The sequence below is a fragment of the Candidatus Villigracilis sp. genome (assembly GCF_057083605.1).
Genome location: NZ_JBXMTI010000062.1, coordinates 115344 through 159307, shown reverse-complemented (window position 1 = coordinate 159307; position 43964 = coordinate 115344). Strand labels below are relative to the sequence as shown.

Annotated in this window: 43 protein-coding genes and 1 pseudogene; 23 read left to right on the top strand and 21 right to left on the bottom strand. The window is 48.1% G+C overall.

The window, feature by feature from the left end; genetic code table 11:
* Window positions 1–252: 252 nt before the first annotated feature.
* From AC14M5_RS09825 to AC14M5_RS09785, 9 genes are all read left to right on the top strand, one after another.
* Window positions 253–465, top strand: a complete 213-nt coding sequence (locus tag AC14M5_RS09825) for a hypothetical protein (RefSeq protein ID WP_484029482.1) — start codon at window positions 253–255, stop codon at window positions 463–465.
* Window positions 466–521: 56 nt separating this feature from the next.
* A complete protein-coding gene (locus AC14M5_RS09820) occupies window positions 522–2045 on the top strand; it encodes a hypothetical protein (RefSeq protein ID WP_484029481.1) in 1524 nt (507 codons plus the stop codon).
* A gap of 372 nt (window positions 2046–2417) precedes the next feature.
* On the top strand, window positions 2418–3086 hold the full coding sequence (locus tag AC14M5_RS09815; RefSeq protein WP_484029480.1) for a hypothetical protein: 669 nt from the start codon (window positions 2418–2420) through the stop codon (window positions 3084–3086).
* 110 nt (window positions 3087–3196) lie between these two features.
* The gene (locus AC14M5_RS09810) at window positions 3197–3382 is read left to right on the top strand and encodes a hypothetical protein (RefSeq protein ID WP_484029479.1); all 186 of its coding nucleotides are present in this window, start codon (window positions 3197–3199) and stop codon (window positions 3380–3382) included.
* Window positions 3383–3421: 39 nt separating this feature from the next.
* Window positions 3422–3616, top strand: a complete 195-nt coding sequence (locus tag AC14M5_RS09805) for a hypothetical protein (RefSeq protein ID WP_484029478.1) — start codon at window positions 3422–3424, stop codon at window positions 3614–3616.
* Between the two features lie 88 nt (window positions 3617–3704).
* The gene (locus AC14M5_RS09800) at window positions 3705–4793 is read left to right on the top strand and encodes an acyltransferase family protein (protein ID WP_484029477.1); all 1089 of its coding nucleotides are present in this window, start codon (window positions 3705–3707) and stop codon (window positions 4791–4793) included.
* 206 nt (window positions 4794–4999) lie between these two features.
* Window positions 5000–5443 carry a hypothetical protein gene (locus AC14M5_RS09795; RefSeq protein ID WP_484029476.1) on the top strand — a complete coding sequence of 148 codons (444 nt, stop codon included), beginning with the start codon at window positions 5000–5002 and terminating at the stop codon, window positions 5441–5443.
* Between the two features lie 38 nt (window positions 5444–5481).
* Window positions 5482–5991, top strand: coding sequence for a ClbS/DfsB family four-helix bundle protein (locus AC14M5_RS09790; protein ID WP_484029475.1), 510 nt, complete (start codon window positions 5482–5484; stop codon window positions 5989–5991).
* A gap of 78 nt (window positions 5992–6069) precedes the next feature.
* On the top strand, window positions 6070–6597 hold the full coding sequence (locus AC14M5_RS09785) for a hypothetical protein (RefSeq protein WP_484029474.1): 528 nt from the start codon (window positions 6070–6072) through the stop codon (window positions 6595–6597).
* 13 nt (window positions 6598–6610) lie between these two features.
* Here AC14M5_RS09785 and AC14M5_RS09780 read toward each other — a convergent pair whose 3' ends face one another.
* Window positions 6611–7381, bottom strand: coding sequence for a TrmH family RNA methyltransferase (locus AC14M5_RS09780; protein WP_484029473.1), 771 nt, complete (start codon window positions 7379–7381; stop codon window positions 6611–6613).
* A gap of 56 nt (window positions 7382–7437) precedes the next feature.
* Here AC14M5_RS09780 and AC14M5_RS09775 point away from each other — a divergent pair, with 56 nt between their 5' ends.
* The 4 genes from AC14M5_RS09775 to AC14M5_RS09760 all read left to right on the top strand — a co-directional run bounded on the left by AC14M5_RS09775 (window position 7438) and on the right by AC14M5_RS09760 (window position 11603).
* Entirely contained in the window at window positions 7438–8658 is a 1221-nt protein-coding gene (locus tag AC14M5_RS09775) for a G5 domain-containing protein (RefSeq protein WP_484029472.1), read from the top strand.
* Between the two features lie 109 nt (window positions 8659–8767).
* Entirely contained in the window at window positions 8768–9892 is a 1125-nt protein-coding gene (locus AC14M5_RS09770) for an LCP family protein (protein WP_484029471.1), read from the top strand.
* Window positions 9889–10731 (top strand): 16S rRNA (adenine(1518)-N(6)/adenine(1519)-N(6))-dimethyltransferase RsmA, encoded by an 843-nt coding sequence (rsmA, locus tag AC14M5_RS09765; RefSeq protein WP_484029470.1) that lies wholly within the window; start codon window positions 9889–9891, stop codon window positions 10729–10731. The genes AC14M5_RS09770 and rsmA overlap by 4 nt, the downstream gene beginning before the upstream one ends.
* Before the next feature lie 101 nt (window positions 10732–10832).
* Entirely contained in the window at window positions 10833–11603 is a 771-nt protein-coding gene (locus AC14M5_RS09760; protein ID WP_484029469.1) for an SH3 domain-containing protein, read from the top strand.
* Between the two features lie 76 nt (window positions 11604–11679).
* On the opposite strand, the gene ahcY is transcribed toward AC14M5_RS09760, so the two are convergent.
* The 3 genes from ahcY to mtnA all read right to left on the bottom strand — a co-directional run bounded on the left by ahcY (window position 11680) and on the right by mtnA (window position 15176).
* Window positions 11680–13011: an adenosylhomocysteinase gene (gene ahcY, locus AC14M5_RS09755; protein ID WP_484029468.1), complete on the bottom strand. Its 1332-nt coding sequence runs from the start codon at window positions 13009–13011 to the stop codon at window positions 11680–11682.
* 40 nt (window positions 13012–13051) lie between these two features.
* A complete protein-coding gene (locus AC14M5_RS09750; protein WP_484029467.1) occupies window positions 13052–14008 on the bottom strand; it encodes a carbohydrate kinase family protein in 957 nt (318 codons plus the stop codon).
* Between the two features lie 115 nt (window positions 14009–14123).
* On the bottom strand, window positions 14124–15176 hold the full coding sequence (gene mtnA / locus AC14M5_RS09745; RefSeq protein WP_484029466.1) for an S-methyl-5-thioribose-1-phosphate isomerase: 1053 nt from the start codon (window positions 15174–15176) through the stop codon (window positions 14124–14126).
* Between the two features lie 122 nt (window positions 15177–15298).
* Here mtnA and AC14M5_RS09740 point away from each other — a divergent pair, with 122 nt between their 5' ends.
* Window positions 15299–17719, top strand: coding sequence for a tetratricopeptide repeat protein (locus AC14M5_RS09740; RefSeq protein WP_484029465.1), 2421 nt, complete (start codon window positions 15299–15301; stop codon window positions 17717–17719).
* 215 nt (window positions 17720–17934) lie between these two features.
* On the opposite strand, the gene AC14M5_RS09735 is transcribed toward AC14M5_RS09740, so the two are convergent.
* The 11 genes and pseudogenes from AC14M5_RS09735 to pgl form a co-directional block, all read right to left on the bottom strand.
* On the bottom strand, window positions 17935–18243 hold the full coding sequence (locus AC14M5_RS09735) for a DUF167 domain-containing protein (RefSeq protein WP_484029464.1): 309 nt from the start codon (window positions 18241–18243) through the stop codon (window positions 17935–17937).
* 12 nt (window positions 18244–18255) lie between these two features.
* Entirely contained in the window at window positions 18256–18519 is a 264-nt protein-coding gene (locus AC14M5_RS09730) for a YggT family protein (protein WP_484029463.1), read from the bottom strand.
* Window positions 18516–19256, bottom strand: a complete 741-nt coding sequence (locus tag AC14M5_RS09725) for a YggS family pyridoxal phosphate-dependent enzyme (RefSeq protein ID WP_484029462.1) — start codon at window positions 19254–19256, stop codon at window positions 18516–18518. The genes AC14M5_RS09730 and AC14M5_RS09725 overlap by 4 nt, the downstream gene beginning before the upstream one ends.
* A gap of 139 nt (window positions 19257–19395) precedes the next feature.
* Window positions 19396–20175 (bottom strand): peptidoglycan editing factor PgeF, encoded by a 780-nt coding sequence (gene pgeF / locus AC14M5_RS09720; protein WP_484029461.1) that lies wholly within the window; start codon window positions 20173–20175, stop codon window positions 19396–19398.
* Window positions 20175–21185: a DUF2085 domain-containing protein gene (locus AC14M5_RS09715; protein WP_484029460.1), complete on the bottom strand. Its 1011-nt coding sequence runs from the start codon at window positions 21183–21185 to the stop codon at window positions 20175–20177. Before AC14M5_RS09715 ends, pgeF begins: the two co-directional genes overlap by 1 nt.
* Window positions 21186–21667: 482 nt before the next feature.
* Window positions 21668–24061, bottom strand: a complete 2394-nt coding sequence (locus AC14M5_RS09710) for an ABC transporter permease (RefSeq protein ID WP_484029459.1) — start codon at window positions 24059–24061, stop codon at window positions 21668–21670.
* On the bottom strand, window positions 24058–25200 hold the full coding sequence (locus AC14M5_RS09705; RefSeq protein ID WP_484029458.1) for an ABC transporter ATP-binding protein: 1143 nt from the start codon (window positions 25198–25200) through the stop codon (window positions 24058–24060). Before AC14M5_RS09705 ends, AC14M5_RS09710 begins: the two co-directional genes overlap by 4 nt.
* A 222-nt stretch (window positions 25201–25422) precedes the next feature.
* A complete protein-coding gene (locus tag AC14M5_RS09700; protein ID WP_484029457.1) occupies window positions 25423–26481 on the bottom strand; it encodes an HlyD family secretion protein in 1059 nt (352 codons plus the stop codon).
* A 178-nt stretch (window positions 26482–26659) separates the two neighbouring features.
* Entirely contained in the window at window positions 26660–28138 is a 1479-nt protein-coding gene (zwf, locus tag AC14M5_RS09695; protein WP_484029456.1) for a glucose-6-phosphate dehydrogenase, read from the bottom strand.
* A 95-nt stretch (window positions 28139–28233) separates the two neighbouring features.
* Window positions 28234–29151 (bottom strand): annotated as a pseudogene (gene gnd / locus AC14M5_RS09690) (phosphogluconate dehydrogenase (NAD(+)-dependent, decarboxylating)); the annotation flags it as partial.
* A 117-nt stretch (window positions 29152–29268) separates the two neighbouring features.
* Entirely contained in the window at window positions 29269–29994 is a 726-nt protein-coding gene (gene pgl, locus AC14M5_RS09685) for a 6-phosphogluconolactonase (protein ID WP_484029455.1), read from the bottom strand.
* A 50-nt stretch (window positions 29995–30044) separates the two neighbouring features.
* Here pgl and AC14M5_RS09680 point away from each other — a divergent pair, with 50 nt between their 5' ends.
* Window positions 30045–30908, top strand: a complete 864-nt coding sequence (locus AC14M5_RS09680) for an AlkZ-related protein (protein WP_484029454.1) — start codon at window positions 30045–30047, stop codon at window positions 30906–30908.
* A gap of 78 nt (window positions 30909–30986) precedes the next feature.
* Here AC14M5_RS09680 and AC14M5_RS09675 read toward each other — a convergent pair whose 3' ends face one another.
* From AC14M5_RS09675 to AC14M5_RS09650, 6 genes are all read right to left on the bottom strand, one after another.
* Window positions 30987–31628, bottom strand: coding sequence for a CBS domain-containing protein (locus AC14M5_RS09675; protein WP_484029453.1), 642 nt, complete (start codon window positions 31626–31628; stop codon window positions 30987–30989).
* Between the two features lie 224 nt (window positions 31629–31852).
* Window positions 31853–33211 (bottom strand): M20/M25/M40 family metallo-hydrolase, encoded by a 1359-nt coding sequence (locus AC14M5_RS09670; protein WP_484029452.1) that lies wholly within the window; start codon window positions 33209–33211, stop codon window positions 31853–31855.
* 57 nt (window positions 33212–33268) lie between these two features.
* The gene (locus tag AC14M5_RS09665) at window positions 33269–33901 is read right to left on the bottom strand and encodes a VTT domain-containing protein (RefSeq protein WP_484029451.1); all 633 of its coding nucleotides are present in this window, start codon (window positions 33899–33901) and stop codon (window positions 33269–33271) included.
* Window positions 33902–33992: 91 nt separating this feature from the next.
* A complete protein-coding gene (locus tag AC14M5_RS09660; RefSeq protein ID WP_484029450.1) occupies window positions 33993–34502 on the bottom strand; it encodes a peptidylprolyl isomerase in 510 nt (169 codons plus the stop codon).
* Window positions 34503–34512: 10 nt separating this feature from the next.
* Window positions 34513–35136, bottom strand: a complete 624-nt coding sequence (gene udk, locus AC14M5_RS09655) for a uridine kinase (protein ID WP_484029449.1) — start codon at window positions 35134–35136, stop codon at window positions 34513–34515.
* An 85-nt stretch (window positions 35137–35221) separates the two neighbouring features.
* The gene (locus AC14M5_RS09650) at window positions 35222–36073 is read right to left on the bottom strand and encodes a DegV family protein (protein ID WP_484029448.1); all 852 of its coding nucleotides are present in this window, start codon (window positions 36071–36073) and stop codon (window positions 35222–35224) included.
* A gap of 148 nt (window positions 36074–36221) precedes the next feature.
* Here AC14M5_RS09650 and mreB point away from each other — a divergent pair, with 148 nt between their 5' ends.
* The 8 genes from mreB to AC14M5_RS09610 all read left to right on the top strand — a co-directional run bounded on the left by mreB (window position 36222) and on the right by AC14M5_RS09610 (window position 43853).
* Window positions 36222–37292: a rod shape-determining protein MreB gene (gene mreB / locus AC14M5_RS09645; RefSeq protein WP_484029447.1), complete on the top strand. Its 1071-nt coding sequence runs from the start codon at window positions 36222–36224 to the stop codon at window positions 37290–37292.
* Between the two features lie 40 nt (window positions 37293–37332).
* Window positions 37333–38169 (top strand): rod shape-determining protein MreC, encoded by an 837-nt coding sequence (gene mreC / locus AC14M5_RS09640; RefSeq protein ID WP_484029446.1) that lies wholly within the window; start codon window positions 37333–37335, stop codon window positions 38167–38169.
* A 10-nt stretch (window positions 38170–38179) separates the two neighbouring features.
* Window positions 38180–38674, top strand: a complete 495-nt coding sequence (locus AC14M5_RS09635; RefSeq protein ID WP_484029445.1) for a hypothetical protein — start codon at window positions 38180–38182, stop codon at window positions 38672–38674.
* Window positions 38675–38677: 3 nt separating this feature from the next.
* Complete coding sequence (mrdA, locus tag AC14M5_RS09630; protein WP_484029444.1) at window positions 38678–40873, top strand: penicillin-binding protein 2; 2196 nt, start codon at window positions 38678–38680, stop codon at window positions 40871–40873.
* Between the two features lie 55 nt (window positions 40874–40928).
* Entirely contained in the window at window positions 40929–41609 is a 681-nt protein-coding gene (minC, locus tag AC14M5_RS09625) for a septum site-determining protein MinC (RefSeq protein ID WP_484029443.1), read from the top strand.
* 20 nt (window positions 41610–41629) lie between these two features.
* Entirely contained in the window at window positions 41630–42427 is a 798-nt protein-coding gene (gene minD / locus AC14M5_RS09620) for a septum site-determining protein MinD (RefSeq protein ID WP_484029442.1), read from the top strand.
* Window position 42428: 1 nt separating this feature from the next.
* Window positions 42429–42680, top strand: a complete 252-nt coding sequence (gene minE / locus AC14M5_RS09615; RefSeq protein WP_484029441.1) for a cell division topological specificity factor MinE — start codon at window positions 42429–42431, stop codon at window positions 42678–42680.
* 72 nt (window positions 42681–42752) lie between these two features.
* Window positions 42753–43853: an FtsW/RodA/SpoVE family cell cycle protein gene (locus tag AC14M5_RS09610; RefSeq protein WP_484029440.1), complete on the top strand. Its 1101-nt coding sequence runs from the start codon at window positions 42753–42755 to the stop codon at window positions 43851–43853.
* Window positions 43854–43964 lie beyond the last annotated feature (111 nt).

Here is a 43964-nt window from a genome sequence, read left to right as displayed (position 1 = left end):
GTTTCATGCTACACTCCTTTTGTCTTTGAGATTGAGGCATGGATTTTTGGGTTGGAAGTTACACCTACCGATGCGGGTTCTCTCGTTCTCTTCCAGCGAGGTCCCAGATTTGAAATCCGCCGGGCAGTCAAATAACACGACGGGCTTGTCCTGATTTTTCTTCGGACATCCCAGGGCCGCAACCGACTGTCCCTGACGCTCCTGCCCCAGACACGTCCCCGACCTTCCATCTCCTTCAGGATACTGTCTGCCATGCCTCAATGCAACTTCATTCTAATAACACAGCGTGCTGCACCCGTACTCGTTTCACTCGTCGGGGCGAGCGGCTGGACGCTGGGGATGCCAAGCGCCAATGCGCTTCCTTTGGGGACGATGTGGCTGGGCAATCCAGTCAAGCTGGATGAACGATGCTCGCTGGAGGCTCGCTCGCCCAATCTGCCTCCCAAGCGGAATCCTGGTCCCTAAACTCAGGGACGGTGGCGCAAACATATGTTAGGGATTTCACCCATAAGGAATGAATTTTGAAGAAAAATATCTTGGCATTGCTGACAACAATTTGGGTTACATTGATAATAGTAATACTATCGCCGTATGCATATGATGATGCGTACATTCATTTTCGTATTTCGGAAAATTTTGGCCACTACTTTCTTCCTTATTTCAACTTATCCGAACACGTAATGTCCACTTCATCTTTTGTTTGGACCAGCGTCCTTGCAGTATTGAGCAGGCTGCCCTTTTCCCTTCTTGTTAAGACATCTATTCTAAATGCCGTGTTCGTAATGATTGGCTCATTTACCTGGAGTCACTTGCTCAGCGCTTTATCAAAAAAAGAAGCGCCTTACAAAATATTTTTTCCCTTTCAACTCATGTATATTGGCTTGTTGTTGCCAAGCGCTGCCGGGCTTATGGAAACACCCCTGGCAATACTACTGCTCGGATTATCCGTATTACTCCTGGTAAAAAATAGAGCCACTGGATGGATATTGATGGGACTCGCAATATTCACGCGTTATGAAATAATTGTATTTGCGTGCTTATTTTTAATAATATGGTTCTATTATATAAATGGCAAAAAGAAATTAACAGGCATAGTGTTATTTGGTACTACCACGGCATTTTTGCAAAGCATAATTTATTACTTTTACTCAACAGTCATCCCCAATACAGCCATAGCCAAGCAAGTTGTTTATCAGATAACAATTTTGGACACATTCAACGGTGTGTTATCAAATATATTTTTTTGGAAGCCATCATTATATTTATTGTTAGCAATTGCCATCTTGAGTTTTTTAAGAAGTCAGAAAGCAACTCTATTCGGGTGCGAATTATGGAACGGCGGAATTTTTGGTGGCGGTTTAATAATTGCCCTTTTATACATCATAAAACAAGTATTTCTACAACCATGGTACGCGCCATTATTTTCTGTTCCCATTTTATTTGGAGTCTATTGGGCGGCTTTACAGCCTCGGATATTAATTAGGCTAACAGCGGCGACCTTGTTCATACTCCCTATTTCAAATCTATATAATTACAGCTATGCAGCGTTTGTTTCTCCGTCAGTACTGCCTTCTCTGTGCTCTAGCATACGTGTCCAAAGATATCTCCAGGTTGGAAGTTATCTTTACGACTTTTATCCTAACGCAAAACTCTTGTCGTCAGAAATTGGTGGCTTAGGCTATTCGTTTCAGGGTGAAATAATAGATGCTGTCGGACTGGTGACCCCCTCGGCATTAAAATACCATCCCATGAGGATACCCGAACAAAGGGGTAATGGCGTAATAGGTGCGATACCTGCAAAATTAGTAAAGGATTTTTCGCCCGAATTAATTGTAACTTATCCTGTTTTTGCAGAAGAATTTTCAACTTCAACCTATGCAGATAATTACAAAAAAATAACTATCCCAGCCTTTTCAAAAGTTTATCGAGAAAAAACAAACTGCAAGGATCTATGGGGTGAAGACGAGATGTTAAATATATATATCCGAAACGATATTGTTACAAACCATATTGTTTCTTTCCTAAAGCGAAAACTTGATAATTAGAGATCGAGCTAAGCAACTTATTTAAGGTATTTCTCTTCCAACACAGCATTAATTAGATGGTAGGATTCTGTGCGATTTACAAGCATTTTTCTGGCTTCAAGTTTTCTCTGCTCCCAAGCAGAGTCCACACCCGCCCTCACGCAGGTAACGCCAACCGTTGAAACTGTCGAAAAAGTGCAACCCATAACACGGAAATGGGAAACGACAAGCGGAAAGTGCTATGTTCAACCTTACTGGTGGGACGGGATGTTTATTGTTGATCGATTTTTCATGTCGAAGTGGGATTTTTTTCGCCACTTTTGACTTTTTCGACAGTCTCGTTAGGCAGTTCCTTGCAAAATAGCAGAAAAAAAATAACAAACGAGAATTTGCGTGAAAGCCTTCGCTGAACAAATCTTCTTTGGAGCAATTATTGAGTTAGTCAGCTTAATTATGTCTTATGTATTTAAGGATAAGCCAAGAAGTGCTATTGCCATATTCGCGGGAGGAACAATACTAGCTGGCTTAATCGCATTTACTCCTATCGTTCCGCCAGATAATTCTACCGAACTGATAATTCCAAGCAGCACTACTGAAATACCAAAAATCGATATTGCTGCCGAAACTCCCACAATTACTCTCGAATTACCTTCGCCAACATTAATCCCAACTCAATTATTATTAGATGTAACAGGGATGTGGGATCTTAATTTTACATACAAAGGATATACAAACTCAAATGGTGTTTTCAAAGAGCGCTCATCAACAGAAAATTGGTTAGTCAACCTTACACAATCTGGCAACGGTGTAACTGGAGAATTATTATCGGTCAACTCTAACTATGTTGATTCGTGTATTAATGCAAGAATTGAAGGTTCGATTAACAAGTCTGATATTACTTTACTAATCTATTTCAATGGAAGCTGTTGCCCCAATGAAATTGCAAGAATTGATGGAACCATCCAGAACGATGATTTTATTGCAGGAAGTTATCAGCCCGCTAAAATTCCATCAGGTACTTGTATTTTGAGCACTGGTGATGTAATTGGAACAAAACAATAAACAGATAAAATATTCATGACAGACCCACCGAGTTATTTTTATGTCAAACACTGCCCACCGATGAGTAGCAGTTGTCAGGAGGGAAATTTCAAAGCTTTTTGTGCTGCACAATGGCTGGCGAAATCAAAAAAGGCAATGCCCGCCAGCCCGCTTCGTCGTCAAGCAGTTTTATAGCTTCAAATTTTTTCTACATCTCAAACAGAGTCCACGTGTGCCCCAACGCCACGGGCCCGCAAGGCAAGTCCGCGATCCCACTCGGGCAGTACACTCTCGAGGACGATGGCGCAAGCCGTTAGGTCACGGGGCCAGGACTCGCAAAGGTTTAGGAGGCTTACATGAAGACTTTCCGGTATCGGTTGATCGACACCGCGGGTGGCGAGATTGGCATCATCAACGACTCACGCCCGATAATCCAGGTGGGCGAGCACGTGCAATTGCCCGACGGCTCGGCTGGTACAGTCCTCGAGATTTATGATGACGAGGACGGCAAGGAAGGAGATGTGCAGGCGACACTCGTTGTGGAAGAGTAGGCGTCTTGGAATGCCAACCAGTCCCCGTCTGACTCTGAATTTATACTGCTCCACGAAGGCAAACCGTTAGCCACTAGATGAGGATGAAATGTTAGGTTTAATTCGAACGATATTTGCGCTAATGGTAATGACCTACCATTTATTTCTTTTTGATAAAACACCATTGGGTATTTATCCTGTATTTGGTTTTTATATAATAAGCGGATATTTGATGACACTGATAATGCATGAAAGTTACGGTTATACATGGCAAGGCAGCTATTCCTTTGTAATAAATAGATTCCTCAGGCTTTACCCCCAATACTGGGCAGCAGCGGCAATTTCCATCTCCCTTATCTATCTCTTGGGCAGCAACACAGTAGAAAACTACCACGTAAGTATTTTTATTCCCATTACCGCCTCGCAATATATTAAGAATATTTTTATAGCTTTTGTTGCATGGAACCCTTCCACAATTCATCCAAAATTAGTGCCGACAGCATGGGCATTAACAGTGGAAATCTTTTTTTATATTTTGATTTGTATGGGTATTTCAAAATCTTTTATGCGAGTGAAGATATGGCTTTCATTGTCGATATTCTACGTAATCGGTTCTTTCCTCTTTAATCTTCCATGGCAAGACAGATATTTCCCCTTTGCAGCAGCCTCATTACCGTTTGCTCTTGGGTCAAGCATATACTTTCTCTCGAAAGATGAAAAAGTGTATGCTGAATATTTAAGACTTAAAATCTCACCGCTGTTTATACTTCTATTGACGCTGGCTAATTGTTTATTTTTTACCCGATTTGAATTTAATACCATAATTGCCGATGTGGGGATTTATATTAATCTTGGGCTTTGCACCTTTCTCGTGTACAGCATCGTCAAGGGTGGAAAAATAATCAGTATTAGTGATAATGTCGATAAAAAGATAGGCGATTTCTCTTATCCGATCTATCTTCTTCATTGGCAAACAGGTCTTTTCGTATCGTACTTGTTCTATGGCAAAGCATTCCACGAATATTCATTTCAAGGATTTGTTTCTTTGATTGCTTCATTAGTCACAATTTTCTTACTGTCTCTCATATTTATAACTGCTCTCGATAAACCTATTCAGAATATTAGGTCAAGAATCAAAGGAAACAAAACACTAAAAAAAGACATCAAATCCATAACAGTGGCTAAAACCGTTAGCTAAAAAAGAGTGTCTAAAAACAAGTTTTAACCGCAGATACCCATATGGGTACGATGTGAACACAGATAAAAGGGATTTACAGGCGCTTTCGCAAGGCTTTTATCCAAAAATGGTGTTCATCCGTTTTTACACTTGCACCGAGCGCAAGTACGGTGTCTGTGGTGAACTCAACTGGACTTTAAGGCTTTTCAGACGCTCTCTTAATGAAAATGTCAGAGAAAACAAGTCGCTTATTACTCATCCTTGAAGCTATTCTTATTGCTACGCCTCTAACTGGCCTGGCAATGTTGGCGTCCTATTCTCTTATCATGAATGCATTTAAGTTTCCGCAACTGCTTTATGTGGTTGCTTTAGGAATATTGGCACTGGTCAGTTTGTTTGCCATTGGCAGCGGATGGCGGCTTTTTATTGTCTTCGTTCGCGGAGGTGTAAAGGAATTTCAAAGCCAACCTTTTGGTTGGTGGGCGATCATATTGACAGGCGTGTTGGTTTTTGTCATTTCGTTAGTTTCCAATTTGCTGCCACCCTCCCTTGAATACTCAACATGGTGGTCATTCAGGCTTAGTTTTGATGGGTTTGTGCTTTGTTTACCAATTCTCATACCGCTTGGTCATCTTGCATTAGTGGGCTTTTTGAGAAAAGAAAACCCATGAGAGCGCCATAAAGGGCCTTTATTGATTGGAGAACAATCATGAACATGAAAGAACATATTCTGACAGCATTGAGAGAGCAATTCAACAGTTGGGAAGAACTGCTTGCAGGCATGAGCGATGAGGAGATCACTGGCTTCCATGTACTTGATGACTGGTCCATCAAGGATGTGATCGCACATTTGTGGGCCTGGCAACAGATTTCTATTGCGCGGATGGAAGCCGCAGTATTTGACCGGGAGCCGAAGTTTCCCGAGTGGGTTGTGAATCTACGCGAGGGCTGGGAAGAAAACGCAAACCGAACAAATACCTGGATTTTTAATACCTACCATGAACAGTCATGGTCGATGGTGCATCAGAATTGGAGCGAAGGATTTCAACGTTTTCTGAAACTAGGCGGAGAGATCCCTGAAAAAGACTTGCTGGATGCAGGCAGATACCCATGGCTGGTTGGACATCCTCTGGCATTTATTCTCATCGCTTCTTACGACCATCACCAGGAACATCTGGAAAAATTGATCGCCTGGTTTGAGGTGCGTGGAAAAATATAAAGCCTTTTGCTTATAATTTCGTTTAGTAGTTTATGCAACAAATGGTAAATTCTTATTCGTAAAACAGGAGTAAAAGAAATGACAAGCAAAAAGATCAAGATCAACCGTGCGCCGGTGTTGACTCTCTGGGCTGCAATTGTGGCAGAGCGGCTTGGCTATAACAAAAGCGAAGCTCTCACACTCGGCAAAGCAGTGGCTGGGCTGAATGCGCAGTCCAAAGGGCGGCGATTGGGGATTTATGAAGAGAAAAAAGATGATGCAAAGAAGGAAGATAAGAAAAAAGTGCCTGCCAATTTGCAATTTATCGAATTGCTTGGGCGCGGTGTGCCAGCAGTAAAAACCGCCAAAGGATTGCGCGCAACGATCAAAGGGGATGACATCGACCCCGAGAGCGTCGAAAGGTATCTCAAACAAAAATTTGGGGATGATCTTGGTGATGCGCGGGCAGCGATGGAAAGACTCGCCAAGGCTTACACGCCAAAACAACTTGAAAGCGAGGCCTATAGCTTATATGAAAAATTCCGCCCTGAGATACCAGAAGGAAAGAAAGGCTGGGGCTCGAAAGGCGATTTGGATTTAGGTCATATCCGCTCCCTGGCGGAATAAAGACCGATTAAGCCTATCTCCCAAACTGATACAACAACACACCCGCTGCAACCGCCAGATTGAGCGAGCTGCTTCGCCCCTGCATAGGTAGCGAAACGGTCACATCACAAGCGGCGGTTTGTTCGGGTGAAAGTCCTTTTTGCTCATTGCCCAAAATCAAGACCCAGGGAGTTTGTGGGACAAGCGTTTGATAATCCACGTCCGCTTTGGCAGAGGCGCCAATGAGTTGCGTAGTCCCTTTGCGTGCCCAATCGATAAAATCATTGAAAGTAGTTTGAATGGCAGGTTTCCAGAATAATGTGCCCATGCTGGCGCGCACAACGGTGGGATGATACAGTTCCACGCCGCCATCTAGCAGGAAGAGCATATCACCGCCAATCGCATCCAGCGTGCGTAGAATTGTCCCAACATTGCCAGGGTCTTGCGGAGAGACAAGCGCAACCGCACGTTTGAATGGCGGGGCATCTTTAAGTTGACGCTTTCTTTGACGGACAACAGCAATGATCCCTTGAGGGTTTTCCTTATCAGCCACTGATTCCATCACTTGCGCTGTAACAGCTTGAGGCTTGAAAGAGAAGCGGGAAATTAGGTCGTGAGCAAAGGGGCTGGTCAACACACCCGATGCATACAGAATCGATTCAACTTCCCAGCCAGCCTCCACCACTTCGCCCACATGATGAATCCCCTCGACCAAAAATAATCCGCTTTCATTTCGCGCCTTCTTTTGATGCAACGCGCGCGCCTGTTTAATAAGCGGATTGGATGTGCTGCTGATGATATTCATGTTGCGAATTGTATCCGAAAATTCCTGCGGCCCATCATTCGTTTATAATACTTTCCATGAAACTTTTCCGATGGCTGGCTCTTTCGCTGATTCTTTTTTTATCGGCGTGCCAGGCGAACAACATCGCGTCTATCACGATCATTGATAGTGAACAAACTATTAAGATCGAATCCAGCGAGCGCATGCCACTGATTCTGTTAACCAAGGCGGGCATTACCCCAGGACTAAAAGACCGAGTGTTTATTAATGGAATCGCCATTGCGATCAATCAACCCATCACCACAGTCAATTCCATTCAATTGCAATTGCGCCGCGCCGTTACAGTCAACATTATTACTGCGCAAGGTGAGCAAGCCATTCAAACTTCAGCACTGACGGTGGGACAAGTTTTGAATGAAGCAGGTTATTCCCTGAGCGTGAATGATAATGTCAACCCGCCCGTTGATACTGCGATCACCGAATCAATGAAAGTGACTTACACTCCAGCGCAAGACTTAATGATTTATTCTGGCGATGATGTGATCAATATCCGCTCAGTCGCAGGGACAGTTGGTGAGGCGCTGGCCGAAGCTGGGATTCCGCTGGTAGGGCTGGACACCAGCTCCCCGTTAGAGAATGAAGCGTTGCCCATAGATGGGCAGATCCGCGTGGCGCGAGTCCATGAATCCATCAGCCTCACAATGGAGTCGATCCCTTTTGAAGTGGAAGTGGTCGATTCAGCCGATGTTCCATTTGGGGAGGAGGAAATCATTGAACCCGGTGTAAACGGAATCACGATGGTACGTACGCGCATCCGTTACGAGGACGGGAAGGAAGTCAGCCGCGAGACTGAAGACGAAACGATCATTCGTGAACCACAAAAACAGATCGTGGCCAGTGGATCAAAAATTGTGCTTGCACCAGTCGGAGGAGATATCCCCTATCAGTATTGGTATGCGGCGGAGATGTACGCCTCGTGGTATTCGCCCTGTAACTCAGGCACGGGCGGTTGTTCTTATGGAACCGCAAGCGGAGCACGCGCAGGTTACGGCATCGTGGCAGTGGATTATTCCATCTATAGTTATTTGGCTGGTATGAAAGTATATATTCCCGGTTACGGCGTTGCTACCATCGGCGATACGGGTGGCGGACCGATCATTGAAACTGCATTTGGTGTGCCGCGTACAAAATGGATCGACCTCGGCTACGACGACAACTCAATTGGCGGAATCTCAGGCTGGGTCACCGTGTATTTCCTTGAACCTGCTCCTGCGGAAATACCATATTTTTTGAAGTAATAGATTCTTCCTATCAAGGACGATTCAAGAATCCGCTAATCTGCGCGAATTTACGCTAATCCTTTTTAAATTCGCGCAGATTAGCGCGGATTAGCGGATGAAAAGAAAAATGACAACTATACAAAAATCCATCGTCTCACTTCTTTCGATCATTGCCATTGCGCTCTTAGTGGTGGTTGGATATTATACATATCAGAGTTATCAATCATTTGCCGATCAGCCGCTTGGGCCAGCCCTGCCATTTGCCCAGCAGACTATGCCTCCCACCTGGACGCCAAATCCAGCATCGACCCCATCAGGCTTGGTGACACTTGTACCAACATTCGCTTACGCCACTAATACTCCCTCTGCCATGTGCGGCGGACCGAATATTATGAACATCCTCGTTGTCGGCGCTGATACACGAGGAGATAATTACACCTACGGCCTTGCAGATGCGATCCGCATTGTACGCGTGGACTTTGTAACGCCAAAAGTCACCGTCCTTGAATTCCCGCGTGACCTGTGGGTGGAGATTCCGCATATCTCCGATAACCTAAATGGGCAGGATCATGAAAAGATCAACCAGGCTTATTTGTACGGCCAGCCTGGCTTTAAATATTGGGATGACCCCAGCGGAGGAGCGGGTTTACTCACCCTCACTCTCAACCTAAATTTTGGTATTCAAGTAGATCATTACATTGCGGTGAACATGCGCACTTTTGTGAACATGGTCAATGCAGTTGGTGGAATCGATGTCAATATTCCCAACAAGGCAACCGCACGAACCACAAACCTGCCGATAGGAGAAAATCATCTGGATGGCGATGAAGCCCTCAAAGTTGTGCGCAATCGCGAAGGCGGCAACTTCGAACGCGCCGACAATCAGAACATCGTACTGTGCGCGCTTCGCGAAAAACTTACCAGCCCAACAGTAGTCACACAGATCCCCGAGTTGATCGAATCTTTCAAAGATAACGTCATCACAGATTTCACGCCCGCGCAGCTTAGTCAACTGGCATGCCTGGGCACCAAACTCCCGCCGCAGAATATTTTGCTTACAGGTTTCCCGCAGGAATTATTCACGCAAACCCGCGAGTTTGACCCCGTCTTCGATAAAAGAATTTCCATTGTGGCCGCAGATTTCAACATCCTCCGCGATTACGTCATGCGTTTCCAAAACGGTTCGTGGCCCGAGCCAACCATCGAGTTACCAACCACAGAAGAGGAAGAAACCACGGTGGTCTGCGGATGAACTACGCATCCATTCCCCCGCTCGATGCCGCTGCCGTTCTCAAACGTTCGGGGCTGCGTGCCGATAAAAGTCTTGGACAAAATTTTTTGCAGGATGCATTTGCTCTCGAGAAAATTGCAGACACCGCAGAAATCTTAAAGGATGATAGTGTCTTGGAAATTGGTCCAGGCCTGGGCAGTCTCACGCGTTATCTGGCTGTCTCTGCCAAAGAAGTGACAGCGGTCGAACTGGACCCAGAGCTGCTTGCCCCGCTACGGGCAGTTCTCTCGCCTTATCCGAATGTGCGCGTTGTGCAAGGTGATATTCTCAAGCTGCCCATTTCTGAATTAATCAAACAGCCTAACTTCATTGTTGCCGCAAATATTCCATACAATATCACCTCCGCTATTATCCGTCACCTGCTCGAAGGGGATGTTAAACCACGCCGCATTGTGCTGACCATTCAAAAGGAAGTTGCAGAACGTATCTGCGCCAAACCTGGGGATATGAGTCTTCTTGCCTTGAGTGTGCAGGTCTATGGCAAACCGACTATCGTCGCCAATATCCCAGCCAGTTCCTTCCACCCCGCCCCAAAAGTGGATTCAGCCATCCTGCGAATTGATATTTACGATGAGCCGCTCATCCCCAACGATCTCTTAAATACATTCTTCAAACTCATCAAAGCAAGCTTTGCACAAAAGAGAAAAACGCTTCGCAACTCCCTCTCTTCTGGCTTGCACATACCACCCGCAGCATCAGAAGCATTGCTCACCTCAGCAGGCATAGACTTCATGCGCAGAGCAGAGACCTTGTCCATTGAAGAATGGAAGACACTCTGCGAAAAACAATCACAGAAATAGTACCAATGGTACAAAAACAGATAGTACAAATTTCATCCTCCTGTGCTTGACCTTTTCTCAAGTTATGTCATAATTTGTTTAAATGAAAAGGAGAGAGAAAGATGTTAAAGAAGAGACTAGTCCTACTGCCATCTATACTTTTGATCGTTGCCCTCGCGGCCTGCAATCTGCCCGGTGCACAAGGTACAGATGTGCCTTCGCTTGAGTTGACGATCACTGCCCAGGCGCTTGTGCTCCAATCCAGCACGCCGACACCCATACAGGATACGGCAACGCCCGAGTTTACATCCACGCCGCAATTTACAGCCACACCTTCGATTCCAGAGGTCACTGTGAGCGTGAATACAAATTGCCGCGAGGGACCCAGCACACAATACGACATAGTTGGGGCCGTGACAGTTGGACAGAAAACCCAAGTGGTCGGAAAAAATTCATCCGTACCCAATTATTGGGTGGTCAAGAACCTGAACGGCTCAGGCAACTGCTGGCTCTGGGGTCAATACGCCACTGTCAGCGGGAATACGAGCGGATTGCCAGAGTTTGCCATTCCAGCTACACCGACTCCGTCACCCACACCCACACTCGCTCCGCCTGCGCCTGTCAAGAATCTGACCGCAAATAAAGTCTGTATCCCGATGGGTCCGAATTTCCAATATACCGGAACCATTACCTGGGAAGATGACTCCGACATCGAAGAAGGCTTTAACATTTATATCAATGGTGCTTTTGCAACCGCCCTCGGAGAAAACGTGGAAGTTTTCGGAATTCCGCCGCTGATACTCCCGCCCGGAGTACCCTATAAATTCGGTGTAGAAGCCTTCAACGATAGCGGCAAATCAGCAACCAAGGAAGTTACTTTCACCTGTCCGTAAGATTTCATAACGACTACACAATCAGCCCCACGAGATTTCTCGCGGGGCTGATTGATTCAAAAAATCGTAAATCGAACTAAGTGCCTTCTTCCCATGAACTCAAATACTTCAATTGCTCATCGGTGAGCAGGTCGATCTTCACACCCATGGATTGGAGCTTGAGGCGGGCAATTTCATTGTCAATATCGGTCGGCACAGAGTAGACTTTCTTCTCCAGCTTATCCGCATTCTTTGCCATATATTCAGCAGATAACGCCTGATTCGCGAAGGACATATCCATCACGGAAGCAGGATGACCTTCGGCGGAAGCGAGGTTGATCAAGCGGCCCTCGCCGAGGATGTTGATCTTGCGTCCGTCCTTGGTGGTGTATTGCTCAACGAAGGGGCGGACGCGGTTCGGTTCGCCAACGCTCATTGCGGCGAGCGAAGGGATATTAATCTCAACATTGAAGTGACCAGAGTTGGCAACCAACGCGCCATCCTTCATCACTTCAAAGTGATGCTTATCCAACACATTGATATCGCCAGTTACAGTGCAGAAAATATCGCCGATCTTGGAAGCTTCCAACATGGTCATGACCTGGAAACCATCCATGACAGCTTCAAGCGCCTTCATTGGGTCGATCTCGGTCACGATCACCTGCGCGCCCATACCGCGGGCGCGGGAAGCAAGGCCCCGTCCGCACCAGCCATAGCCGGCGACAACGAAGTTCTTGCCAGCCAGCAACACATTGGTTGCACGGATGATGCCATCTACCGTAGACTGACCGGTGCCATAGCGATTGTCAAATAAGTGCTTGGTCAACGCATCGTTCACAGCGATGACGGGGAATTTCAAGACGCCGTCAGCCTCCATGGCCTTTAAGCGGATGACTCCCGTGGTGGTTTCTTCGGTACCACCGATGACGTTCTTGAGCATCTGCTTGCGTTCTTCATCGCTCAGGCCCCTGGCCCAGGCAGCGAGGGAAGGCTCAAGTTTTTCAAAGCGCCCCATCTCAATGAAGAACAGGGATGAAACGAGGTCAGCGCCATCGTCCTGCGTCATATGCGGCATATGTTCCAATGCGGCGCGGATATGCTTGAAATAAGTTACTTTGTCTTCGCCCTTGATTGCAAAAACGGGAATCTCAAACTGGTTCACCAAAGCGGCGGCCACATCATCCTGTGTCGAGAGCGGGTTCGAGGCAGTGAGGACGATGTCCGCGCCGCCTTCTTGCAGGGTGATCATCAGGTTGGCGGTTTCGGTGGTCACATGCAGACAACAGGAAAGGCGCAGCCCCTTGAGAGGCTTCTCTTTCTTGAAGCGCTCGCGGATGGAACGAAGGACGGGCATTTCGCGTTCGGCCCAATCAATGCGGCGACGACCGCCTTCGGCTTGTGCCAAATCTTTTACATCATAATTACTCATTTATTTCTCCTTTATGTATATCCAACAATTGTTAATTATTCTACTTGAGAAAAACATCCAACTTGCCGCCATCATCAAAGTGTTGGCGGAAACGTTTTACAAAATCTACAGCAGTATAAGAGTGGTTCTGGGTGCCGCGCTGTTCGAGACAATACACTGCAGAAAGCGAGCCGATCTCGCCGCAAAGCTTCCAATCAAAGCCGTGGGCATAGCCAGCGAGGAAGCCACCACGGAAGGCATCCCCCACTCCGGTTGGGTCTACAATCTCATCTTCAGGGACAGTGGGGATGTGAACCGAGTCGCCATCTGAATACAAGTCAGCGCCATCCTTGCCGCGTGTGATCACCAATACCTTCACATGCTCCAAGATCTGATCTAGACTCCAGCCTGTCTTCTTCGAAATCAAGCCGAATTCATAATCATTGCAAAACAGGAAGTGAGCGCCTTCCATATCACGCGCCAATTCCTGGCCATCGAGTCTCAACACCTGTTGGCTTGGGTCATACAAATATTTAATTCCCAATTCGCGGCATTCGGCAGGAAATTTCATCATCGCATCTGGTGCGCTCGGCGAAACAATCACAAGGTCTGGTTTGTTATCCAGTTCCTTGATGGATTGTGTTGCAGAGTACGCCATCGCCCCAGGGTAGAAAGAGGCAATTTGGGCAGAATCGTGATCGGTCGTAGCAAAGAACGAGGCGGTGAAGACGCCAGGGATGACTTGCATTAGAGATGTATCCACACCTTTTGAATCCAGCCAGGCGCGGTAATCGCCAAAGTCTTCGCCGACAGTTGCCATCACGCGCGGCTTTTGACCAAGCAATGCCATGGTGTACGCAATGTTCGGGGCAATGCCGCCGCGCTGTTTGGACATTGACTCCACCAGGAACGAGAGGCTGATGGAAGCCAGACGTTCGGGAAGAATGTGTTCCTTGAATTGACCGGGGAAGGTCATCAAATAATCGTATGCAACTGAACCAGTGAGCAAAATATCCATATTTATTCCTTGTCGCAGTAAATGGCGCACTCTTGCGAGTGCGCCATGATTAGACGAGCGAACAAAAGTTTATCACGGGGTTTTGTGAATGTAAAGTTTTTAAACTGGCAATTTCTTAAGGCTTATTTTCAACCAACTTCTTTAAACTAACATCAAACGGCGGATATGCTACACCGTTTTCCGTCACAATTCCTGTAACAAGTCTATTCGGCGTCACATCAAAAGCAATGTTGCGGGCTTTTGCATTTTGCGGAGCGACACGTTGACCTTCAAATTCCAAGCCAAGCACTTCCTGTGGATTGCGTTCTTCAATCGGGATCAAATCTCCATGCGAAAGTAATAGATCAATTGTAGAGGTGGGGACAACGGGATAAAAGGGCACACCATTATCAAATGCGGCCAGAGCAAGCATATACGTACCGATCTTGTTTGCAACATCACCATTGGCGGCTGTGCGGTCTGAGCCGACAAAGCATTTCTGCACCTTGCCTGCTTTCAAAAAATAACCTGCCGTGTTATCGCTAATGATCTCGTATGGAATGCCGTATTGCTCCAATTCCCATGCTGTGAGGCGTGCGCCCTGCAAACGCGGACGGGTTTCATCAACCAGCACATGAATTTTCTTTCCTTGCTCATGTGCGGTGCGGATCACACCCAAAGCCGTCCCCCAGTCCACTGTGGCGAGCGCGCCTGTATTGCAATGGTGAATAATCGTATCGCCATCGTTGATGAGTGCCGCGCCATGCTCCGCCATGCGCTTATTGATTTCCACATCTTCATCGGCAAGGTTTTGCGCTTCTTTCAGGATAGCAGTTCTCACATCATCCGCCGAACCATTTACGGAAGACACAACACGGATTAAGCGATCTAAGGCCCAAGCCAGATTCACCGCCGTTGGGCGCGCCGCTTTCAGAGTAGCACAAGCTGCCTGTAGATCGGCAAGCAAGCCTGAGGTTGAGTTTGAAGCGGATTCAAATCCCGCAAGCGCAAGCCCAAATGCAGCAGCGGCTCCAATAGCAGGTGCGCCGCGCACAACCATATCCGTGATGGCCTGCGCCACTTCTTTATGTCCGCGATAAGCCAGCACTTCAAAGCGCGCAGGCAGAATGCGCTGGTCGATCATTTTCAGTTCGTTGTTTTCCCAAAATACGGTTCGCATAAAATTCATCCTTTAAATGTTTTTCGCTTCATCTTTCACACTTTGATAACACGCAGGCGCGATTATAGTGCACACATATCGTGAATACAACCTTGCTTGACGCTCCCGTGATTTGCCAGTATAAAAATGGGATGAAGACCCTCCGCCTCATTTTTGGACTTTGGCTTGCTGTTACGATAACGGCTTGCTCCGCCCTCCCGGAGCTTCCTACCATTCCTCCAGGCTGGACTTTAACCCCAAGCCTTTCACCAACTCCCGAAGCAACATTCACCCCAACCATCACGCCCACTCCCCAGCCCGCTGCCCGCATCAGCGTGGGTGATCAGGCCTTCTTTAATGGCGACTACGATACCGCGCTGCTTCATTATCAAATTGCCCTGCAAGACTCACCCGACCCACTGATACGCGCCTCCGCCAAATGGGGTGAAGCGCGAATCTATTTCGCAGATGACAGATTCAACGAGACCATCACCGCACTGCAAACATTAATTACCGAATACCCAGAATGGCCCAAACTTGGGCAGGCTTATTATTTGCAGGGGCTGGTAAATTACCGCCTTGAAAATTATCAAGCCGCCGCAGATTCATGGCAGACCTATCTCACATTGCGCCCGGGCTATTTGGATGCCTACATTCAGGAACTACGCGGCGATGCACTCTTCAACGCTCAAAACTATGCGGAAGCATTACCTGCCTACACTGCGGCTATTCAAGCACCGTCACTGGGTGATGACATTACCTTGGATTTGAAAGTCGCATCCACACATACTGAAATGGGGAACTACGATTCCGCTTTAGAACTATATGACGGCATCACGGCGCGCGCGCCGAATGATTACATCAAAGCTCAGGCGGCGTATGAGTCTGGGTTGGTGTATCAGGTTCAAGGTCAGAACGAAGCGGCGATGGGAAAATTTCGTCTGGCTGTGGAAAATTATCCGCTGTCTTATTATGCCTATCTCAGTCTGGTGGAGTTGTTGGACGCAGGCGGCACAGTCAGCGAATTGGACCGCGGCCTGGTCGATTATTTCGCCGGGCAGTATCTGGTTGCCATCGCGGCATTTGATAGATACCTTGAAACCAATCCCGCGGACAACGACGGCACTGCTTATTATTACCGCGCGCTCTCAAGAAGCAACATGGGTTTTAATGACGAAGCATTACAGGATTACGAAACGTTCATCGCCAACTATTCAACCCACCCGAGCTGGGGCGATGCATGGGGAGAAAAAGCATTCATCGAATGGTCGCAAAAGGGAGAGTATTCCAAAGCTGCAGAAACTCTTTTGGAATTTATTTCCATTGTGCCAAACACAACCCTCTCAACAGATTATTTAATGAGCGCGGCCCGTATCTACGAACGTGATGCGCAATATGATAAAGCCGTAGAAACCTGGGCACGTGTGGCAAATGAATATGCTGGAACTACACAGGCTTCAAACGCCGTCTTTTTGATGGGCATCGTTGAGTATCGTCAGGGAGATTTCTTTTCTGCATTGGATGCATTCAATCGAAGCCTTGTCCTATCCACGGCCACAGAAGACAAAGCACGCGCTCATTTCTGGATCGGGAAAACACAGCAACAACTTGGGGATAACGAAGCCGCGCTGAATGCCTGGCGTACCAGTCAATCGCTGGATGCAGGCGGCTACTATAGCGAGCGTGCGCGTGATGTCTTGATAGAACGCGCACCATTCAGCCCAGCCGCATCGAACAATTTCACACCGAATTTATCCAGCGAACGTGCAGACGCAGATACCTGGATGAGGCTAACCTTCGGCATCGGCGCGGATGTGGATTTAAATGGCCTTGGCTCATTCAGCGCCGACGAACGTGTTATACGGGGCAATGAATATTGGGAACTCGGTTTGTACGAGGAGGCCCGCCTTGAATTTGAAAACCTGCGCGAAGAACTTGAAGCGAGCCTAAATGCGGAAGGTAGTTATCGACTGATGAATTACCTGGCGGATTTAGGGCTATATCGCTCCGCCATTTTTGCCGCGCGCCAGACACTCACAATTGCAGGCTTGGATGAGCATACTGAATCGATGATGGCTCCCCCATACTTTAGCCGCATCCGATATGGGCTTTATTATGCAGATATTATCATCCCCGAGGCGCAGTCAAATGGATTTGACCCGTTATTGCTTTTTAGTGTAATTCGGCAGGAGAGCTTGTTCGAGGGCTTTGTTGAGTCGGCTGCTGCCGCACGTGGGTTGATGCAGATCGTCCCCACCACAGGCGCACAGATTGCAAACGAACTGGGCAAGCCGCTTAACTATACAGAAGACGATCTATATCGCCCTTATGTAAATGTATTATTCGGCTCGCATTATCTGGCAAGGAACCGTGTACTTTTCAATGGAGATATTTATGCTGCGCTGGCTGCTTACAACGGCGGCCCTGGAAATTCCCTGGAATGGAAAGAACTTGCAGGCGATGACCCAGACTTGTTCCTTGAAAGCGTGCGCTTTGAAGAAACCCGTAATTATCTCCGCAATATTTATGAGATCCATGTTATTTACAGGCGCTTGTATGGCTCTGCGGAATAAGCTTAAAATAACTCATCTTACGCAGTGTCATTCTGAGCGAAGCGAAGAATCTCTGATTTCGGGGGTAGGGACCCTTCGCTCCGCTCAGGGAATCACGGCCAGGTGCGTAAGGTAAGTTAAAATAAAATCCGCAGATTACTGAGATTACGCCGATTTTTCTTCAATCTGCATAATCCGCTAAATCTGCGGATAGATTTCGTATTTTGAATCGTGATTCAATCCATATGCGCCAAAACGCGCTGATGCGCAGTCTCCACATCCATATCCAGCACGGAAATCAATTTATCTCTTCCAGTTTCACCAGCGACGATCTCCACGCGGGATTTTGGTACGCCAAGTACCTCCGCGAGAAAGGCCAGCAATTCGCCGTTTGATTCATCGTCCACCGGGTCAGATGCAAGGTGAACTTTAATCGTCCCATCGTTCAACATACCGACGATCTCGTTACGGCTAGCGCGCGGCGTCACACGCACAGCCAAAGCTGACCCGCGCTTGCCATCATGAAGGACAAATTTTCTAGACATGGTTAACCTCGCTTAGAAAGAAAGAAGAATAGCAATCACAATTCGCGATAAAAATTCAACGGCAAAGATCAAGATCAATGGGCTGAAATCGATCATGCCTGTCTTCGGCATCAAGTTGCGGATCGGGTTCAAAAATGGTTCAACAATACGGTCCAACGCTTCACGCACGGGGTGAAACGGAGGCAAAAAAAACGAAAGCAAAGCAGATGCGATCACAATGTAGATAAATATCTGCGCAACTATTCTCACAAACAAAGCCAAAAACTCAAAATTCATTCAACCTCCGAATCATATTTTCTGGCGCCCACAATCGCCGTGCCCACTCTCACAAAAGTGGCGCCCTCGTCCACTGCCACTTCGTAATCCAAACTGGTTCCCATCGAAAGCTCGGAAAAATCCACTTGCGGAAATTGAGTTGAAAGAAATTCCTGCAAACGCTTCAGCTTCTGAAAGAATGGCCGCGAGAATTCAGGGGTTTCACCGAGCGGCGGCATCGTCATCAACCCGCGCACTTTCAAATTCGGCAAGGCAACAACTTCCGCAAGCTCAACCAACAATTCTTGCCAACTCGTTTCATCCCATGCGGGCCAGCCGCTCTTGCTTTCCTCACCGCCGAGATTAAATTCCAGCAAGACTGATAACTTTCTTCCCGCTTCACCGCAAAACCGATCTAACTTTTTTGCAAGTTTCAGGCTGTCTAGAGAATGTAAAAAGTTAAAGTTCACAGCCACCAGCTTTGCCTTGCGGCTCTGCACGTGACCGATCATGTGCCATTCTACCGCAGAAAATTCACGAAGAGATTGAAGTTTCATAACACCTTCTTCAGGATAATTCTCTCCCAGAATTTTCGCGCCCGCTTCAATCGCCGCGCGAGTTACATCTACAGGTTGCGCCTTCGTGACCACCACGAGTTTCACCGACTCAGGATCGCGCCCTGCTTTTTTAGCAGCAATCGCGATTCTTTCAAGGGTTGATAAATATCTTGCGCGGATGGATTCGACTAATTCGCTCATGGATTTATTTTATCGCTTCTTTCTTAACCCGAACCTGCTCGTACAACCCAGGCATTTTGCCACGCTGTCTGTTCACTCTGGATTCCATCAGCAAGCTGACGGAAATAGTCAGGCAGCGAGCTGCCTGACTCCAGAGTTTTCATGCCAATGCCATCAATGCACCGAACCTGCCTGTCTTGCCTTTTTCTGCGCGATGCGAGAACCAGTCATTCAAGTGACAGGCTGTGCATAAACCTGAAACCTGAATTTGCTGAACACCCGCATTTTGCAATTGAATTTCATTTGCCGCCCACAGATCAAGATACGATTTTCCATCTCTGGTTTGAATCATTTGCTCTGCATCTTTGCCATATTTCTCGCGGAACTGCAAGATGACATCCTCACGTACTTCATAATGATCCACGCCTATGGATGGACCAATTCCAACGACGACATCTTTGGGCTTGCAGCCATAGCGCGATTGCATTCCTTCTATGGCATTTTTTGCAACGCCTTTCACGGTTCCCATCCAGCCTGCGTGCGCAATACCAATCACATGTTTCTTTGGGTCGTGGAATAATAACGGGACACAATCTGCGAAGCGCATGAAGAGCGAGACTTCGGGGTTGTCTGTCAGGATAATATCCGCGCGTTGGGATGGGTGATCGAGCGGGCGAGGAGCATCAGCGTAGACAATGTCTGTGCCGTGAACCAGCCACACGTCGTGGATGGAAGCGTGGGCGCGCCCAAGCGCATCAAATGAACGGATGCGATTCTCCATCACATGCGCAGGGTCGTCCCCCACTGATCCACCTAAGTTCAGCGATTGCCAGGGAGCGGGGCTTACACCTCCGCGGCGGGTGAAGACTGCCTGTGTGACCGCGGTTGGAAAAATATCGAAGCTGTAATAGCGCAGTTCTTTATGTTCGTGAAAGGGCATTATTCCGAAGCCTGGTTGACTGCAAATTTCTTGATGTAGTACTGGCGCGTTTCGTTCATTGACTCTTCGATATTTGGATAAGCGAACCATGCTGTCGCAAATCCAAAGAGCGCACCTGTCAGTATGCGTAGAAAAGGTGTGCTCTCACGATAAGGAATCATGGAAGCCAGCCACTCCCAATTGAACTGGCTGAAAAGCTGAGAGAAACCATCCAGGCCAATCGGCGCGATCCCGATCAGCAGCCAGAAGACCCAATGCAATGACTTAAAGCGGCGTTTTGTTAGAGCAAACATAATGCCAAAAAACAGGATGGCAAAATAAATAGCGACATCACGCTCACACAAGGCGACCTTATAACCAACAGTATCATCACCGATATAATTGCGGGCTTCAAAACGAGTATAGCTATATGGGTCGTCCAGGTTGGCTATTCCTGTTACATCTTCAAAAGTCTTTACACCAGTTACACCCGCCTCTGCCAGCGGATAAAACGGCTGCTCTCCATAAAGGAAGAAAGAACGAAAACCGAATTGATGGCAAAGCGGTTTGTAAATGCGGTAGATGGCTTGAGCAGGTAGTTCAGCTCCCATTTTCATCAGGGTTGGTGCAAGGAATGGTAAACCAACATAAAAGAGCATAAATAAATTCAACATTATCAAATATCGTTTGGCAATCCAAAATGAGAGGCGGTCTCCTGAGGTCACATTTTTTCCTTTTTTCACGCGCATTTTATATTCTGGGTCTTCCAACTTTTCAAGCTGATTCTTCCTATCGAAGGCCGCGCCAATTGTCATTTGTAGTTTCTGTCGGGTGATGGGAGCCTTCAGGGTGTAGGGGCCAATTTCGATGACGGGGATATCTATATCGTATTTGGCAGTTAAGGCAGAGTCTAAAGAAATATCCACTTCCACCAGTCGGTGAGGATATTGGGATTGAAGTTCACTTAAATTTTCTTTTACTTCATCGCAGAGTTTGCAGTTCTTACGAGTGTAGAGGGTCACATTAAGCATGGAAGGTTCCTATTAAAAAATAAAAAACTCTAAGAGACTGTCTGAAATCTCAACTTTAGATATGGATTTGTAGGGACACAGCGAAACGATTTAGGGCCAAAATCTTGAATTGACTCGCTGTGTCCCTACTTTTCAGACAATTTCTTAAGGTTTCGTAGTGGTGACTTCAGTCGCCCTTTTGGGGAAGATGCCAGAATGCAAGGAAAAAAATCGACCCCAAAAATGTAACTTATCCACAAATGCGTGAAAAAATGAATTGACTTTTTAAAATCTTCGCGACTTTGCCCCTTCGCGTTAAGAGATTGAGTTTTTGCTTGGTTAGACCACAGCCAAAAAATAACTCATCCCGAAATTAATCTTTCGTGGGTGAGTTTGTTTTTAAGAACAAAATGGGATGCTGATAAACGCAGATTCTTTTTTAAATCCGCGTTCATCAGCGCTCGTCCGCGTCCCATATTAAATTTGGGGTTAATTATGTTTGCTTACTCGTAAGCCAATGTATCCCTCACAGTCAATCGTGATGCCCTTCTGGCAGGCAATGCACTGGCAAAAGTTCCCAATATGGTTGTAAAGATCAACCAGGCAATGATTCCGCTAATACCGTAGACGGGAGGCATCGGCGCGGTGAGAATTGCCATTCCAACACCGAAGCACAAAACATTGGTAATGGGAATTGAGATCAAGATGCTGACAGCCCAACTGATGATGCCGATCACCATGCCTTCGGTAATAACAATGGCTTGTATGTCGCCATTGCTGGCCCCGATGGCGCGCATCACGCCGATCTCGCGCGTGCGTTCCAATACGTTGATACTCATCGTGCCCATCAAGCCCAGCCCGCCGACGATTGCGATCAAACCTGCCATCACCAGCATAAAGTAGACGAGGATGTCTGTTTGCGCCTTCTGGTCGCGGATAAAGTCAGCGCCCAATTGCGTCGAGCGGATCTGAATGCCTCGTGCTTCAAACGCCGCCTGGATCTGGTCGTTGATCCGTCTTTGTGTGGCTGAGTCATGTTGCGTGGTGATGATGCGCAGAGAATAAGCCATTTCTGGCTCACCGACCAATACACTCAGATATTCATAATTGACATACAACAACGGCGGGCTGACGTTGCCAGTGATACTGTATGTGCCAACCATTTGCCATTCTGTTTCTTTGCCGTTCGTTTCGATGGTTAACCAATCGCCAATTTTTAGGTCGGGAAACATTTGTAGGAGATGGTTGCCAATTACGATTGCGTTTTCATCCCCAGGTTCCAGCCAACGGCCTGAGGTGATGATTGGGTCGATCATGATGGATGTGGATGGCGGCGCGACAAAAAGGATTTGTGTGCCCGCTTCTTCGTCGCCCATCTTGAGGGTGCCCGTATATTCGAGCCAGCCTTCCGCACCTTCCACACCTGGGATGCTCATGGCAATGTTGGCGACCTTATCGTACCGATAACCATGGTCAAAGGAGATATTGATGTCTGCCAGGAAATACCCCTGAATATCTTCGATCACCTGGTCAAACGATGCCCATAAGTTATATACACCGATGAATACCGCACCACCCAATACAAGGGTGAACAGAGTTAATCCAAGCCGCACCTTGCGCCTGAATGTATTGCGCAATGAGATGCGAATGGGGCGGGGGATCAACACAGAATTCTTATTAACCGAGTCATCCTTTGCCTTTGCATTTCCACCGAGTCCATAATCGCTCAACGCCTCGCGGACTGTAACTTTCACACTGTTATAGATCGGCAGGATCGCGGCCAGCAATGGGACAACAATTGCGACAAACACCTGCTGCACCAATGTTGCGTTGTAGCCTTTGTATGGCTCGGTATAGAAATTCAACCATTGCGCCATGCCTGCGCCGATATTCGCGGAAACTGCATTTGCCAATGGAACAGCGATCAACAATGAACCAATCCCAAAAGCTAGAATTAGTACTAGATACATGCCAAAGATTTGCGAAGTACTACCGCCTGTGGCTTTCATGATGCCGATCTGCCTTGTATGTTGGGTCATCAAAGCTGTGATGGTGTTGACGATCAAGAAGCCGCTCAACAACACGGTCAGGTAACCCAAAACGCCAAGCACAAAAAATACCCCTTGCGTAACGCTGTATGCAAAATGATGGCCTGGCTGGTACACACTTACGAAATAAACAGTGGCTCCGGCGCGTTCCATACGGTCGGCAACGGCTTGGGCTATGGCGGTCACATGTTCCGCGTCAGTTTGTTTTTCTGAAACACTGATTGCCAACAGTTCATAATTGGCGATATCTCCGCCCAGCCACTCCAAGGTATCGGGCGTTACGTACGCATTGACTGTACTTGCAAGGTTATATGGGAACCCTGTCACCGCATGGATGTAACCCGTCAGCTTAACTTCACGCTGCTTGCCATTACCCAATTCCAGAAGAATGGTATCCCCAGGTTTGTAGCCCAGCGACAATGCACTGGCATCGATGATGGTTTCCTTGTTTCCATATTTTGGAATGCTGGTTTCACCGATGGCCGGCTTGAGAGTATCCAGAGTTAACAGGCTTGGGTCTTCAACCGCAGTGAAATTGATATTCACGTAAGTTCCATCAGGTCGGATAATACGCGCGCCAACCGACGAGAACCCCTCCACTGTATCCACACCCGGAATGTCCCGCGCCATCTTCACCATGTCGTCATTGAGCGGTGAAGCATAAACTTGCGCTTCAGATGGGTTTGCAGAAAGATAATCACTGTCCATGCTTTCGTTCATATACAGGCCCAGGTTGCTGTTGAAGCCAACTGCAAATGCGCCGACAGCGATGGTGATGATGGTCAGAAAAGTCCGCCCGCGGTTGCTCCAAAAATCGGCCCAGACTTTTTTCCAGCGACTACTGATCATGATGAGACTCCCCGCCAGGATAGATTCTCGCCGTTATGTTTATCCGCCATCTGACGCAGCGCTTCCTGCGTCGCCTCGGACTGTTCCAGCAGTTCTGACAGCTTTTCATACCCGATGGCCAGCACCTCCACCGGTCCCGCTTCCGAGGCGCGGATGGACGCGCGATGCTTCGTCTCGTGGAAAAATTCCATTTCGCCGAAGCATTTTCCAGGTCCGAGTTGAAGCGCGATCACATCCGATTGATTCGGGCGCGGCAGGATCACCTCCACAGTCCCCTTGGAGACGATGTAAAAAGTATCCGCATTTGTGCCTTCAGCCAGGATCATTGCGCCCGCTTCGTAGGTTTGTTGCTTTGCAGTTTTTGTAGCTTGCAGTAATTGACTTGGCGTAAGCGTGGGCATGACCTTCGCAACATACTCGTTGACAATTTCGCCATCTGCAATAAGAGCGGTGCGATGCGTGCGTTTTGCAAGCCCACTATCATGTGTCACGATTATGATGGTCTTGCCTTTTGCAACAAGATCGTTAAACAGTGCAAACACAGACTCGGCTGTTTTTGAATCAAGGTTTCCTGTCGGTTCATCTGCGATGACTACGGGTGGATCATTGGCGAGCGCGCGCGCAATCGCTACGCGTTGCTGCTGTCCGCCAGAAAGCGCGGTAGGAAGTTTGTGCGCGTGTTCTGCAAGCTCAACCAGTTCCAATAATTCCACGGCGCGTTTGCGGCGTTCGTTGAGCGGATATGTGCGGCAGAAATCCATAGGCAGCATGATATTTTCGATGACAGAGATCATGGGAAGCAATTGAAAGAATTGAAAGACGATGCCGAGATTCTTGCCACGCCAGCGCGCCATCTTGTTTTCATTCAACCCATGTACGCCCGTCCCGTTGACCCAGACTTTACCAGTTGTGGGGCGATCAATGCCTGTGATCATGTTCAGCAGGGTGGTCTTGCCGCTGCCTGATTTACCGATAATGCTGACGAACTCACCTGCGTTGATTTGCAAATCCACATTTTCCAGCGCATGGTAATCACCGATGGCGGTCTTGTAGTATTTGTTGACCTCGTGCAGGTCTATGATGGGGCGGTTCCCAACTTGCTCGCCCTCAGCCTTTTGTTTGAAAAATGAAATAGCCATGATGGTCTCTTTCTAAAGTGCACAGGGTATGTCTGAAAGATAGATACGATTGTGCATGATTTCAATCCCGTAGGGATGTTAGGATTATAGACATTTGCGGATTTTTTCTAATCCCGAAGGGATGATATTGAATTGTGAGAGATTCGTGCCACCCCTTCGGGGTTGTTGATAATTAATTCGTAAAACTATAATCCTTGCACTCCTTCGGAGTTTTTGCGCTTTTTATTCGAATGTAACTACAGCAGTCATGCCCCAACGCATGGCGACATCTATGTCTGTCAGCAGGATGGTGACTTCGTACACAACGTCGCCTTGGTTGACCGTGTAATTATTTCCGATGGCAAGCACATTGCCTTTGAATTCCATACCAGGCAGAGCATCCAATTTGATGGTGACGGGCTGGCCTTCTGTGATATTGACCACGTCAATTTCAGTAAGGTCAGTGGTTTTGATGATCCATCTGGATGTATCGGCAATGGTCACAACGGGCTCACCAGAGGTTTCAAATTCGCCAACTTTGAGATCCAAATTTGTAACCACGCCAGCGAAAGGCGCACGGACTTCTGCATTGGCAAGCGCAGCACGAGCGCCCGCTGTATCTTCCGAGAAGGATGGGTCTTGTAGGGCATCATAATCTCGTTGGGCGACGACAAGCCGCGCCTCTGCGTTCTGGAGATTGGTTTCGAGTTCCATCCATTGGATGGCAAGCCGATAAAAAGCCCAGGCATTATCCAACGCCTTCTTGCGGATCTTGGCGATGCCTTGCACGGGTCTATCACCTTTTTCCTCTTCATCAGAGAGCTTGAGTTTTTTCGCATCAAGATGCTGGTAGGGTTCAAAAAGCACGCGCTGCTCGTTGAGCTTGACGAGCATTTCCTCAACGGCCTGGGTGGGAGTCATGCCGTCAAACTTGGAGGGGACATCAAAGTTATCCACTTTGATGCGTGCATCACGAAATTCCTGATAGGCAGCGGTGAGTTCCTGTGCGGCATCTGCTTGTGCTGTTTCGAGTGTCTTTGCTTCGCTGGATTGTAATCGCGCAACCAAATCTCCAGCCGCGACGTTGTCACCTTCTTCCAACAATACTTCGGTGATCAGGCCATTGGCATTCAAAGCCAGTTCTGTGTAGTGAATGGGCTCCAGCCGACCTTCGGAAATAATGGTATCGTCCGCGATGACGGTGGGGATGGGGGTCGCTTCAGCGGTGGCAGTTGGTGCTGCTCCGCAGGCCGCTATCAGCAGGGCAAGAAACGTCAATGTTAGTAATTTCATGTATTTCATCTTGGTTTTCCTTTATGATGGTTCTCCCGCTTGGGGATTGATTTTCTGGTTTATTTACGATGTATCTTTGATTTGGTTGCAAATAAAATAATAGAAGCACAGTCTGTGTTGCAAAGCTGTGTTTCTATTATTTAGGGATTCATTTAGATTGCGCCCCATCCATAAGAACTGTTCTAAATTATTTATCCAACATCATGCTCGCTTCTTCGTTGAGCCAGCGACGGCCATCGCGGGCGAGCAGATCGTAGGCCTCAGTGGGGCCCCAACTCCCTGGCTTGTAAACAGCCAACGGCGGAGTCTGATGCGTTTCCCATGTCTGCAAAATAGGATCGATCAGCGACCAGGCTGTTTCCACTTCATCTGCGCGGGTGAAAAGCGAAGCATCTCCCTGTATTGCATCCAGCAGAAGTCTTTCGTAGGATTCGGGAATTGCAGTTTGACCAAAGGAGTCTGCGTAATGGAATTCCATATCCACCGAACGGGTCTCGGCAACAGTATCTGGCGCCTTGGCCTCAAAACGGACGTGCAGGCCTTCATCAGGCTGAAGGTAGAGCACGAGAATGTTTGGCTTCATGGTTTGCATCGGGAACATGGCAAGCGGCGGCTCTTTGAATTGAATGATGATCTGTGATTGTTTTTCAGTGAGATTTTTGCCCGAGCGCAAATAGAAAGGCACACCTTTCCAACGCCAGTTGTTGATGAAGAGACGTAAGGCCGCATACGTAGGTGTGTTGGAATTTGGATCGACCTGCTTTTCACTGCGATAGGCTTTGTACTGCCCACGCACCGTGTTCACTGCAACCTGTTCGGGAGTCATGGGCTGGATCGCGCTGAGGACTTTTACCTTTTCATTCCGCAAGGCGCTTGCGCTAAAAGAGGCAGGCGGTTCCATGGCGACGAGGGTCAGCAATTGCAAAAGATGGTTTTGGAACATATCGCGCAAAACGCCGACGCTGTCGTAAAAACCCGCGCGATGTTCGAGCGCGACCTTTTCGGCCACAGTAATTTGAACATGGTCGATGTAGTTGCGATTCCAAATTGGTTCAAAGATGGTATTGGCGAAACGCGTGAACAAAATATTTTGCACCGTTTCCTTGCCAAGATAATGGTCGATGCGATATATCTGATTTTCCTGTAAAGCTTTGTGCACTTGTTTGTTCAATGTAATAGCAGAAGCCATATCCGTGCCGAAGGGTTTTTCGAGGATCACGCGCCGCCAGGCTCCATTCTCGTGCAGTTGACCTGATGCATCGAGATTTTCAATGGTATCTGGGAACAATGAAGGCGGAAGCGCCATGTAAAAAAGTCGATTCCCTTCGCCGTTTTCCAGTTTGGTAAGGTATTCGGCCAGCTTCTTGAAGTCAGTTGCTTCGGTATATTTGCCGGAGATGTAATGCAGATTTGGCGCGAAGACGTTCCACTCTTCATCGGTGAAGGTAAAACTGGCATGTTCCTTGACGCCTTTATATAAATGTTCTCGGAACTGCTCGTCAGTATAGGCGGTACTTGCGAAGCCAACGATCTTGAAATTTTTCGGTGTTCGCCGCTTGCGGAATAGATTAAACAGTGAAGGGATCAACTTGCGCTGCGTCAGGTCGCCAGATGCGCCAAAGATGATGATCGTTGTTAATAATCCAGTATTAGAAGGGTTGTTCATGCTTTACCTATAAATCTTACCGCCAAGCCCGCGAAGTTCGCGAAGAAATCTTTGGTTTCCTGGCGGGCTTGGCGCTCTTCGCGGTTCAAAAAGGATTACTCAGTTTTCTTGATGGCATGTCCACCAAATTGATTACGCAGGGCTGCCAACATGCGCGCGGGATAATTCTGCTCGTCACGGCTGGCGAAGCGCATCTGCAGCGCGAGGGTGATCACAGGCGCTGGCACATCCAAATCGATTGATTCGAAAACTGTCCAGCGGCCCTCGCCTGAATCTGCCACCCAGGGCTTGATGTCTGTCAATTCGGTGTCTTCATCCAGCGCATTGGCCGCCAAATCCAACAGCCACGAGCGGACAACGCTGCCATGCTGCCAGATATGTGAGATTTGAGAGAGATCCATGTCAAATTCTTTTTTGGCTTTCAAGATGCCGAAGCCCTCAGCAAAAGCCTGCATCATGCCGTATTCAATTCCATTATGAACCATCTTTACATAATGACCAGCGCCATGTGGGCCGACTCGTCCCCAGCCTAAATCTTTTGCTGGAGCAAGCGTTTCAAAGATGGGTTTGAGTTTTTCAGTTACCGATTCCTTCCCGCCGATCATCAAGCTGTAGCCTTCGGCGAGTCCCCAAATACCGCCGCTGGTTCCGCAATCTACAAACTCTATGCCTTTGGCTTCCAGCATCGCGGCGTGACTAATAGTTTCTTTGTAGTTTGAATTACCACCATCGATGATGATGTCGCCTTTGTTCAATAAAGTGGCGACCTTTTCAATAGTCTCTGTGGTGGTTTTCCCTGAAGGAACCATGATCCAGACGATCTTTGGTGATGAAGTGAGTTTCTCAACTGCTTCCTCTAAAGAGTTCGCGCCATCCGCTCCGTTCTTGATAGCGGCATCCACGCTTTCCTGAGTACGTGCATATCCAACCACGCGATGGCCGCCGCGCACGAGGCGCGTTGCCATATTCAATCCCATTTTTCCCAAACCGATCAATGCTAATTCCATAATGTAAAACTCCTTTTTCTTATTTTGTCATTGCGAGGAGGGGCCATTCCCGGCGAAGCAATCTACTGTTCTAGTTGGGGATTGCTTCGCTCGTTCTCACTCGCTCGCAATGACGAACTGTGTTCATAATCTGCTAGCCGCTGCCTCGTCCACAAACCAGGTGACTTTTCCAGCACTGGGGTTAATTCTTTGTGCGGGTAATTCCATAGGCAAGTATCTGCCATTTAAGACTCTATTCAACGTTTCTGCCTTACCTGCGCCTGTTACAAGAAAAAAAATATTTCTGGCGCTGTTGAAAACATTTTGAGTCAATGTTGCGCGGTTGGCAGGGCGGTCTTGATAATTTGCTGTTACAGCCAGGGTGGGGGAGTCCACATCAACGGGCGAGCCTGGGAAAAGGGACGCAATGTGCCCATCTTCGCCCATGCCGAGCAGCACCAAGTCAAAGCGCGGCCATGCCAGAGGCGCGTCCGCAAACTGCTTCAGTGTTAGAGCATATTGATCGGCTGCATCAGCAGGCTTACGTTCGGATAGGATGCGATGAATATTGTTCTCAGGGAGATTGATTTTGTCGAATAAAACTTTTTTCGCCTGCCCATAATTATTTTCGCTATCGTCCACAGGCACGCAGCGCTCGTCGCCCCAGAAAAAGTGTATGTGAGCCCAGTCTACTTTTGCTTGCGCGAGTTTTTCATATAACTTCATCGGCGTGTTGCCGCCAGAGAGTGCTACCATAAAACATCCGCGTTCTTTGATCGCCTCATTTGCAACCTCAATGAAGGCACGCGTCGTAGAGTCGTTTAGCTCGTCGATGTTCTTATATATTTGGATGATCGGACTGGGCTGCATGATTTGCGATTGTAACGCATGTGGACTAAAATTCCATCATGCTGATCGACTTGAAAAAACTAGATTCGCTTCGCACGCGGACCTTTCGACACGCTCAAGGCGGCGCCTTCGGCCTGCCTCCCACTAAAAGGCTTTCTTCTCCATCCCAAGCATTGACTTTCGTCAACAAGCGTGGCTTTGTTTATTTTTGGCCCATCAAAGGCATTGACCTGCCCTCGCTGTGGACAGCAGTTGCAGGTAATCGTCCCGTGGCTGATAAGCATGATGACCCTGGTCACATCACCTGGAGCTGGAAAGACGATGCGCTGGATAAAAAGATTTGGTATTACGGAAAAATATTGCGCGGCAAAGCGACTATGATTTCTTTGGAGGCAGTCCCTTATTTTTACGCGCTCTCTGAAAATTACGGCTCGCCCGAAGAAGACTATCTCATCGCCTACCAGGAGGGGCGATTAACACAAACCTCCAAACAAGTGTATGAGACCTTGCTCGACAACGGCAAATTGAACACTCTGGATCTGCGCATGAAGGCGAAGTTATCCAACGCCAAAGATTCTGAATTCAATAAAGCCCTGGAACAGTTGCAAAGAGATTTTAAGATTTTGCCCGTCGGCGTGGCGCAGGCAGGCGCGTGGAAGTATTCGCACATCTACGAAATTGTCACGCGGCATTATCCGAACCTTGCCGAGCAGGCACGAGTCATCAAGGAAACACAGGCACGCGCGAAATTATTGGAATTGTATTTCGACATGGTCGGCGCGGCGCAATTGCGCGATTTGAATAAACTATTCGGCTGGGGGAATGAGGTTGTGAAGAAAGCTGTTACCAAGCTTATAGAAAGTGGAAAGCTGGCGATGGCTGAACATCCGAAGATTGCGGGGGAGTGGGTGGCGGTTCCTGCGTTAATCAAATGATATTTCAATGAAGCTCGATATGAAAGTGCGCACAGAAAATCCGTGCGCACTTTCATTGTTAGGTATTATTCGATTTAATTAGCTAAGTCTGATATCCCAGAATTTATTCACTATCTTATCAAGTGACTTTTTCACAGCTTCTTTTGTGATGCCTGATACTTTGAAGGTCAATACCCTTGTACCTGGGTCATTGCCAGAGAACTGACCGAACGAGATGAAGTTTCCGCCAGCAGTCGCAATCGCCTTGGTGACTGCGGCAAGGGCACCGGGCTTGTTATCGATCAGGGCCGTGACACGCAATGCCTTTGTGCGTGCGCCCATCAATTCTAGAAAGATCTTGAACAAATCCGTCTCTGTGATCATACCGACGACTTTGCCAAAGCGCAGGACAGGCAAACCACCAATTTTGGAGTCTGCCATGATGCGTGCAGCTTCCTCGATGGGCGTGTTCACGTCAATGGTTTTAACTTTCCTGCTCATGACCTGTTTCACGGTCACTTTGCTGATCAAGTAGTTCATTTCCCAAACGCTCAGGCTGGTGACCGGAGAGGGGGATGCATTCAACAGATCGCGCTCAGAAACAATGCCGATCAATTTTCCGTCTTTAATGACTGGTGCGCGGCGGATGTGCTCTCGCTTGAACATAGCGAACACATCATGGATCGAGGTTTCAGGCGCAATAGTAATAACAGGGTGGGACATTCTTTCACCGACAAACATTTTGCCTCCAAATGTGTTTTAGAAAAACTAGTTCGTGAAATTTGTTACAAACACATTATAAGCAAATTTGTCAAAAAGAATGTCACTAAATTGGAGTGAATAAGGTCACTTCATGGTTCCCGTCATTGCGAACCACCGTTCTTGCACTTTGGTGGTGAAGCAATCTCCAACTCTGTCAGAGATTGCTTCGGCGGACGAGCACCGCCTCGCAATGACGGGAGTTATTACTTTGAAAACTCTTTGATCACACGCACCATATGCTTCGCATGTTGTAAGTACAGATCGAGGCGGATGTTCTCGTTGGGGGCGTGGGCTTTTGTATCAGGGTAGCCGAGTCCCATCGTCACAACGGGCAGGTTCAGGTCATGTACGAACGGGTAACTGGGGCCAGAGCCGCCGATCATGGGTACAACTTCCATTTTCGCATCATAAACATCCTCAGCTGTGTCCACTACGATCTTTACGAAGGGATCATCGGGGTCAGTACGCGCTGCGGGCTCGCCTCCAAGAAAATCGATCTTAACATCACTGAAGCCCTCGGCATCAAGATGTGCGCGAAGTTTCTTTAGGATGTCTTCAGGTTTTTGATCTGGTACGAGGCGGAAATCAACCTTGGCGGAGGCAAAAGCAGGTTGAACGGTTTTCGAGCCAGGGCCTTGATAGCCGCTCGTGAGTCCGCAGATGGTGCAGGTGGGCACGAAGACCTCTTCCATTTTCAAGTCTGTGCCACCCGTTAGGCCTTTGATAAATTCCTTCGCGCCATAACGTGATTTATATTCGTCTGCCACATCGGGAAGCGCATCCATTAATTCGCGGTCGCGCGCGGATGGCTGGACCACATCATCATAAAAGCCGGGGATACGGATGCGTTCATCGACTCCCTTCAAGCTGTTCAGTGCCCATGTGAGTCTCCACGCCGCGTTAGGCAGGATGCTGCCACCCAGCCCCGAATGGACATCCGTGCTGAGCGAGGTGACCGATAATTCGACATAGCAAATTCCGCGCAAACCGAGGTATTGCATGGGCCTGTCGCGATGGTCCACGCCGCCGAATTCCCAAATGCAGGCATCCGCTTTGAGCATGGGCAGATGTTCGCGAATGAAATCATGCAGGTGAACGCTGGAGGTCTCCTCCTCGCCCTCGACGATGAATTTGATATTGCATGGCAGATCGCCTTCTTCTTTCAAGATCGCGTCGATGGCATATAAGCGCGATGTGAGATGACTCTTGTCATCGCTCACGCCGCGCCCGTACATTTTTCCATCACGGATCTGCGGCTCAAAAGGTGGGCTTTCCCATAACTCCAATGGCTCCGGCGGCTGGACATCATAATGATTGTATATCAACAGGGTCTTGTCGCCTTTGCCTTTGCGTTCGGCAAAGACAACCGGCGCGCCCTCTGTGGCCATGATCTCTGCTTTGAAGCCCCGCTTCTCCAACATTTCTTTGACAATGGCTGCACACTCTTTCAACCCCAGGTTCTGCGCGCTGATGCTGGGCTGTGCCACATAGCGTTTAAGTTCTTCAAGACTTTTATCAAGATTTTTATCGACGTACGAATCCAGTTTATTGTAGCTGTTCATTTTGATTCTCCTTATATAGAACAGGCCACGCACAATGCGTGACCTGTATAAAATGACCTACTCATAGAAACTTGCGATCCAGTCGATTGAGTATGCGCCTGCAAAAGCAAATATCGCCATTTTGATGAGCTGGCCTGCCCAACAGAAAAGCAGGAAACGCCAGAATTTCATTTTCGCCATGCCTGCTGCAACCCCCGCAATATCAAAGAACGGGTTGGGAATTGCAGATAGCATCAGGATTGCCCAGCCACCATATTTTTCGATCCATGGATTGACCTTATTGTAGACATCCGTTCGCTCTACAACTGCCTGTCCGCTGAAGCCTGCGAGAAAACCTGAAAGTTCGCCGAGTGCGCCGCCTGTCCCCGCCGCGAGTGCAACGCCGAGTGGATTGAAAATACTTCCCATTGCAAATACAACTGCAACACCGGGCGCAGGCAAAAAGACAGTCGCATTGGCGAGCAAAGCCACCAGGAAGATGCCGGGATACCCATAGGCCGCAAATTCATCCACACGATCACGGATGCTGAAAATGTAAACCGTAATCCCGATAACGGCCGCAATCGCCAGAATGCGTAAGAGATTCGTGGTTAAACTGGTTGCAGGTTTTAGAGTTTGTAAGTTCTCAGGTTGGTGTTTGACCGCTGCAATACTCGTCTTTGACTGTACTCTAGCTTTTGGTGCTTCCATTCTCTTTCGAGAAATCTTTTTTGACTTTGAAACCTTTGAACTCTTTAACTTTTGGGCCTTGGAACCCTTCGACGAGCTCAGGGCAGGCTCCTTAACTTTCTTCGATGGTGACACGGATGATCTTCACTGCCGGTGCATTTACATTACTTGGGTCGCGTTCTGGGATGGACATCAGCACATACTCTCCTTCCACAACCTGCCCGAAGACGCTGTGCTTCCCATTCAGATGTGGGGTGGGGCCATGCGTGATAAAGAATTGCGAGCCGTTCGTGCCCGGCCCTGCATTTGCCATGGAGAGAACCCCGCGTTTGTCATGTTTCAGGCTGGGGTGAAATTCATCCTGAAATTTATAGCCGGGTCCGCCGCGGCCGGTGCCGGTTGGGTCACCGCCTTGCACCATAAAATTACCGATCACACGATGGAAGATTACGCCATCGTAAAACCCTTCTCGTGCCAGGAATACAAAACTGTTCACAGTGATGGGGGTCTTGTCTGCAAAGAGCTCGATCACCATGGTGCCTTTATCGGTTTCCATATGTGCCTTGTATTGCTTCTTTGGGTCGATCTGCATTGCAGGTGGTGTGGTCCATTGTTTTGCCATTATTCTCTCCTTATTTAAGTAGTGTTTCTATTCTTGCAACAACCATGTCCAGTGCGGCTTTGTTGTGACCACCCTCGGGGATGATCACGTCTGCGTATCGCTTGGACGGTTCAACAAATTCAAGGTGCATGGGGCGCACCGTTGCTTCATATTGTTTGATGACAGATTCAGTTGTACGATTGCGTTCGGAAATATCACGATGTAGGCGGCGGATAAAGCGGATATCCGCATCTGCATCCACAAAAATTTTTACATCAAACAATTTTCGTAATTCAGGCTCTACGAAGATCAATACCCCCTCCACGATAATTACACCGCGCGGCGCCACGGTAAAGGTCTGGCCGGTGCGGCTGTCGGTGGAGAAATCGTAGATCGGGACTTCAACAGGCTGAAGGTCCCGCAATGATTCGACGTGCTTGATCAGTAATCCAGTTTCAAGGGAATCAGGGTGGTCGAAGTTGACATCCCTGCGCAGTGTAGGCGGCAAACCAGTCAGGTCTTTGTAATATGAGTCGTGTTGAAGATATGCAATTTTATCGGCTCCAACTCGATTCAAAATCTCCTGCGCGACAGTTGTTTTTCCAGACCCCGACCCGCCTGCAATGCCAATAACCAGTGGGATGTTATGACTCATATTTGCGATTATAGCCGATGACTAGCAAAACAGGCTCCGAGCGGACCCGAAGCCTGTTTTGCCAACGATGACTTTTCGTTTATGTTTAGTCAAACATAAAGGCCAAACCAACTGTCCCTGGTCCCGCATGAGTACCAACAACAGGGCTTACTTCTGTGAATACTGTTTCCACAGGTGAGAGTTCAGTTGCGGCTCGCTCCAGAAGTTTTTTCGCATCTTCAGCGGCATTTGCGTGTAATGTCGCGATGCGGATATTTGATTTTCCCTTCACTTGTTCCGAAACCAATTCAAGGATTCGATCATGTGCTTTGCTCTTGGTGCGGATTCTTTCCACACCTTCTACTTTGCCTTCTTTGAGCGCGAGGATTGGCTTCAGATTCAAAGCAGAGCCGATAAATCTTTGCGCGCCGCCAATACGTCCGCCGCGATGCAGAAATTCCAGCGTATCCACAGCAAAGAAAACGCCGGTCCGCTCATGAGCCTTTTCTGCCAGCGCAGCACATTCTTTTAAACTGGCTCCAGCTTCCATTGCGCGGGCGGCGGCAAGTGCCTGAAATCCCATTGCCATTGCAGTGGATTGGCTATCAACCAATGTTACTTTTTCACCTGCGCTTCCCATCATGTCTTTGCCTTGAACCGCAGACTGTAATGTACCGGAAAGTTTAGATGAAACGAAGATACCCAGAACGTCATACCCCTGATCAACCAATCCCTGAAAAGTGGATTGCATGGTTGCCGGCGAAACTTGTGAAGTGGAAGGCATAACTTTTGCGATTTCCAAGCGCCTGTAAAATTCAGCCGGTTGAATATCGACCCCATCGCGAAATGTTTCGTTTCCCCAAATCAATACCTGTGGTGTCATTGTGATGTTGTGCTTTTTAAGAAGCTCTGGTGGAAGATAAGCTGTACTATCTGTAACGACTGCAAACTTGGACATGATATTCCTCCGGGTACTTAAAATTATATAGTCAGCCAATTTTACCCCCTGTGGGGGATTGCGCAACTATAAAATCCATTTTTAACGCTCATGGTATAATGTTGTCGACTGTTCCATTCGGTATAATATCTCACTTAGGAGCCTGATTTTGGCCTTCAACCCTATCAACTGGCTGTTAGGCCTTTTTTCTCTGGACATTGCCATAGACCTTGGCACAGCGAACACTCTCGTTCATGTTCGCGGTAAGGGGATTGTTATTAACGAACCATCCTGGGTTACTGTTGATAAGAAATTAAGACAACCATTGGCAATTGGCCTTGAAGCGAAAGAAATGGTTGGGCGAACGCCGGGGAATGTAGTGGTTGTGCGTCCGATTCGTGATGGAGTCATTTCTGAATTTGATGTCACTCAGATCATGCTTGAATATTTTATTGGCAAAGTCCATGAACAAAGCATTGTTCCTCTTCCACGTCCGCGTGTGATCGTCGGTCTTCCAACAGGCGTAACGGAAGTGGAGAAACGTGCCGTTTATGATGCCGTGATGGCCTCCGGTGCGCGTCAGGCCATGTTGATCGAAGAACCGATCGCGGCTGCGCTCGGAGCTGGTCTGCCAATTGGAGAAGTTCGCGGCTCGATGGTTGTTGACATCGGCGGTGGCACCACCGAAGTTGCAGTGATGTCGATGAGCGGTGTGGTTGCATCCCGTTCCCTGCGCGTTGCAGGTGATGAGATGGATCAGGATGTTGTGCAGTATCTTCGCAATAAATACAATATGCTGATCGGTGAAGGGATTGCTGAACAAATAAAGTGGCAAATCGGTTCCGCGTATCCACTTCAGCCTGAAAAAACAATGGAAGTACGAGGCCGCAATCTTGTAACAGGCTTGCCTGAAACAATTGAAGTATCCTCCGTTGAAATACGTGAAGCCCTCTCAGGCTCTGTGCAGGTTATTATCGATACGGTGCGCGATGCATTGGATGAAATCCCCCCCGAAATTGTGGCAGACTTAATGGATATCGGTATCTGTCTCGCAGGCGGTGGAGCACTTTTGCAGGGTTTGGCAGAACGCCTGACCGATGAATTGAAATTACGTGTTTGGGTTGCAGAAGACCCACTTACTTGTGTAGCGCGCGGCGCTGCAATGATCTTTGAGGAGTTTGACATTCTTGGACGTTATTTGGTCGGCTTGGAACGCGGTAGTACGCGCCATATTGGATAACGAACGCTTTTGCAGTCTCTTCCTTGGAGACTGATAAAAAATGAATTCCCGTTCTTTACAAACAACTATTATTTTCCTTGTGGTGGGGGGGATTCTTGCCCTATCCCTTGGCGGTTTCTTTGGCTCGGCTTCCAGACAATTCAGTTCCGTATTAATAGATGTTCAAACCTGGTTTTCCTCACGCTTTCTGGGTATGCAGGATTTTATTACCGCGCCACGTGACATTGTCTCGCTGCGTAACCGAAACGCGGAATTGGAAACACAAGTTTCGCAGTTGCAGGCGCAAGTCATCGAGCTTCAGCAGAGAGTGAACGAAACTGAAATCCTTGCGGCTCTGGTTGATTTCTCTCGCTCAAACCCTGAAAGCACATACAAAGCTGCCGCCGTGATTGGCCGTGACCCCAGTCCATTTTTGCATTACATCATCATCAATCGCGGTTCAAATGACGATATTCGGCGAGGTATGCCTGTTGTAACGAATCAAGGATTGGTTGGCCGTATCGATGCGGTAATTGCGGATGCCGCCCGGGTACAGTTGATCACCGATCCCGCTTCGGCTGTTAATGTTTATCTGCAAAATGCCGAGACTAACGCCGTTGCCTTTGGCTCTGTAACCGGTGATGTTTCGCTGGATATGATCTCGCAAAATGCGGTTGTGGAACCGGGCGATCTCCTTCTGACCTCGGGCCTGGGTGGTGGTTATCCTTCAGACTTGATCATCGGGCAGGTGGTTACGCTCCGCAGCCTTGAATTTGAATTATTCCAACAGGCCACCGTTCAACTTGCAGTGGATTTCTCCCGCCTCGAAATCGTTCTGGTGATTACCAACTTCCGCCCGGTGGATATTACTCCTCTCGAACCGTTGCCATCCCCATAAATTCATAAACATGCGAAATATTATCGCGTTCCCGTTGCTTGGGCTGGCGGTCATCCTTCAGTCCTCTGTAGTTAGCCAAATCAACTTGATCTCGGGCTATGCCGACCTGCCACTGATCCTTTTGGCTGCCTGGGCGTTGCAGGAACGCGTCAAATCTTCATGGCACTGGGCGATAACTCTCTGCCTGATGCTTGGCTTTGTGTCTGGTTTGCCTTTCATTATTTTAGTATTTGGATACCTGGGTGTTGTTTTCATAGCACAAATATTGCAAAAACGCGTCTGGCAGGCTCCGTTGCTGGCAATGTTCGGGGTTGTTTTTATTGGCACATTATTTATCCATCTCTTGTCGTTTGCTGTTTTGCGAATTTCGGGTACTCCCTTTTTATTCTCTGATGTAATCGGGTTGATCACTTTGCCAAGTCTTTTGCTTAATATGTTATTCTCAATACCTATCTATACCTTTATGCGCGATCTGGCGCGTTGGGTTTATCCCGTAGAGGAGTAATAAATGAGTTCTGGCTCGGCATCTCGCCCTGTCCGTTTTGAGACATGGCGGCTTACCACAGTATATATCGTTGTGTTTTTGGCGCTTATCGCCTTGCTCTTGAGGCTGATTAACCTGCAAGTGTCTGAAGGGTCTGTATGGTCTGCTCGCGCCATTGATAATTTCACGAACGAAGTCAGTGTGCCGGCCCCGCGCGGAATTATTTACGACCGCAATGGATATATCCTTGCGCGCAACCTTGCATCCTATAATATTACGATCACACCCGCTAGCTTGCCCGAAGACGAATCTGATATTCAGAATATTTATCGTGATCTTTCTGAGCTGATAGATGTCCCTGTAGGCGGACCGGTGACAGACGAATCACTGGAAGAAGCCAAGCTGTTTGCGGCTTGCGTGGAAGGGCCGGGGATCGCTCAACTGGTGGCCTTGCAGGATACACTTGCGCCTTATAGCCCTGTGAAAGTGAAGTGCAATGTTTCAGAGGAAATCGCCCGGATGGTGGAAGAGCAGTCAGTTGATTGGCCAGGTGTGGAGGTTGAGGTTGAACCGATTCGTGATTATCCAACCGGTTCGCTCACAGCCCATCTGATCGGATTTCTAGGCCCGATCCCTGCCTCTCAGGAAGAGGAGTTGCGCGCACAGGGATTCATACCTAACCGCGACAAAATAGGTTACTCCGGCGTTGAGGCCTCACTGCAGGATATTCTTGCTGGCAGAAACGGTTTGCGCGTGGTTCAAATTGATGTGGCTGGGCAGGAAATTCGCAACCTGGAACCGCCCATACCCTCTGTGCCGGGACATAATGTCTATTTGACAATTGATACACGTCTGCAAGCCGCCGCTGAAGCAACTTTGCTACAGGAAATAGATTTTTGGAATACATACTTCGGACGCGTACGCATCTCGAGTGGGGTCATTATTGCGATGAATCCAAAGACAGGCGAGATCCTTGCGATGACGTCCTATCCGAGTTATGAGAACAATCGTTTCGTGCGGATAATTCCCTCTTATTATTACGATCAATTGAGTCAGGATCCGCGCAAACCGCTGTTGAATAATGCTATTTCTGCTGAGTATCCCCCAGGTTCTGTGTTCAAACTATCTACAGCAACCGGCGCAATAAATGAAGGCGTGGTTGACCTGGACGATATCATCCAAGCCCCGGGACAATTATTGCTCTGCGAAAGATTTAACCCCAACGATGTATGTACGGATAATAATACACGCCCATTCGTAGATCATATATTCGATCAGCGCCCGGAGGGCTTTGGCCCTATTAGTTTCCTGCAATGCATCGCGTTTTCAAGTAATGTATGCTTTTATAAACTTGGTGGCGGATACGAAGATGAGATCACCCAGGGGTTGGGTATTGAAAGACTTCGTCAATATGCCCGTGCGCTTGGGTATGATGAACGCTCTGGGATCGAGTTATTAGGCGAACAGGATGGGTTAATCCCAGACCCGCAATGGAAACGTATCAACACTGGCGAGAATTGGTCCACAGGTGACACTTATATTGCCAGCGTGGGGCAAGGCTACGTTTTGACCACTCCTTTACAGGTTCTCATGTCTGGTGCAGTGATTGCAAATAGTGGCAAGTTGATGCAGCCCACAATTGTCCGCGAGGTGACCGATGGCGACGGCAATGTTGTGTCAATGTGGTTCAATCCTACAGACTTTACTGTCACTGATTTTGAGACCCCTGGCAGTTATCAGATTTCGCCTTTCACCCCAAACATGAAATGGGATGTGACCGTTACGCCGCTGATTCAAAACTATTCCTGTGATGGCGCATATTGCGATTTGAATGAGGATGACTTGAAGATCGTTGAGCCTGAATCCATTCAGGCAGTGCGCGAGGGGACAAGGCTGGCAGTGACTGCCAATCTCTTCGGTACACTGAATGACCTCTTCGATGACTTTCCCATTGCAGTGGCGGGCAAAACCGGCACTGCCGAATACTGTGATGATGTTGCGCGTGCCGCCAATCGTTGTAACTTCGGTGCATGGCCTACTCATTCATGGACGCTCGCTTACGCACCTTACGACGATCCTGAGATCATCGTATTGGCATTTGCTTATAACGGCGGCGAAGGCGCAAGCGTGGCAGGCCCAATGGTGGAACGTGTGATTAAGGCTTATTTTGAGATCAAGGCCATTGACATTGCACAGGGCGACCAGGCTCCAGGTCAATAGATGATGCGCTTTCATCAGGTATAATTCAAACTGATAAAAATTCTGAAACCATCCTATGGAGCAACTTACTTCTCTTGTCCAGATCAAAGGAATACGCGATGGACTTCTTGCGACATTTGCAGATGCGCCTTGGGAAGACCAGCGTATTGCCTTGCTTACGCAGATCGATGAACGTCCGTCATTTTTTCAGGGTGCACGCCTTGCCATGGATGTTGGGACACAAATTTTAAAAGTGAATGACCTGGTCGACTTGCGCGATCATCTGTCGGAAAGAAATGTGGTTTTATGGGCGGTTGTAAGTGAATCTCCAACAACCGAGCAGACTGCACAATTGTTGGGGCTTGCCACACGCATTTCCAAGCCGAGGCCGGAAGAACACAGGCAGTTTGCGGATACGATCACAGAAGACACGGCTTTATTTGTCAATAAGACTCTTCGCTCTGGAACACGCATTGAATTTCCCGGTCACATTGTTGTCTTTGGTGATGTAAACCCGGGCGCCGAGATCGTTGCGGAAGGTAATGTTATTGTATGGGGACGGGTGCGCGGCATGATTCATGCAGGTTCCAAAGGCGACCGTGCAGCGTTTATTTGTGCACTTGATCTTTCAGCTAACCAATTGCGCATTGCAGATGAAGTCTCTGCGATGCTTAAACCACAAAAAGATCCCAAGCCGGAGATTGCCAGTATTAACAGCGAGGGACGATTGCAAGCTGAACTTTGGCAAACAGGCTAATTTATTTTTTAGGAATTAATATGACCGCTCAAGTGATTACTGTTACATCTGGAAAAGGCGGCGTGGGTAAGACCACAGCCGTTGCAAACCTTGCCAATGCTCTTGCGATGGATGGTAAAAAAGTTGTCTGCATCGACGGCGATATTGGCTTGCGCAATCTGGATGTTGTAATGGGTCTTGAAAATCGGATCGTATATGATATTGTGGATGTGATTGAAGGACGATGCAAATTGAAGCAGGCGATGATCCGCGACAAACATTATCCGGAGATGTACCTGATTCCCGCCGCACAGACTCGCGACAAGAATGCTGTATCGCCTTCAGACATGGTACGCATCTGTAACGACCTTCGGCCTGATGCTGATTTCGTCCTCATTGACTCACCTGCGGGCATTGAACGCGGGTTCCGAAATGCCATCGCTGCCGCAGACCGCGTCCTGGTGGTGACCAACCCCGAGGTCAGCGCGGTGCGAGATGCGGATAGGGTGGTGGGCATTCTGGAAGCGGAAGAAAAAGGCACCCCGTATCTGATCATCAATCGGTTAAATGCCGCATTAGTCAAAAATAATGATATGCTCTCGGCCGAGGATGTATTAGACCTGTTAGGCATTCAATTGATCGGTATCGTGCCTGAGGATGAGTCTGTCATCATTGGCTCCAACCGTGGTGCACCTGTAGTAACCGATGGCAAGAGTCGCGCGGGACAAGCCTTTCGGAATATCTCCAAACGTCTTCAAGGACAGGATGTGCCATTCATGGACCTCGACCAGCAAAGCGGTTTGTGGGGTGCTATTCAAAAATTGACGGGGAGGAAGTGACATGAACTTCTTTACGCGAAAGAAAAGCGCGACCAACGCAAAAGAACGCCTCCAACTCGTGCTCGTGCATGACCGCACCGATCTGACCCCCGCGCAATTGGAAGCCTTGAAAGATGACCTGCTTAAGGCGATCTCTCAATATATTGAAATTGATCGCGAAGCAGTTCAAATTGGATTGGAACGCGATGGCCGTTCCCAACGGCTGGTAGCGGATATTCCCTTGCGGAGCGTATCGCGCCACCGCGCAGGTTGATCATTTTTTATACTTTGGAGACACGGATCAACCTGATGAACATCATCGGTTGCATCCGTGTTTTGTTATCCTATGACTCGTGGACTTACCTGGCGTAACTTCGATTTTCTTCTATTAGGCGCAATTGTGCTTGCGTCTTCTTTTGGCACGGTGATGATCCGTTCTGCTGTGGCGGGAAATGAAGTATTGCTGCCGCTTATCTCGCGCCAGATCTATTTTGCCCTGCTCGGTGTTGTGCTGATTTTTATTGTCGCATCCATTGACTATCGCTATTGGCTGGCACTTTATCGCCCGATCTATTTTGGAATATTGGCCTTTTTAGTTACGTTAACCGGGTTTGGACAGACCGCTTTTGGTGCGCAGCGTTGGTTCCAGGTCGGCGTTTTGTTTCTCCAGCCGACTGAGTTCGCAAAGATCGTAGCTATTATTGTGTTGGCACGTTATTTTGAGTATGCACAACATCAGCCGCGTGATCTGAAATGGGCATTGGGCGGCTTCCTTTGGGCCTTCGGTATTATCGGTATGATCCTGCTTCAGCCTAACCTCAGCAATGTGGTGGTATTGACGGTCATCTTCTTTTTGATGCTATGGATTCAAGGACTGGAGGTAAAACAAGTTGCCATTCTTGGGTTATCTGTGATCCTGTTGGTGGCCCTTGCGTTTCCGTTTCTTGAAGAATATCAACAAGCGCGTGTTATAACCTTTATCTTCCCAGATCCGAACGCCACTTATGGCGCCACATATAATGTACAGCAGGCGCTGATAGCGATTGGCTCCGGTGGCCTCTTTGGTCAGGGATATGGTCATGGCACGCAGACCCAACTCCGCTTTCTAAAGGTGCGCCATACCGACTTTATCTTCTCAGCCGTATCGGAAGAATTTGGCATGATCGGCGGGGTAATTATTATCCTTACTTTGGCGTTCATTGTCTGGCGTTGTATTCGCGCCGCACAAAAAGCACGCGATGTTTCCGGCTCAATGATTGCATTCGGTGTGGCGATTTTGATCTTCTTTCAGGGCGCGGTCAATATTGGCGTGAACTTGAACATTGTGCCCGTCTCTGGTCTGCCTCTGCCATTTATCAGTTATGGCGGCAGCGGCCTTACTGCGCTTATGCTCGGCATTGGCTTGGTGGAGTCCGTCGTCATGCGGCATAAGCAAATGGAATTCTAATATGTCATTGCGAGGACGTTCTTTGCCCGAAGCAATCTCAAATGACGAGGGGATTGCTTCGTCGGGGAGAGCACCCTCCTCGCAACGACAGAAATTTTTCAAGGAGTCATC

What these genes read in the sequence shown, in the direction of transcription:
- ahcY (WP_484029468.1), bottom strand. Translation starts at nt 13,011, where the DNA reads ATGAGTAATTATGATGTAAAAGATTTGGCACAAGCCGAAGGCGGTCGT.
- AC14M5_RS09730 (WP_484029463.1), bottom strand. Translation starts at nt 18,519, where the DNA reads ATGAATTTTGAGTTTTTGGCTTTGTTTGTGAGAATAGTTGCGCAGATA.
- mreC (WP_484029446.1), top strand. Translation starts at nt 37,333, where the DNA reads ATGAATTCCCGTTCTTTACAAACAACTATTATTTTCCTTGTGGTGGGG.
- zwf (WP_484029456.1), bottom strand. Translation starts at nt 28,138, where the DNA reads ATGAACAACCCTTCTAATACTGGATTATTAACAACGATCATCATCTTT.
- AC14M5_RS09715 (WP_484029460.1), bottom strand. Translation starts at nt 21,185, where the DNA reads ATGCTTAATGTGACCCTCTACACTCGTAAGAACTGCAAACTCTGCGAT.
- AC14M5_RS09635 (WP_484029445.1), top strand. Translation starts at nt 38,180, where the DNA reads ATGCGAAATATTATCGCGTTCCCGTTGCTTGGGCTGGCGGTCATCCTT.
- mrdA (WP_484029444.1), top strand. Translation starts at nt 38,678, where the DNA reads ATGAGTTCTGGCTCGGCATCTCGCCCTGTCCGTTTTGAGACATGGCGG.
- AC14M5_RS09725 (WP_484029462.1), bottom strand. Translation starts at nt 19,256, where the DNA reads ATGAGCGAATTAGTCGAATCCATCCGCGCAAGATATTTATCAACCCTT.
- AC14M5_RS09660 (WP_484029450.1), bottom strand. Translation starts at nt 34,502, where the DNA reads ATGGCAAAACAATGGACCACACCACCTGCAATGCAGATCGACCCAAAG.
- AC14M5_RS09750 (WP_484029467.1), bottom strand. Translation starts at nt 14,008, where the DNA reads ATGGATATTTTGCTCACTGGTTCAGTTGCATACGATTATTTGATGACC.
- mtnA (WP_484029466.1), bottom strand. Translation starts at nt 15,176, where the DNA reads ATGAATTTTATGCGAACCGTATTTTGGGAAAACAACGAACTGAAAATG.
- udk (WP_484029449.1), bottom strand. Translation starts at nt 35,136, where the DNA reads ATGAGTCATAACATCCCACTGGTTATTGGCATTGCAGGCGGGTCGGGG.
- AC14M5_RS09650 (WP_484029448.1), bottom strand. Translation starts at nt 36,073, where the DNA reads ATGTCCAAGTTTGCAGTCGTTACAGATAGTACAGCTTATCTTCCACCA.
- pgl (WP_484029455.1), bottom strand. Translation starts at nt 29,994, where the DNA reads ATGCAGCCCAGTCCGATCATCCAAATATATAAGAACATCGACGAGCTA.
- AC14M5_RS09760 (WP_484029469.1), top strand. Translation starts at nt 10,833, where the DNA reads ATGTTAAAGAAGAGACTAGTCCTACTGCCATCTATACTTTTGATCGTT.
- AC14M5_RS09705 (WP_484029458.1), bottom strand. Translation starts at nt 25,200, where the DNA reads ATGGCTATTTCATTTTTCAAACAAAAGGCTGAGGGCGAGCAAGTTGGG.
- rsmA (WP_484029470.1), top strand. Translation starts at nt 9,889, where the DNA reads ATGAACTACGCATCCATTCCCCCGCTCGATGCCGCTGCCGTTCTCAAA.
- AC14M5_RS09810 (WP_484029479.1), top strand. Translation starts at nt 3,197, where the DNA reads ATGGCTGGCGAAATCAAAAAAGGCAATGCCCGCCAGCCCGCTTCGTCG.
- AC14M5_RS09800 (WP_484029477.1), top strand. Translation starts at nt 3,705, where the DNA reads ATGTTAGGTTTAATTCGAACGATATTTGCGCTAATGGTAATGACCTAC.
- AC14M5_RS09610 (WP_484029440.1), top strand. Translation starts at nt 42,753, where the DNA reads ATGACTCGTGGACTTACCTGGCGTAACTTCGATTTTCTTCTATTAGGC.
- AC14M5_RS09785 (WP_484029474.1), top strand. Translation starts at nt 6,070, where the DNA reads ATGACAAGCAAAAAGATCAAGATCAACCGTGCGCCGGTGTTGACTCTC.
- AC14M5_RS09775 (WP_484029472.1), top strand. Translation starts at nt 7,438, where the DNA reads ATGAAACTTTTCCGATGGCTGGCTCTTTCGCTGATTCTTTTTTTATCG.
- AC14M5_RS09740 (WP_484029465.1), top strand. Translation starts at nt 15,299, where the DNA reads ATGAAGACCCTCCGCCTCATTTTTGGACTTTGGCTTGCTGTTACGATA.
- AC14M5_RS09770 (WP_484029471.1), top strand. Translation starts at nt 8,768, where the DNA reads ATGACAACTATACAAAAATCCATCGTCTCACTTCTTTCGATCATTGCC.
- AC14M5_RS09795 (WP_484029476.1), top strand. Translation starts at nt 5,000, where the DNA reads ATGTCAGAGAAAACAAGTCGCTTATTACTCATCCTTGAAGCTATTCTT.
- AC14M5_RS09710 (WP_484029459.1), bottom strand. Translation starts at nt 24,061, where the DNA reads ATGATCAGTAGTCGCTGGAAAAAAGTCTGGGCCGATTTTTGGAGCAAC.
- pgeF (WP_484029461.1), bottom strand. Translation starts at nt 20,175, where the DNA reads ATGCCCTTTCACGAACATAAAGAACTGCGCTATTACAGCTTCGATATT.
- AC14M5_RS09665 (WP_484029451.1), bottom strand. Translation starts at nt 33,901, where the DNA reads ATGGAAGCACCAAAAGCTAGAGTACAGTCAAAGACGAGTATTGCAGCG.
- AC14M5_RS09780 (WP_484029473.1), bottom strand. Translation starts at nt 7,381, where the DNA reads ATGAATATCATCAGCAGCACATCCAATCCGCTTATTAAACAGGCGCGC.
- AC14M5_RS09790 (WP_484029475.1), top strand. Translation starts at nt 5,482, where the DNA reads ATGAACATGAAAGAACATATTCTGACAGCATTGAGAGAGCAATTCAAC.
- AC14M5_RS09735 (WP_484029464.1), bottom strand. Translation starts at nt 18,243, where the DNA reads ATGTCTAGAAAATTTGTCCTTCATGATGGCAAGCGCGGGTCAGCTTTG.
- AC14M5_RS09675 (WP_484029453.1), bottom strand. Translation starts at nt 31,628, where the DNA reads ATGTTTGTCGGTGAAAGAATGTCCCACCCTGTTATTACTATTGCGCCT.
- AC14M5_RS09825 (WP_484029482.1), top strand. Translation starts at nt 253, where the DNA reads ATGCCTCAATGCAACTTCATTCTAATAACACAGCGTGCTGCACCCGTA.
- AC14M5_RS09805 (WP_484029478.1), top strand. Translation starts at nt 3,422, where the DNA reads ATGAAGACTTTCCGGTATCGGTTGATCGACACCGCGGGTGGCGAGATT.
- minD (WP_484029442.1), top strand. Translation starts at nt 41,630, where the DNA reads ATGACCGCTCAAGTGATTACTGTTACATCTGGAAAAGGCGGCGTGGGT.
- minE (WP_484029441.1), top strand. Translation starts at nt 42,429, where the DNA reads ATGAACTTCTTTACGCGAAAGAAAAGCGCGACCAACGCAAAAGAACGC.
- AC14M5_RS09670 (WP_484029452.1), bottom strand. Translation starts at nt 33,211, where the DNA reads ATGAACAGCTACAATAAACTGGATTCGTACGTCGATAAAAATCTTGAT.
- minC (WP_484029443.1), top strand. Translation starts at nt 40,929, where the DNA reads ATGGAGCAACTTACTTCTCTTGTCCAGATCAAAGGAATACGCGATGGA.
- AC14M5_RS09700 (WP_484029457.1), bottom strand. Translation starts at nt 26,481, where the DNA reads ATGAAATACATGAAATTACTAACATTGACGTTTCTTGCCCTGCTGATA.